Here is a 55,615-nt window from a genome sequence, read left to right as displayed (position 1 = left end):
CGTCGAGCAGCGCGCGCCGAATTACCTGCGGACCGAGGGCACGGGCGAAGACGCCTCCGTGGCCAGTTCCTTGAAGCAGCAGAGCGAGATCTTCCTGACGGCATTGGATGACGGCAAGACCGAACTGCGCATCAAGGTGAAGGTGGATGTGCTGGGCCGCCTGGGTTCGTTCGGACTGAGCGTGATGAAGACCAAGGCCGACCGCATGTGGGACGAGTTTGGCCAGAATCTGGTGAACCGCCTGAATGGCGTGGCGGGGCCGGATAGCGTGGTGTCGGGCGGGGCGGCGACGCCTTCGCAGGTGACGTCGGCGCCTGCCAAGGCATTGGGTACGCCGGCCGAGGCGACGTCTGCGGCGGTCGGTGCGGCGGATACGGCAACGACGGTGGCGGCCGAAGATGGCTCGGTACCCGGAGCGCGTCCGGCTGCGGCTCGGCAGGTGGCGGGGCACGGTGTGCCGGTGGAGTCGGCCACCGCATCCACCTTGCGCGCCACGGTCGACGGCCAGCCTGCGTCCCGTGCGGTCGTTGACGATGGCAACTGGTGGACCCGGCTGCTGCGCGGCAAGAATGCCGCGTCGACATCATCAGTCGCAGGCACGGGTGGCCCTTTCATTCACGTCGAACTGCGCCGTGGGGACACCACCGTCAATGTCGACTGGCCGATCGAAGGGTCGCGCGATTGCGCGGCCTGGCTCACGGATGTGCTGAAGTAAGGCCTTGATGGCATCCGCGGGGCCGGCATTACGGTGTCGGCTCGGGTAACATCGGCTCGATAGGGGCAGGCAAGACACGCAGTGAACACGGCACGGGGTCGCAAGGCACGCCGCCACATCGCGTGTCCTGCGACCCCGTTCTTGCGAGTGCCTGCCGATGTCCGACCTTCCTGCTTCGTCACCTTCTTCCCCTGCTTTGTCTGCCACCGATCCGTTGCCGGTCGACGTGCGTTTCCGCATGCGCGTGCGCAAGGGCGACACGGTTGCACTCGGACCCGGCAAGATCGCCTTGCTGGAAGCCATTGCCGAACACGGTTCAATTTCCGCCGCGGCGCGCAGCCTGAATATGTCGTACCGGCGCGCGTGGATGCTGGTGGAAGAGATGAACCTGTCCTTGAAGTCGCCCGCGACCGCGTCCGAACACGGCGGCAAGGCGGGCGGGCGCAGTGTGGTCACGCCAGCAGGGGCTGCGTTGATCCAGCTGTATCGGGATATCGAAGCGCGGGCCTACGCGGCTGCGCAAGACGAGATCCGCACCTTGGCGGACCTGTTCAAGCCGTAATCGGAGTGCGTGCCGTCATCCGTCGCAGGCCGGGCTGGTCCGATCTGAAGGCGAAACGCGATCTGAAGGCGAACCTGATCACGCCGCGCGTTGGCCTTCCCGTGATCACGCCAGCAGCGACACCGCCTTGATCTGCGCCCACGCCTGCATGCCAGGCGCCAGGGCCAGCCGGTCACACGAATACTGCGTGATCCGCGCCAGCAACGGCGTGCCATCGGCATCCAGCCGCAGCAGTCGTTGCGCGTTCGTGGCGCCCGAAGCAATTTCCGCCACCGTCACCTTCAGAACGTTCAGTATGCTGCCGTCCTGCTGCGGTGAAAGTGAAATGCTGACGTCGCGCGCCATCACCACCAGCCGCGCCCGTTGCCCGATGGCCATCGGCGGTCGCACCACCCGGAAGGTCGACGCGCTGCCGGGCAGGGCCACGGTCACCAACTGATAGGCCGGATCGTAGGCCGTCACTACCCCGTCCACGACTACCGATGCGTCGTCACCCATGGCAGGCGGCAAGTCGACGCGCGACAACAGTTCGTTGATCGGACCGCTCGCCAGCACCCGGCCTTCGTCCAGCAGTACCAGATGATCGGCAAGGCGCGCGACTTCATCGGGCGAATGCGTGACGTACACGACCGGGATGTCCAGCTCGTCATGCAGCCGCTGCAGGTAAGGCAGGATTTCCTGCTTGCGCTGGGTGTCGAGGGCGGCCAAGGGCTCGTCCATCAACAGCAGACGCGGACTGGTCAGCAAGGCACGTGCGATGCCCACGCGCTGGCGTTCGCCGCCCGACAATCGGTCCGGCGCGCGGTCCAGCAGATGCCCGATGCCCAGCATGGCCGCCGCGTCGTCCAGCTGGACGCGGCGCTGTGCCCGGGGAATTCGCTTCATTCCATACGCAAGGTTCGTCCGCACATCCAGATGCGGAAACAGGCTGGCTTCCTGGAACACATAGCCGATGGGCCGGCGATGCGTGGGCAGCATGATGCCGCGCGCGGTGTCCAGCCAGGTCTCGCCCGCAACCCGCAAATGCCCTTGCGACGGCGCTTCCAGGCCTGCCAGGCATCGCAGCACGGTGGTCTTGCCGGAGCCCGATGGCCCGAACAGGGCGGTCACGCCGCGGCCTGGCAGGGCCAGGTCCACGTCCAGGGTAAAGCCGTCGTAGTCGAGTTGGAAGTGGGCGTTGATGGATGGCGCATCGCCGGTCAGGGCGACCTGGGCTGCCGGTGCGTCCGGTGCGTCCAGTGCGTCCAGTGCGTCCAGTGCGTGCTTAGGGGAAGCACCACCCTGTGCCACGCTTTTGTTGATCCTGTCGGTCATGGATGAAACGGCGCGTGCCGCCGGCGCGCGTACAGCAACAGCAGGATCGCGAACGAAAAGATCAGCATGCCGCCCGCCAGCCAATGCGCCTGCGCGTATTCCATCGCTTCCACATGTGAATAGATTTGCGTCGACACCACCCGCGTCTTGCCCGGAATGTTGCCGCCTATCATCAGCACCACGCCAAATTCGCCGACCGTGTGGGCGAAGCCCAGGATGGCTGCGGTAATGAAGCCGGGCCGCGCCAAGGGCAGCACGATGGTGATGAAGGTATCCCACGGGCTGGCCCGCAAGGTGGCGGCCGCTTCAAGCGGGCGTGCGCCGATCGCCTCGAATGCGTTCTGCAAAGGCTGCACCACAAACGGCAGCGAATAGAACACCGACCCCACCACCAGCCCTGCAAAACTGAACGACAGCGTGCCCAGACCGAGTTGCTGCGTCAGCTGCCCGAGCGGCCCATTCGGTCCCATCACGACCAGCAGATAAAAGCCGATCACGGTCGGCGGAAGCACCAGGGGCAAGGCCACCACCGCGCCGACCGGACCTTTCCAGGGCGATCGTGTGCGCGACAGCCACCATGCAATCGGGGTGCCGACCAGCAGCAGCAAAAGCGTGGTCAGGCCAGCCAGCTGAATCGTCAGCCAGATTGCGGACAGGTCGGACGCGTCGAGAGGCATGCCGATGCGGACTCAGTTTTGGTAGCCGTACGCGCGGATCACCGCCGCGGCGGCCGGGCCTTTCAGGTAATCGATCAATGCGCGCGCGGCAGGATTGTCCTTGCCCTTCTGGAGTATGACGGCGTCCTGCCGGATCGGATCATGCATCGATGCAGGCACCTTCCAGGCGGACCCGCTGGTGATGGCGCCATCTTTCGAGATCTGCGACAGCGCAACGAAGCCCAGCTCGGCATTGCCGGTCGACACGAACTGGTGCGCCTGCGCAATGCTCTGGCCTTCAACCAGCTTGCCGGCCACCGCCTGCGTCAGCCCGAGCTTGGCCAGGACCTGCGTGGCCGCCAGACCATAGGGCGCCGTCTTGGGATTGGCGATGGCAAGATGCGCAAACCGGTTGGCTTTGAGCACGTCGCCCTTCGCATCCACATAGTCGGCGCTGGCCGACCACAGCGCGAGGGCGCCGGTGGCATAAGTGAAGCGCGAGCCGGCAACCGTCAGGCCTTCCTTGTCGAGCTTTTCGGGGGTCGTGTCATCGGCTGCCAGGAACACGTCGAACGGCGCGCCATTGCGGATCTGCGCGTAGAACTGCCCGGTCGCGCCAAACGCAGCTACTACCTTGTGCCCCGTGGCCTTTTCGAAATCCGCCGCGATGCTCTGCATCGGCGCCGTGAAGTTGGCGGCCACCGCGACCTGGACGTCGGCCGCGTGCGCGGCGGTCAGGGACGATGCGCTAAGGGTCAGGATGCAAAGGCAACGCAGTATCGGGCGGGTGGGCATCGGGCGTTTCCATCGAGAAGACAAAGTCGCCAGCAGACATCCCGCCAGCGTTTTCGTTATGTTCGACAATATACAACGACTGGTGCTGGATGCCGGTCGGGGTTGAAAGCGGGCGTGTCGCGTCAGGGGGTATTGCTTGGTGCTGGTGCCTGATGCTGGTGCCTGGTGCCTGGTGCCTGGTGCTTCGTGCTGATGCTTCGTGCCGATGCTTCGTGCTGATGATGATGCTTGCGTCTTACAGCGCCACATACCGCCAGACCAATGCTGCGCCCGAGGCGGCCACGACGACGCTGACCATTTTCAGGAAGGTCGCTTTGGGCAAGGACAGCGTGATGCGCCGGCCGATCGTCGTGCCGATCAGCATGGCCGGTGCAAGCATCAGCGCCAGCATCCACACCGGCCTGTCGGCATAGACACCGGCCAGCAGGAACAGGATCAGCCGGGTGAGCGTGCTCAATCCGATCAACGTGGATTGGGTGACGCGTTGCCGATCCGGCGATGCAATGCGCCGGCCCAGGTAGATGGCGTACAGAAAGCCGCCACTGCCGAACAGGGCAGAGCAGATGCCTCCGACGACGCCAAAAGGTAGCGCGGCGCGCGGGCTGAAGGCGGCGGCGGGACGCCAGCCAATCGCCGAATACATGCCGTAGGCCAGTGCAAAGAGGCCCAGCGCAAGCTGCAGCGGCGCGGGCTGCCCCAACAGCAGGATGGCCGCGCCGACCGCGCTGCCGGCCAGCATGGCCGGGACAAGCCGGCGAAGCTCGCTGCGATCCGCCGCGTTCCGATCGCGTGCCACGTTGACGCTGGCGGCCGCAAAGTCGAGCAGCGCCAGCAGCGGGACGATAGTGGACAAAGGCAACCAGTTGGCCAGGACCGGTCCCGCCACCAGCGCCGTGCCGAAGCCGGCAATGCCGAAGATGACATAGGCGACGGCGACTCCGGCGCAGACGATCCCCATGGCCAAGGGCGGAAGGGGAAGCAGGCCGGCGGGGAAGAGCAGGTCGGGCGGCAGGTCGGGCAGGGGGAGGTCGAGCAGGAAGAGGTCGGGCAGGAGGAGGTCGAGCTGGAATAGGTCGGGCATCGTCGAACCGCGGGCGCATCGGGATCGTCAATGTATCGAGCCCATCCGATGCCGGCCATTGCCAAATAAGGCGTGGGGCCATCGCAATCTGCGATGGTCAGTCAGCGGCTTCCGTGCACGTCGCCACCAGGGCATCCGCCAGCCGCCGCGTGATGGCCGTCGCATCGTGCCGGCAGATCAGCAGCACGCCCGAATCGGCGCGGGCATCCTCAAGCGTGATCGCCTTCACGCCCGTTGGCGCCATCTTGGCCATCGACGCCGGCACGATCGCCACACCAAACCCTGCTTCGACCAGCGCCAGCTGCGACCACTTGCGCGACCTGACAGCCGCGGGCTGCGGCGAAAAGCCATGCGCGCGGCACAGGTCGGCCACGCGATGGCCCAGCCCGCCCCGCTCCGGGTGCGCCTGCGCGACAAAGCGCTCGTTGCGCAGGGCCGCGACCGGCACGCTGCTGCACGACGCCATTGCATGCGTTGCGGGAAGGACCGCCATCAACGATTCACGAAACAACGGCGTGTACTGAAGATCCGCATACCTGCGCAATATCGGCTCACGCGCCAGGCCCAGGTCGGCGCGGCCTTCGCGGATCTCATGAGCCTGATGTTCGGACGACGCCGTGGCAATGTCGATGGACACGCCAGGGTGCGCATCCACATGCCGCGCGATCGCCGCGAGCAGGGCGGGACCGAGCGGAACCGAGCTGGAGTGCAGCAGGTGAACCGTGCCTTCGGTGCCGCGCTCGGCATGCACCGCGCTGACGGCAGCATCGTCCAGCGCCGCCAGAATGCGCCGCGCGTTGCCATACAGCGATCGGCCGGCAGGCGTCAGGTCCAACCCGCGCGCATCGCGGATCAGCAAGGTCACCTGCAGCGCCTGTTCGATGTCGCGCACCTGCCGGCTCAAGGCTGACTGGGCAATGAACAGGCGTTCCGCCGCCAGGCTGAAGCTGCCTGCGTCGACGATCTCGACGAAATAACGAAGCTGTCGGGAAGTAAGCATGAAGCAAGTGTACGGGCGTGTCATGCCGATCCGATACACTTCCCGGTTGCTCAGGCTTAGCGGGCAGGTGTCCCGCTGCCCCATCCCAAAGGTCCGCTGTCTTGCAACACACCGCGCTTCCCCGTTACCCCGTCATGGTCCTGATCCTGGGCGCGCTCGCGTGCCTGGGACCCATGTCGATCGATGCCTATCTGCCTGCCTTCGGCGCCATTGGCCGCGACTTTCGCTTGCCGGCCGAAGTCGTGCAACTGACGCTGGGCATGTACATGGTGGCCTATGCCTTCATGACCCTGATGCACGGCACGCTGTCCGATTCCTTCGGCCGCCGCCGCGTGATCCTGACCTCGTTGCTGGTATATGCCGCGGGGTCGGTCATCGCGGCGATTGGCCTGGACTTCAACTGGTTGCTGACCGGGCGCGTGCTGCAGGGCCTGTCGGCGGGGGCGGGCATGGTGGTCGGACAGGCCATCGTCAATGACTGTTATGAAGGCGCCACCGCGCAAAAGACCATGTCCTACATCATCATGGTGTTCGGCGTGTCGCCTGCGTTCGCACCCATCATCGGCGGGTACGTGGCGTCGCATTCGGGCTGGCGCGGCATCTTCGTCATGCTTGCGATCCTGGCCGCGCTGAGTGCGGCGCTGTGCGCATGGCGCCTGCCGGAAACGCTGCCCCCTGCGCGGCGCCAGCGGTTTGCCGTGGGCGTGCTGCTGCGCAATTACGGACGTGTACTGAAAGACCGGCAATTCGTTGCAATGGCGATTGCCTTTGGCACGCTGTTCGCGGGCTTCGCGTTCCTGATCGGCGCCGCGCCCGACTTCGTCACGCAGGTGTTGCGCCTGCCCGAAACCGCGTTTGCCTACCTGTTCATTCCGCTGGTGGTCGGCATGATGAGCGGATCCTTCCTGGCCGCCCGCATGGCGTCCCGCTGGTCGGCGTCGCGCATGATCGGCCTGGCCTACGCGATGATGGGGCTGAGCTGCGCCATCAACATCACCTACACCGCCCTGGCCGAAGTGCCCACCGTGCCCTGGGCGGTGGTGCCGCTGGGCCTGTTTTCGTTCGGCCTGTCGATCGCGATTCCCAGTATGACGCTGCGCATCCTGCGCCGCATTCCGGAACTGGCCGGCACGGCGGCCTCGGTGCTTGGCTTCATCCAGATGGTGTTCTTCTCGGCCGTCAGCGGCTGGTTCGTGCCGCTGGTGTACGGCAGCGCGCTGAAGCTGGCCGTGGCCTTGGGCGCCGGCGTGGTGGTGAGCGGCGTGGCGTGGTGCGTGCTGGGCTGGTTGTTTCGCGAGCAGGAAGCGGCGGCCCCTGCCGCGGGGTAACCAGAAGGCTGCAGCAGGACGCAGGCCCAACGCTTTGCTTCAATGCGCCCGAGCTTGGTAGGCCACGCCGTAACGTTCGGCCAATTCAAGCAGGCGACGATCCTTGGTCCAGAGTCGCGCGGTCGGGGTAATCAACGTCGATGCAACAAGCGTGACATCGACAAAGCGGCAACCCATGCCGAACAGACTGTCGCGTTCGATCAAGTCCCTGACTTCTGCGACCGATGCCTGCCGAACCTGACGCAGCGTGTCCAGATCCTCAAGGGTTTTCAGTCGCGGTGACGGCGGCGTACCGCAAGCAATCTCGGCGATCACCATGGGATGCGTCAGCACGTCATCCTGGAGCATCAGCAGTTCCAGCGTTGAATTGTGCTTACGGAAATGATCCACCCAGACTGAGGTGTCGACGAGCACGCTCATGATCGTTTTGGCTGTTCGCGGCGCCGTTCTACATCCCGCATATCTGGCGCCTTGCCGCCAAGGGCCGCCAGGCGCTTGCCTGCTCGAACGCGGACGTAGAGTTCTACAGCCTCGCGGAACAAGTCCGCCTTATCCATTTCGGGATCTGCCACTTCCAGCGCTCGGGCATACAAGGCATCATCGATCGTCACAGTAGTTCGCATGGCAGCTCCAAAAATGATGCACTAATGCATCAAAATTCGCATCATTGCCAGAATCACGCTGCATTGACCGTCAAGCCCAAAAGCTTGGAACAGTCATGCGCCCGCTAGAATGAGCATTCCTGTTCCAGGCTGAAGCGCTGCCCGGACTTCCCCGCATTCTTCCTTCCCTTCCGGATTTCCATGGACATCACCTCCACCTTCTCCACCCGCCGTGACGAACTGCGTGCCCGCCACGATGCGCTGGCGGCGGCCGAGCCGAAGCTGCGCGCGCGGGATCGTGCCACCCGCCTGAACGTGTCGGAAGCGGAACTGGTGGCGGCGGAGTGCGGGGGGGTGGTGGCCACGCAACTGGCCGGTGCGCCCAAGGAAATTTTTGGCGAACTGGGTTCGCTGGGCGAAGTGATGGCGCTGTCCCGCAACGATGCGTGTGTGCATGAACGTCACGGCCGGTATGAAGACATCCAGCTGGGTCATGGTCACGTCGGACTGGTGCTGGGTCCGGACATCGATCTGCGGGTGTTCTTCGACAGCTGGCGTTGTACCTTCGCGGTCACCGAAAACGGCCGCCGCAGTCTGCAATTTTTTGATCGCTACGGAAGTGCGGTGCACAAGGTGTACGTGACCGACGCCACCGATGCGGCCGCCTACGACGCGCTGGTGGCGAAGTTTGCCGCGCCATCTCCTGCATGGCCGGACGTCGAATCCATCGCTGCCACTGTCAACGTTGACAAGAGCAACGATGACAGCGGCAACGATGACAAGAACAACCACAACGTTGACGACGTCAACGATCCGCAAGGCCTGCGCGCCGCATGGCAGGCCCTGAAAGACACGCACGACTTCTTCCCCATGCTGCGCAAATTCAAGGCGACGCGTCTGGGCGCCTTGCGCGCGGCGGGAGCCGACCTGGCGCAGCAAGTTCCGCTCGACACCGCCGAAACGGTGTTGACGCGCGCCGCCGAAAGCGGACTGCCGATCATGGTGTTCGTCAGCAACAAGGGCATCGTGCAGATCCACACCGGCCCGGTTGAAAAGCTGCTGCGCACGGGACCCTGGTTCAACGTGCTCGATCCGCGCTTCAACCTGCACCTGAACACGACCGCCATCACGTCGACCTGGGTCGTCAACAAACCCACGGTGGACGGCTGGGTGACCTCGGTGGAGGTGTACGCCGCCAACGGCGACCTGATCGTGCAGATGTTTGGCGCCCGCAAGCCCGGCAAGCCCGAACTGACCGCCTGGCGCACCCTGCTGGTGGGCCTGTGCAGCGAGCCGCTGGCGTCGTAAGCGGCCCACGCAAGTTTGCAGTTTGGCCGGATTTATGTTTGACTAACGACTTGTCCGCTGCGCCTGGCGCGGCGGATCACTCAAAAAAGCACCCCTTCCGAATCGCATCATGGCCCAAGCTTGTCACGCCATCTCGAGCATTTCCGCCGCACGCTGCCCAGCGTCGACGGCGGCTGCCCGTGCGATTCGCGTGTCGGCCGTCGCCTCGATCGCCCTGATCTCCTCGCTGCTACTACCGACCGGCTGCCGGGCCTAGTGTCCCGTGGTAGTTCGGCAGCCCCCGGCCACGCTCTCGGTTTAACCGTCCGGTAGACCCGATCAGACAGCCAGCGACTCAGCTGCACCTAACGCCAGCCGATCGCACCCCTAGCAGGAGACTTACATGTTGAAGAACCCAGCGGCGAAGTACCGCCCTTTCCCCGCGTACGACTTTTCCGAACGCACCTGGCCCAACAAGCGCATCACGACGCCGCCGATCTGGATGAGCACCGACTTGCGCGACGGCAACCAGTCGCTGATCGAGCCGATGAATGCCGAACGCAAGATGCGCCTGTTCGAAAAGCTCGTCGACATCGGTTTCAAGGAAATCGAAGTCGGCTTTCCTTCGGCATCGCAGACGGACTTCGACTTCATCCGCAAGCTCGTCGACGAAAACCGCATTCCTGATGACGTGACCGTCGAGGTGTTGACGCAGTCCCGCGAAGACCTGATCCGCCGGTCGATCGAGTCCGTCATTGGCGCCCGCCGCGTCATCGTCCACATGTACAACGCCATTGCGCCGGACTTCCGCCGCATCGTGTTCAACATGTCGAAAGACGAAGTCAAACAGATCGCTCTCGACGGCACGCGTCTGATCCGCGAATTGACGGCGCAGCATCCGGAAACGGAATGGGTTTATCAGTACTCGCCTGAAGTCTTCAGTTCCGCCGAACTCGATTTCGCCAAGGACGTGTGCGATGCCGTGTCGGCCGAATGGGGCGCGGGCCCGGGCCGCAAGATCATCTTTAACTTGCCTGCCACCATCGAATGCGCGACGCCCAACGTGTACGCGGACCAGATCGAATGGATGCACCGCAACCTGAACAATCGCGAGCACATCGTGCTCAGCGTGCACCCGCACAATGACCGCGGCACCGCCGTCGCCGCCGCCGAACTTGGCGTGATGGCCGGCGCCGATCGTGTTGAAGGCTGCCTGTTCGGCAACGGCGAGCGCACCGGCAACGTCGATCTCGTCACCCTTGCCTTGAATCTGTACAGCCAGGGCGTGCATCCGGGCCTCGACTTTTCGGACATCGACGACGTGCGCCGCTGCGTTGAATACTGCAACCAGTTGCCCGTGCACCCACGCCATCCGTATGTAGGCGATCTGGTGTTCACGGCGTTTTCGGGTTCGCACCAGGACGCGATCAAGAAGGGTTTTGCGCAGCGCCAGCCCGACACGATCTGGGACGTGCCGTACTTGCCGATCGACCCGGCCGACGTGGGCCGCAGCTACGACGCGGTAATCCGCGTGAACAGCCAGTCCGGCAAGGGCGGCGTGGCCTACCTCTTGCAGCAGGAACACGGCCTGGACTTGCCGCGCCGCTTGCAGATCGAATACAGCCGCGCGATTCAGCGCGTGACCGACGAGACCGGCCGCGAAGTCACGGCCACCGACGTGTACGCGATCTTCCGCCGCGAGTATCTTGATATTGCCGTGCCCTACAAGTTCGTGCGTCACCGCATCGCGAGCACCGATGAAGGCATTCGTGTCGACGTCGACGTGATCTACGAAGGCCAGGCGCGCACCTTGTCCGGCAACGGCAATGGCCCGATCGACGCGTTCGTGAACGCGCTGGACTTGCCGATCCGCGTGATGGATTACCACGAGCATTCGATCGGCATCGGCGCCGACGCATCCGCCGCCAGCTATGTCGAATTGCGCATCGGCGAATCGCCCACGGGCTTTGGCGTCGGCATCGACCACGACATCGTCACGGCCAGCTTCAAGGCGGTGCTGAGCGCGGTCAACCGCCACATGCAAAGCACGGACACGGCCGACGAAGAGACTGCCGACGAGCCCGTCGAAGTGTGAGCGTAAGGCGAGGCAGCACGCTGCCTTGCCGTGCATGAAAAAACCTGCCGGATCACTGGGATCCGGCAGGTTTTTTTTCGTCTTCAGCAATCAGGAAGGCCGAGTGCGGTGCATCAAAACCCCGACCCAGGCTGCTTCAAAAACGCCTGTTCCTGCGACGTACTTCCCCGCGCCAGCACCGCATTGCGATGCGGGAACCGCCCGAAGCGGGCGATGATGTCGCGGTGGCGAATCGCGAAATCCAGCGAATTCTGCGATGCCGGATGTTCCTGTGCCAGCGTCGTGTACAGCGCGACGGCGCGTTCCTGGATGTCGATGTTTTCGCTGTGCATCAGCGGCAGATAGACGAATTCCCGCTGCACATGGGGCAGGCGCAGATACTGGCCGCTGTCGATCAGGCCTAGCGCGTGGGTCAGCGCCTTGGCGTCACCGGAAAACGCGGCAGGCGTGTCGCGCCAGATGTTGCGGGTGAACTGATCCAGCAGCACGATCAGCGCCAGTTCGCCTTCCAGTTCGGCGGTCCAGGTGTCGAGGTCGCCGGCGATCGCGCGTTGTACCGAACGTTCAAAGCGCGCCCGCATCTGCGCGTCCAGCGCCGGGTTCTTCTGGAACCAGACGTGGCGCGGCTTCAGGTAGCCGGGGTCGTCCTTGGGCAGGAACCAGAAATCAATGACGGATTGCCAGGGATGCATCGCCATGAACGATCAGCTCTCCCAGGTGACGTTGACCTTCTTCTGCTCGGACCGGCGCAGCAGGTCGAGCAACGGGAAGGCGCGCTGGCGCAGGCCGACGTATTGCGCGGCGCGCGCAGCTTGCGCGGGGTCGTCTTCGTCGAAGTTGGGGTCTTTCTCGGCGTTCAGGGCGCGTTCGATGCGGGCGATGGCATCGGGCAGTTGTTCAGGCGTGAACACGCCGCGCTTTTCCAGGGTGTCGCCGACCGCTTTGCCCGCGAGTTCCAGCAACGGCTTGGCATGCTCGCCGAGCATGATGACTTCACCGGCAGCCTTGGATCGAAAGGTGATGATCATGGACGGCTCCTTGTTGTTGTAGGTGGATTCATTATGACGGTAACAGGCACGCCTACCTAGCGTACGTGAAGCGCCGGTAACGGTTTGCGCGAACCGTAACCTCGGTCCTCCCCCTGACGATGGAGCCTGGCTGACGAACTACACCGGCCGTGGTCAGCCCTCAGGCGCGCAGGTAGCTCCACCCTTGCGCCTGACGTTCGGCCAGATGCAGCACGGCGGCGGGTACGGTGGCGATGCCGTCGGGTACGGTGCGCGCCGTGGCTGTCAGCGTGTTGGCGCACACACGCAAGTGCGTATCGAGCGCATGCGGGGTGTCCAGTGCCGCGGCCACGGCACCCGCGTTGACGACGAGTTCAACGTGCGCGTCGGGCGCGAGCTTGAGCAGATTGGCCAGGTTGCGACGCGCGCGTTCGAGCGAGGCGGGGGTGGGAGCGTGGATGAGCAGACGGACCATGACTTCGGGTTCCTGAGGTGGCGCGGACGGATGGCGCGGACGGATGGCGCGGACGGGTGCGCAGGGAACGTAAAGGTAACGCCGAAAGCCAAGGGTAAGGCCCTAGGGACGCCAACATGCAATTTAATGCACTATTTGCCTGCCGGATTGAGCACTAACCTGCATGCTCTGCCAGGACATTGTTAACGTTACCGAGGAGACCGCCATGTTGATTCACCCCGATGCCTTGCGTCGATGGGCCGCGCTTGCCGCTGTTGTTGGCGTGCCGGCTTTGCTTGCCGGTTGCGGCGGCGATGACGATGACAATACGCCCACGGCCCGTCCGGTGCCCGATGCCGCGTCGCTGCGCACGGCGTGTCCGACGCTGACCGGCAAGACCGTGGCGGCAGCCGACATCGGCCTGCCCAGCGCGCCCGCGACGGTGACGGCAGCGGCGATCGTTGCCGCCACGACAGGCGCGGCGCCCACGCCGGAATACTGCCGGGTGTCGGGATCGATCGCGCCGACGACAGCGGGTGCGGATCCCATCGTCTTCCAGGTGAACCTGCCACTGACGTGGAACGAGAAAGCGGTCATGGTCGGTGGGGGCGGTTTCAACGGCAGCCTGGTGAACAGCCTGGCGCCCTTGCGCGATGCGCCCGCCGGGCAGCCCCTGCCGATCACCCAGGGCTACGCCATGTTCGGCACCGATTCGGGTCACGACGCCACGGCGTACAACACGACCGATCCCGGCAAGTTCGCATTGAACGACGAGATGTTCGTGAACTTTGCGCATGCGTCCTACAAGAAGGTGAAGGACGTCGCGCACAGCCTGATGGGGACCTACTACCTGCGCAAGCCGGCCAAGCAGTACTACTACGGCGGGTCGGAAGGCGGGCGCGAAGGCCTGATGATGGCGCAGCGCTATCCGGCCGATTTTGACGGCATCGTGTCCGTCGTGCCGGTGATCTACTGGACCGGCCTGTTTAACGGCTTCATCAATTTCAGCAAGCCGCAGTTCACGGGCGGCGCGCTCAGCACGGCCAAGATCAGCGCATTTGCCAAGACCGTGAACGACACGTGCGATGCACTGGACGGCGCGGCAGATGGCGTCGTCAGCAACTATCTGGCGTGCGCATCAAAAATGAACCTGGCCAGCCTGCGCTGCGTGGCCGGCGCCGACACCGGGCCGACGTGCCTGTCCGATCCGCAACTGGCCACCTTGCAGGCCACCTATGGTCCGACCGTGTTGCCGTTCGCGGTGGCCAACGGCAGCACGACCTATCCGGGTCGCCTGTTCGGCGGCGAAGTCCAGCTGGGCGGTGAAGGCATTGGCCGCTGGATTTCCACGGGGGTAGTGCCCACGGTGCCGACGCCGGTGGCGACGGACGCGCGTGGTGTGATCTACGGCAGCAGCTATGCGCGCTACGTGATTGCAAAGGATGCCAATTTCGACGTGCGCACCTTCAATGCGGCGGCGTTCGAAGCGCGGATCAAGGCGGTGTCGGAACTGATGGATGCCAGCAATCCCAACCTGGCGGCATTCCGCGCACGGGGCGGCAAGCTGATCATCCGTGAGAACACCGGCGACATGGCACAAAGCCCGCTGGCCGGCATCAACTACGTGCAGAACGTGGTCAGCACGATGGGGCAGTCCAACGTCGACAGCTTCCTGCGTCTGTATGTGTCGCCGGCGTCCTCGCATGGCGGTACGGCGGCCAGCCTGACGACGGGCACCGAAGTGCCGACCACGTATGACCTGTTGGGTGCCCTGGATGGATGGGTGACGTCCGGTCAGCCGCCGGCCGATGCGCTGGTGCAGGTGCGCAACGCCACGACCGCGCCGTTCACGACGCTGGCGTCACGCCCGATGTGCCGCTACCCGAACTACCCGCAGTATGTGTCGGGGGATGCCAATCTGGCCGCCAGCTATCGGTGCGCAGTGTCGGCGCCGTAAGCGTTTATTCCACGCCCAGCCGCGCCGACAGATGCGCCACCGCGTCCGCAAAGGCCGGATTCGTCCGGTCGCGCGGCCGGGGCAGGTCGATCGCCAGGTTCTCGACCACCGACGCCGGCTGTCCGCCCAGCACGACCACGCGATCCGCCAGGAACACGGCTTCGTCGATGTCGTGCGTGACGAACATGACGGCCGACTGGCTGGCCTGCCACAGGCGGATCAGTTCGGCCTGCAGCTTGCGGCGCGTCAGGGCATCGACTGCGCTGAACGGCTCATCCATCAACAGGATGTCGGGCTTGACGGCCAGGGCGCGGGCAATGCCCACGCGTTGCGCCTGACCGCCCGACAGCTGGTGCGGCCAGCGATCCCCAAACTCGGCCAATCCGGTCAATGACAAGGCTTCGGTCACCCGCTCGCGTTTCTGGGCTGCGTCGATATCCAGCGTTTCAAGCCCATAGGCCACGTTGTCCGACACGGTACGCCAAGGCAAGAGACGGCCATCCTGGAACACCACTGCGCGGCGCCTGCGGCCGGGCCGTTGCGGCAACGTAAAGCGCATCGAACCGCCACCCGGTTCGATCAAACCGGCGGCGACACGCAGCAGGGTCGACTTGCCCACACCGGACCCGCCCACCACGGCCACGAAACTGCCCGCTTCGATCGCCAGTGACAGGTCCTGGATGACCGGGCCCGCAGCACCCGGATGGGTATAGCTGAGGCCGTCGAATTCCATTACGGACGCCATGCGAGCACCCTCCGTTCGATCAACCCGTACACCAGGTCGCACAGCGCGTAGACCAGCGAAATGGCCAGCATATAGACCACCACGGCTTCATACGCGCCGACACCGGCCGCCGCGTTCATCTCTTGCCCCATGCCGGGTACGCCCAGCAGTTCGGCGGCGATCAGTGTCATCCACGCCTGGCCGATGCCGGTGCGCACGCCGGCCAGCGTGCCAGGGGCGATGGCGGGCAGGGTGATGCTGCGGGCGCGGCGCCAGTAGCCGCCCTGGCCAAAACTGCGAGCCAGTTCGTAAAAACGTGGATCGATGTTGCGCACTGCGCTGTAGGTCGCAAAGTAGTTGACCCAGAACACGCCGATGGCGATCACGAACGCCGCGCCGGCATGGCTGACCTTGAACCACGCAATCGCGAACACCACCCATGCCAGCGGCGGGATCGGCCGCAGGATGCGCGCCAGGTAGGCCTGCAGCATGTCGAAGCGATGCACCGTGGCCGCCGCCATGCCGACCAGAATGCCGAACAGCGTGCCCAGCCCGAGTCCCCAAAAGTAATGGATCAGGCTGGACCCCACGGCGGGCAGCAAGCGGTCGGACTGCCATTCCTGCAGGAAGGCATCGGGCAGTAGGAAAGGATCGGGCAAGGTACCCGGGCGCACCCAGGCAAACACGCCTGCTGCTTTCCACAGCAGTACAAAGAGCACGACACCGGCGACGCCATAGACCACGCGCGTCACGGCGCCCGAAGAACGGGAAGCAGACAAGATGTTCCCGCTTTATCGAACCGCGGCAGGCTTGCCGGCTGGGGGCGCTGCGTTTGCGGGTGCGGCCTTGGCCGGCGCGGCCGCCGATTTGACGGCGGCGTCGTAGAACTGCGTGTCGAACAGCTTTGTCACGTCCACGGGCGGGCCTTCCAGCGTGCCGGTGTCAGCCTGGAATTTCTGCAGCACCAGGGTGGCTGGGATGATGGTGTTCGGATCGGCCACGAACTGGCCCTTGGAATTGCGAATGGCCTTTTCGACGATATCCAGGGGCAGACGTCCGCCGCCCACGTATTTCTGCACGGCCGGCGCAGCCTTGGCTGGTTGCGTGTCCAGCAGCCTGGTTGCGGCAATGTGGCGCGTGACCAGTGCCTGCACCACGGCCGGTTGTTCGCGGATCAGCTTTTCACGCACCAGCAGCACGGCGCCGGGCTGGCGCGGGAACAGATCGTTGCCACGGGCAACCACCCGCGCCTGCGGGGCACGCGTCAGCACGGTGGTCACGGTCGGTTCAAGGATCGCCGCGCCGTCGATCGCGCCGGTCAGCAGCGCCTGCTGGATCTGCGATTCGCCCTGCGTGATCAGCTTGAGGCTGTTGGGATCGGCCTTGATGCGGTTGCGCAGCCAGTATTGCAAGGCGGCTTCGGGCACGGCGCCTTTGGGGTAGCTGGCGATCACGGGCTGACGGCCCTTGTCCTTGGCAAAGCGCGCAAAGGCGGTGCCGGCATCCCCTGACGCAAAGTAGGGGGCCAGGTCGCCCATCGCCACGAAGCTGACCTGCTCGACGATGTTGGACGCCACGACCTTGACGTCGGCGCCCTTGCCGCGCGCGACCAGCGCCGGGCCAATGCCCACGTAGGCGATGTCCAACTGGCCAGCCAGCAGCGCCTGGACGAGCGCCGGGCCGCTCTGGAACTGGACGAGCTTGGGCGCACCGCCTTCGGCCGGCAGGGTGCCTTCTTCGCGCGCAATGAACAGCTGGGCCGCGGGAATGATCGGCAGATAGCCGATTTCCAGGGGCGCGGCCGTGGCGGCGGCGCCATACGAACCCAGTCCCAGGCCCAGAGCCAGTGTTGCCGACGCGAAGATGCGCTTCATGATCGTTAGAACCTCAAGTGATATAGCGGGGTGTTTTAATGACTTTATATATTGTATTTGCCTTGTTTCGACTCGTTTAATTACTAAAAGCTATATGCTTAAGACGTCGCTTTCCTGTGTCAGACATGGGCTGACAACCGGCTTACGCCCAGCGTCAGCCCCCAGGGAAATCGTCCGCCAAAACACCACACCGGCAGCCCGCGCGTTAGTCCCCGACGCCTGCGGCTGTTAAGATTGCCCTCTTACTTACCCCCGCGATGTCCTATTCCATGCTCCCCGAGCAACAGGTACAACTTCTCAGCCTGATCGGCGCCGCCGTCCAGGCCGTTGCCCCCGAGGCGACTCCCACGCTGCTCCTGGAACGCCCCAAGGCTGCCTCGCATGGCGACGTGGCGACCAATGTGGCGATGCAGATCGCCAAGCCGCTCAAGCGCAATCCCCGAGACCTCGCACAGCAGATCGTCGAATCCCTGATGGCCCAGCCGGGCGCCACCGCGTTGATCGCGAGCGCTGAAATCGCCGGCCCGGGCTTCATCAACCTGCGTATTGCTCCGGCCGCCAAGCAGGCCGTGATCGACGCGATCCGCGTGCGGGGCGCCGACTTCGGGCGCGCGCCATCGATCGGCCGCAAGGTCATCGTCGAATTCGTTTCCGCCAATCCGACCGGTCCGCTGCATGTGGGCCACGCCCGCCAGGCCGCGCTTGGCGACGCGCTGTGCCGCCTGTTCGGCGCCGGCGGCTGGGACGTGCATCGCGAGTTCTATTACAACGACGCCGGCAACCAGATCCACAACCTGGCCGTCAGCGTCCAGGCGCGTGCGCGCGGGATCGACACCACGCATCCGGACTTCCCGGCGGACGGCTATCGCGGCGAATACATTGCCGAGATCGCCGAAGACTTCAAGGCCGGCAAGACGGTGCAGGCGGCCGATGCCGAGCCCGTCACCGCGTCGGGCGACGTCGACAACATGGAAGACATCCGGCGCTTTGCCGTGGCGTACCTGCGCCGCGAGCAGGACCTGGACCTGGCCGCGTTCGACCTGAAGTTCGACAATTACTACCTGGAAAGCTCGCTGTACACGTCGGGCCGGGTCGACAACACCGTGCAACGGCTGATCGACAGCGGTCACACCTACGAGAACGAAGGCGCGCTGTGGCTGCGCACCACCGAACTCGGCGAAGGGGACGACAAGGACCGCGTCATGCGCAAGTCCGAAGGCGGCTATACCTACTTCGTGCCCGATGTGGCCTACCACGTCACCAAGTGGGAACGCGGCTACACCAAGGCCATCAACATCCAGGGATCCGACCACCACGGCACCATCGCCCGCGTGCGCTCGGGCCTGCAGGCGCTGGGCGTGGGCATTCCCAAGGGCTACCCCGACTACATCCTGCACAAGATGGTCAAGGTGATGCGCGGCGGCGAAGAGGTCAAGATCTCCAAGCGCGCGGGCAGTTATGTCACCTTGCGCGACCTGATCGACTGGGTCGGCCGCGACGCCGTGCGCTTCTTCCTGATCCAGCGCCGCGCCGACACCGAATTCGTGTTCGACGTGGACCTGGCGCTCAAGCAGACCGACGAAAACCCGGTGTATTACATCCAGTACGCGCATGCCCGCATCTGTTCGATCCTGAACAGCTGGGGCGGTGATGTGGCCGCGCTGGCCCAGGCCGACGCGTCGCTGCTGGTGGCCGAACGCGAATTCCTGCTGATGCAGCGCCTGGCCGAATTCCCCGGCATGCTCGGCATGGCCGCGAATGACCTGGCGCCGCACCACGTGGCGTTCTGGCTGAAGGACTGCGCCGCCGACTTCCACGCCTACTACAACGCCGAACGCGTGCTAGTGGACGACGAAGCGCTCAAGCTGGCGCGCCTGTCGCTGCTGGCCGCCACCCGCCAGGTGCTGGCAAACGGCCTGAGCCTGCTGGGCGTGACCGCGCCCGAACGGATGTGAACCTGCGATGCCCTTGAACTCTCCCCGCCTGCGCAAGCAACACGGCGGCACCATGTTCGGCCTGATCGCCGGGCTGCTGGTCGGCCTGGTGGTTGCCGTGCTGGTGGCGGTCTATGTGAACAAGGCGCCCGTGCCCTTCGTGAACAAGACCGCGCGCGTTCCGCCGACCAGCCAGCAGCCGGTCGACCCGGCCAACGCGCCCGACCCCAACCGCAGCCTGTACGGCAAGGACGCGCCGGCCGGTTCGGTGCCGCCGTCCAGCGGCCCGCCCGCCATCTCGGCCCCGCCGCCGGCACCGGTCCCCAACGCGCGCCGCAACGACGACCCCATCGCCAGTTTCTATACCGGTCCGGGATCGTCCACCCCGACACCGCCAGCCGGCCGCACGCCTGCCTCGCCGGCAACGCCGTCGTCGCCTGCCGTGCCGGAAAGCACCGGTACCTACTATCTGCAGGTCGGCGCGTTCCGCGTGATCGAAGACGCCGAAGCCCTGAAGGCGCGGCTGGCCTTCATGGGCTTCGAGGCCCGGCTGGAAACGGCGGACGTCCCGAAAGGCACCGTCAATCGCGTCCGGCTTGGCCCGTTCGCCAAGCTCGATGACATGAACCGCTCGCGCGCGCGCCTGGCCGAAAACGGCATCGAAGCGGCAGTCGTAAAGAAGTAGGAAGGAACTCGGGCCCGCCCTGGCCGGTCCGAGTCTCACGCGCCCACGTGGCGGCACAAGGGTGCCGCCCGGGCCGGCACTTGCATACAAAGGGAAATTCCATGATCGGTCGTCGTTCTGTTAGCCGTCTCTTGACGGGTCTTGCGTTTGCCGCGGCTTCCGTGGCGCTCCTGCCGTCGGTGGCATCGGCCCAGCAGTTCCGTGAAGGCACGGAGTACACCCGCCTGGCGCAGCCGCAGCAGACCGAGTCGCAAGGCAAGATCGAAGTGACCGAGTTTTTCTGGTACAGCTGCCCGCACTGCAATGCGCTCGAACCCAGCCTTGAAACCTGGATCAAGAAGCAGCCTGCCGACGTCGTGATCAAGCGCGTACCGGTCAAGTTCAACGCCGGCATGGAACCGCAGCAGCGCCTGTACTACACGCTGGAAGCGCTGGGCAAGGTCGACCAGCTGCACCGCATGGTCTTCAGCGCGATCCATGAACAGCGCCAGCCGCTGAACACGGCCGACCGCATTGCCGATTGGGCGTCAAAGAACGGCCTGGACAAGGCGCAGTTCACCGCCGCCTACAACTCGTTCGGCGTGCAGTCCAAGGTGCAGCGCGCCGCCAAATTGTCGGAGTCGTACAAGATCGACGGTGTGCCGACGCTGGCTATCAACGGCAAGTATCTGACGTCGCCGGCGCAGGCAGGCAGCAACGCCGCCGCGCTGCAGGTGGCAGACTTTTTGATTGCGCAGGCGCGCAAGGAAGGCGGCGCGAAGTAATCCGGTTTTTCACGCCTGGCTTCGTGCCAGGGGCAGTGACTGACTTGAAAACAAAACACCTCGAAGGTGGGACGGTTGTCCTGGCTTCGGGGTGTTTTTTTTGGGGATGAGGGGGCGTTTTTGCAGGGCGGGAAGGGGCATGACGTAGTTCCCCGCATTTACCGGAAAAGGCACGTCTCTATCATCGACACGCTGGCGCGGCTGGTGATGCTGCGGCAGTTCAACTCGTGCTTATCCTCCCCCACCTGAAAGGTCCGCCCATGAGCGATGTCATCAGCCCCACCCTGCGGCGTTTCCTAGACCAGCTGATCGCGATCGATGCGCGTAAGCATCATGTCGATGCTGCCGGGCTTGCTTCGGCTGCTTCGGTTGCTGCCACTGCCGGTGATTCCGCCGACGCAGCCATTGCAGCTCCCCGTACCACGCTTGATGTCCTGGATGCCCTGCCCAACGATGACGTATGCCGCGTGGCGGCGCTGACGTGGGTGGGACGCGGCGATTTTCCCACCTTTGCCGAGGCTTACGACTATGCCAAGCTGGACCTGCAGATCCGCGGCAAGGGCACGTTGATCGCCACCATCGTGCAAAAACCCCTGTTCGAACTCGTGCCTGCGGCGTTGCGGAAACTGAAGCTCGTGTGAGCACCATCGGTGGCATCGGTGCGTCATCGGTGCCATTCGACTGGCCGAGTCCGAATGATCGAGTCGGTTTCCGCGCATTTCTCAGGCGCTTCATCGTGCGCAAAATCGGGGCTCCTTCACCTGGAATCCGGACATGGCGCACAACGACGTGATTGCGGAATTGATGGCGCGGGCCCAGGCCGTTGCCGAATCGGTGTTGCCCGATCCGCAGGGCGATCTGGTGATGATGCTGTTCCAGCGGCTGTATCTGGCAGGCGAGTCCGAAGCCGCCGTTGGCGACCGGCTGATGCGCGCCGTGATGCTGGCCCGCACGATCATGGACGAACCGCCGCAACGGGCGATCATCGCGATCTTCGGCAAGACGTGCATCGAGGTGGACGTGCGGGCGGCGACGCCGGCTGGCAAGCGGTGATCCGCGCGTGGATCCCTGCCTGGCTCACTGCCTGGATCCCTGCCTAAATCACTGCGGTGATCACCGCGTGATGGCTCCGCGACTTACGGCGTGGCCGTGCTCGTTGCGATCAGCTCGCGTAGCCAGACATGCGACGGATCCCGGTGGCACCGGTCATGCCACAGCATCGCCATCTCGTAGCCAGGCACGTCCACCGGGGCCTCGACCACCGTCAGTCCCGGCTCGTTGCGCACCAGCCGCCAGGGCACCATGGCCACCAGATCGGTCTGCGCCAATACCGATCGCATGAACAGGAAATGCGGCACTGACAGCGCCACCCGGCGGGTCAAGCCTGCGGCGGCCAGCGCATCGTCGGTCACGCCGTGGAAGCTGCCGCCATAGGTCGACACCAGCACGTGCTCCAGCTTGCAAAATTGCGCAATGGTGGGCCGGCGCTTCAGCTTGGGATGGCCCGCACGGCCAGCCAGTACGTACCGCTCGTCAAACAAGGTGCGGCGATGCAGGCCGGCCGGGCTGTCGGCGGTCGTGTGGAACGCCAGGTCGATCGTGCCCTGTTCCGCGCGCGAAACGACCAGCGGGATCGACAGTGGCAGGACGGCGACCCGGGTGTCTGGCGCGGCCTTCCGCAATGGGCCGAGGGTGGGCAAAACGATGGTGGATTCGGCATAGTCCGACGCGGCCATGCGCCACGTGTTCGTCGCCGTCGACGGATCGAAGGGCTGGGTCGGAAGCACCGCGCGTTCCAATGCCGCCAGCGCCTCGCGCAAGGGTTCACGCAGTTCATCGGCCCGCGCTGTCGGCCGCATGCCGCGTGGCCCTGGCAGCAGCAAGGGGTCATTGAACACGTGCCGCAACTTGGCCAGATGCACGCTGATCGACGGCTGCGAAAAACCCAGACGTTCAGCCGCACGCGTGACGTTGTGCTCGGCCAGCAGCGCGTCCAGCGTCAGCAGCAGATTCATGTCCAGCCGGCGTAAATTAATCATGGCAATACCTGGGATGTCAGCAATTCATTTCCACTATACCGGCGCCACGCCTACGCTGCCTGCTTCGGTCATCTTCCAGAAGCAGCACCATGAACATTCTTATCGTCTACGCCCACCCCGAACCCCGCTCGCTGAACGGGTCGCTCAAGGATTTTGCAGTGTCCCATTTGCAGGCCGCCGGTCACGCCGTGCAGGTGTCTGACCTGTATGCCATGCAGTGGAAAGCGGGGCTGGATGCGCGGGACAGCCTGGATCCCCCCGTGGACGGCCGGTTCGATGCGTCGGCCGACTCGCGGCGCGCGTTCGATGCGGATCGTCAAAGCGCCGACATCAAGCTTGAGCAGGACAAGCTGCGTTGGGCGGACGTCCTGATCCTGCAATTCCCGCTGTGGTGGTATTCCATGCCGGCCATCATGAAAGGATGGGTGGACCGGGTGTACGCCAACGGCTTCGCCTATGGCGTCGGTGAACATTCGGACGCACGGTGGGGCGAGCGTTTTGGCGAAGGCGTCATGTCAGGCAAGCGCGCCATGGTGATGGTGTCGACCGGTGGATGGGAATCCCACTACGCACCGCGGGGTATCGGCGGGCCGATCGACGATATCCTGTTTCCGATTCAGCACGGAATCCTGTTCTACCCCGGCTTCGCGGTCCTGCCGCCGTTCGTGACCTACCGGACAGGCAAGATTGACGATGCCAAGTTCGCAGCGCTGTGCACTGCGCTGGGCGACCGGCTGGATACGTTGGGATCGACACCGCCGATTCCCTTCCGCCCCCAGAACGCCGGCGATTACGACATTCCGGCGTTAACGCTGAAGGCGGACATAACGCCGGGGCTGGAAGGGTTTGGCGCGCATCGTGCGGCGGTCGACGATGTGTGAAGGTGTCTTGGCGGTCTGCTCAAGCTGCAAGAACTGGACGCATCACGCGGATCACCGCATCTTGCGCCATCTCATTTGCGACAAACCCGGACTCGTCCATCCCTGCTGTATATCGATCTATTCGCTCAATAGCCTGGAGAATGTGATCAACGAAGTCCTGGGCGCGCAATTGCTTGCTCACACGGGCACCGCCTCGGACAGCACAGTGCTGCGGAAGGAGTCCGGGAGCGCCTTGGGCGTAAGTACGTCAACGGACACGCCAAGCAGGTTCTGCAGCTCAACCTGAATGGCAGCAACGTTCATCAACGTCGTTTCGGAAGTGGGGTCGACGAGGATAGCGAGGTCGCTTCCATCCGTGTCATCGCCGTGAATAACCGATCCGAAAACTCGCGCGTTCTCTGCATGATGAGATTCAACAACGCGTCGAATCGCGGCGCGATTGGAGGCCAGGGCTTCAGAAGGTCGCATCAATGCTTCCAGATCGATACTAATGCTTTGTTATACAACACCCATTGCGAATATCCGCCTTACCGTTCCGGCCCGAACCACACCTGTCCCAGCACATGCTTGGGATCGATGGCGGACTGTACGCGGCCCGCGAATTCCTGGACGGTGTCGGCGGTGTAGCGGTGGTAGAAACGTTCGTTGTAGGGGCCGACTCCGTGTTCGGCGCTGAAGCTGCCGCCGTAGCTGCGAACGACCAGGTCATAGATGGCGATGCGCAGCGATTCGATCGTGGCGTCGTCCGGTTTCTGTTCCGCTTCCTTGGGCCAGACGATGTTGAAGTGGCAGCCACCGTCCGCCCAGTGCCCGAAGTCATACAGGCGCAGGAAGGGGAAGCGGGCGTCCATCATCGCGATGGCTTCGGCGCGGAAGGCGACCATGGCCGAGCGGGGCACGGCAATGTCGAACGCGATCAGCTTGCCCTGGTGCCGAATGGATTCGCTGATGGAATGGCGGATCTTCCAGAGGTCGGGTCCGCCGTCGAGCAGGGCGTTGGCGACCAGCACATCGAAGTGCTGTTCCAGGAAGCCGTTCAGCGCTTCCTGCAGGTCCATGCCCAGCGTTTCGCGCGATGCGGTGGCGCTCAGCTCCACCAGCAGCATGTAGTCGGGAATCGGTTCGGGCGCAAAGGGGTTGGACACCGACGGCATGTGATCCAGCACGGCTTCGATGCACGTTTTGGAGATGCCTTCGTAGGCCGTCAGGAAGTCGCCGAATTCGCCTTCCAGGGCGATCAGCAGGTCCAGGATGGCGTCCTGACCGGTCGGCACGATCAGTGCGGTGGCGGTCTGGCGGGGCAGGGGGTGCACCTGCAGCACGGCGCGCGTGATGATGCCGCCCGCACCACCCGTGCCGACGAAGAGCTGCTTCAGGTCGTAGCCGGTGTTGTTCTTGCGCAGGCCGGTCATCAGGTCCAGCACTTGTCCTGGCGGGTCGGCCAGCACCACTTCCAGGCCAAGCAGGTTGTGCCGCACGTCGCCATAACGCACCAGGCGCGAGCCGCCCGTGTTGGTGGCGATCATGCCGCCCACCGAAGGGTTGGCGCCCAGGTCGATCGGGAAGCACAGGTTGTCGGCGGCCAGCTTCTCGTTCAGGTCCTGCAGCGTGACGCCGGCGCCGACCGTGGCGGTGCGGTTGGCCCGGTCCACGATGACGTCGCCGCGCAGGCGCTCCAGGCTCATCACCACCTGCAGACCCGTTTCGTTGGGCGTGCTGGCCGCCACCAGGCCCGTATTGGCGCCCTGGGCGATCAGCGGCGTGCCGGTGCGCAGGCACAAAGCGAGCACTTCGCCAATTTCGGCGGCGGACGACGGCCGGACCACGAAACCCGCCTTGCCTTCGCCATAGCGGGCGCCGATTTCATATCTGAGCTTGTCGGCCGCTTCGGCAAAGACATGTTCCTGCCCGACAATACGGACGAGTTCGGTGGCGAGTTCTGGGTGCAGGCGCCCGGGGGCGCCCAGGGCGGAAGTGTCGATCGTGTCGTTGGGCATGGCGTATTCGTGCAGGACAGCAACTGGGTCTTCGACTATACCCCGCGATGCCCGGACTCGCAGGCAGCGAGCCAGGACACTTTCGTCCAGGCCCGCTCACCCAAGGCCCACCCGGGCGGCTATCCTTGCTTCACATCCGGGAGACAGATTCGATGTTCGTATTCATTACCGGCGCCAGCAGTGGCATTGGCGAGGCCCTGGCCCGCCAGTACGCCGCCCAGGGCGCCACGATCGGCCTGGTCGGCCGGCGACAGCAGATGCTTGACGCCTTGGCCGCCAGCCTGCCCGGCACGCACCATTGCTACGCGCTGGACGTGCGCGATCGCGACGCGCTCCACCGGGCCGCCGCCGATTTCCAGGCGGCGTGCGGGCGGGTGGATCTGGTGATCGCCAACGCCGGGATCAGTGTCGGCACCCTGACCGAAGAAATGGAAGACTTTGACGGCTTCAAGACCGTGATCGACACCAATCTGGTGGCCATGGTCGCCACCTTCGAGCCCTTCATTGCCGGCATGAAAGCGCGGCGGGCCGGCCAGCTCGTCGGCATCGCCAGTGTGGCGGGCATTCGCGGCCTGCCAGGTGCTGGCGCATACAGCGCGTCCAAAGCCGCAGTGATCGCTTACTGCGAAAGCGTGCGCAATGAACTCATCCATTACGGCATCCGCGTCTCCACGGTGGCGCCGGGCTACATCCGCACACCGCTGACCGCGCACAACCCGTACACCATGCCCTTTCTGATGGAACCCGACGTGTTCGCCGAGAAGGCGGCGCGGGCCATCGCGCGCGGCACCCGCTACACCGTCATCCCGTGGCAGATGGGCGTCGTGGCGCGGCTGCTGCGGCTGCTTCCGGCGGTGGTGTACGATCACTTCGCTTCCAAGGCGCCACGCAAGCCGCGCGCCTCGCGTCCTTCCTGACGCCCCTGTCCGCTTCCTCCCCGCTGGTCTATGCACGCTTCCCTGCTTCGTTGGCTTCCTTTCCTGGCGTGGCCGCGCCCCACGTCCGACACGCTGATTGCCGATGCGCGCGCGGGCTTCACGCTGGGCCTGATCCTGGTGCCGCAAGCCGTGGCGTATGCCATGCTGGCCGGGATGCCGCCGATCACGGGGCTGTACGCGGCGCTGATCCCGCCAGTCATCAGTGTGCTGTTCGGATCGTGCCAGTTGCTGGGCGCGGGCCCGGTTGCGCTGACGAGCATGCTGGTCGCGGGTTCCCTGTCGGGCCTGGCCTGGGCAGGGTCTCCGCGATGGGTGGAACTGGCGATCTGGCTGTCCCTGATCGCGGGCGCCATCCAGATCCTGGTCGGCATGCTGCGCCTGGGCATGATCGTCAACTTCCTGCCGGCCACGGTGGTGGGGGCGTTTACCCAGGCGGCCGCGATCCTGATCGTGCTGTCGCAATTGCCCGCAATGCTGGGCCTGGATGGCAGGGCAGTCGCTGACCTGTTCCAGTCAGGACGGTACGCCGACATCGCGTTTTCGGTCGACTGGACCGGCTTTGCCTTCGGTATCGGGACCCTGGTCTTCCTGCTGGCGCTCAAGAAGTACAGCAAACGGATGCCGGTGGTGCTGGGCGCAGCGCTGGTGTGCGGGATCGTCAGCTGGCTGACCGGATACGGAGCCCGGGGCGGCGCGGTGGTGGGCGCCTTGCCCGCTGGCTTGCCGGACTTCGCGGTGCCCACCCTGCTGTCCTGGGAAGACTATCGCGCGCTGCTGCCGGCCGCCGCGGTGATCGCGATCGTCAGCTTTGTCGAAGCCTTGTCCAGCGCCAAGACCATTTCGCGCAGCAACCGCCAGCGGTGGGATGAAGACCAGGAATTCATCGGCCAGGGCCTGGCCAAGCTGACCAGCGCCTTCAGTGGTGCCTTCCCGGTCAGCGCGTCCTTCTCGCGATCGGCGCTCAATCTGTATGTGGGTGCTCGCACTGGCTGGTCGGCGCTGTTTGCCTTCGTCTGCGTGCTGGTCAGCCTGCTGTTCCTGACCCCGGCCATCGCCCACCTGCCCAAGGCCTTCTTGGCCGCGGTGATCGTCGTGCCGGTCATGAACCTGGTGCAGCCGGCGTTTTTCGTGCGGCTGTGGCACACGTCTCGGCCCGAAGCGGTCATTGCGGTCATCACGGCCATCGCCACGCTGATTTCGGCGCCCCAGCTGCAGTGGGGCGTGCTGGTCGGCTTCATCCTGTCGCTGAGCTATTTCATGTATGGCCGCGCGCATCCCCGCATCATCGAAGTGGGGGTGCATGAAGACGGCACGTTGCGGGATCGGGCGCGGTTTTCACTCGGCGCGCTGGCGCCCGACGTGCTGGCCGTGCGGATGGACGCCGCCCTGAGCTTTGTGACCGCCACCCCGCTGGAACACTTCATCATGACGCGGGTGCGGGCCGATGCGTCCATCAAACGTGTGTTGATCTACGCCGGTCCGATCAACAGCATCGATACTACCGGGGTGGATACGCTGAGTTATCTGGTGGGCAACCTGCGGGAGCAGGGAGTCGAGGTCTACCTGGCCGGACTCAAGAAGCAGGTGGAAGACGTGCTGGTGGCATCGGGCGCCATGAAGGTGATCACCCCGAGCAACCTGTTCCGGACGGAACGGGAGGCGATCCACAGCCTGGTGCTGCCTGCGGGCGTGGCCGCGCAGGGACATTGAGCGGTGATCCTGACGGGTCGAGCCTTCAAAAAGGTCGAGCCTTCAAGAGGGCCGAGCCTTCAAGAGTGCTGGGCCTTCAAGAGGGCCGAGTCTTCAAAAAAAGGGTGCAGCCCTCAAGCCAGCTGACCCTTCAATCCGGTCAGGCCCTCAAACCGCCTGGAACCGGATCACGCCATCGTCACCTGTGATCCGCTTTGCCCTGCCGGCATACATCAGCATGTGCAGGTGCGCGATCGACTCGCCCAGCGCAAACGTCATCTGATGCAGGTCCAGCTTGCGCTTGAACAGCACCGGCACGATATCGAAGGCGCTCTTGGGCTCGGCGCACGCCGTCAGCACGCGCGCCAGATGCTCGGCATGGTGATCGTGTTGCTGCTGGATGCGAGTGTGAATGCCGACGAACGGCCGGCCGTGCGAAGGCAGGGTCAACGCGTCATCAGGCACATCGGCATACCGTGACAAGGAATCCAGGTAGTCCTGCAGCGCATTGCCTTGCGGCTCTTCGCTGTTCACGCTGACGTTGGTGGAAATGCGCGGCAGCACCATGTCGCCCGAGATCACCACATTCAGGGACTTGCTGTAGAACGACGCATGTTCCGGGGCGTGGCCATAGCCGATGATGACCTGCCAGTCATGCCCGCCGATCGTCACGATGTCGTTGTCGACAATACGGATGAAACTGGACGGCACCTTGGGCACCAATTGCGAGTAGTAGCTCTTGCGTTTGCGCACACCGTCCAGATCTTCCGGGTTGGTCATGCCATGGCGTTCGAAGTGCCTGGCCAGGCGTTCGCCGCCGCCGCCCGAATCGGCGCCGCAGTACAGCTGCGCGACCACGAAATCGGTCATCGTCATCTGCAGGGGGGCATTCCATTTTTCGGTCAGCCAGTGCGCCAGGCCGATATGGTCCGGGTGCATGTGGGTGACGATCACGCGCACCACCGGCAGCCCGTCCAGCTCGTTGGCGAACACCTGTTCCCACATGCCCATGACTTCGTCGCGGGCCACCCCGCAGTCCACCACGGTCCAGCCGTCGCGGCCTTCGTAGGTGTCGCGCATCAGCCAGACGTTGATATGGTCGAGCGCGAACGGCAGGGGCAGCCGGACCCACCGGATACCCGGGGCAACCTCAATGGACGTGCCGGCGGCTGGGAGGGTATCGTTGAATGGATACTGCAGTTGGTGTTCGAGAGGGTTCATGCCGTCGATTGCTCCTGGACGCCTGGCCGCCTAGAATGGGGTTTACGTTTACGTAAAGTGCAAGTGTACCTATGTCGGCGCCCACCTACACGATTTCCGACCTGGCGCGCGAATTCGGCGCCACGGCCCGGGCCATCCGTTTCTACGAAGACGAAGGCATCCTCTCGCCCACCCGGGAAGCCTCGCAGCGCGTCTATTCCGCGCGCGATCGCACCCGCCTCAAGCTCATCCTGCGGGGTCGGCGGCTCGGTCTTTCCCTGGCCGAAATCCGCACCCTGCTCGACATGTACGATGAGCCCAAAGACACTGTGCCGCAGTTGAAGGAGTTCCTGTCGGTGCTGAGTCAGCATCGGCAGATTCTCGAGCGCCGCCGCGAAGATATCGATCTCACCCTGGCCGAGATCGATGCCCAGGAAGCCATGGGTCGGCGAATGCTGGACCAGTTGAAGGAAGGTCCGTCGGAATACGGAAGCAAGAAGAAGAAAGCGGGTTCCCGCTCAGTCACCGCATAAGTGCATACCCTCTATCGAATCAGGAGTTTTCCATGTCCGATCCCGTCGTCATCGTTTCCGTCGCACGCACGCCCATGGGCGGCATGCTCGGCGAATTGTCCGCTCTGTCTGCCAACGAGCTTGGCGCGGTCGCCATCAAGGCCGCGGTCGAACGCGCCGGATTGAAGCCGGAACAGGTCCAGGAAGTCATCATGGGCAACGTGCTGCAGGCAGGCCAGGGCCAGGCGCCCGCCCGCCAGGCCGCGCTGGGCGCAGGCCTGCCGCAGACCACCGCGTGCAGCACGATCAACAAGATCTGCGGGTCGGGCATGAAGGCCGCGATGATCGCGCACGACGCGCTGGTCGCGGGCAGCATCGACATTGCCGTGGCCGGTGGCATGGAAAGCATGACCAACGCGCCGCACCTGCTGCCCAAGGGCCGCCAGGGCATCCGCTTCGGCCACGCCACGATCTATGACCACATGGCCATGGACGGCCTGGAAGATGCCTATGACAAGGGCCGCGCCATGGGCGTGTTCGCCGAAGACTGCGCCGACAAGTACGCATTCACCCGCGAACAGCAGGATGCGTACTCGCTGGAATCCCTGAAGCGCGCCCGCGCCGCGATTGAAGACGGCAGCTTCGAATGGGAAATTGCCCCCGTCACCGTGCAGGGCCGCAAGGGTGAAGTCGTGGTCGCCAAGGACGAAGCGCCGGGGAAGGCCATGCCGGAAAAAATCCCGACCCTGAAGCCGGCGTTCAAGAAAGACGGTTCCATCACGGCCGCCAACTCGTCGTCGATTTCGGACGGCGCGGCCGCCATGGTGATGATGCGCGAATCGACCGCCAAGGAACTGGGACTGAAGCCGCTGGCGCGCGTCGTCGGCCACGCGTCGCACTCGCAGGAACCGAAGTGGTTCACGACCGCCCCGGTCGGCGCCCTGAAGAACCTGTTCAACAAGACCGGCTGGAAGGCCGACGACGTGGACCTGTTCGAGGTCAACGAAGCCTTTGCCGTCGTGGCCATGGCCGCGATCGAAGACCACAAGCTGGACGCATCCAAGGTCAACATCCACGGCGGCGCGACGGCGCTGGGTCACCCGATCGGCGCCAGCGGCGCGCGTCTGCTGGCCACGCTGATCGGCGGCCTGCGCAAGACCGGCGGCAAGAAGGGTGTGGCGACTCTGTGCATCGGCGGCGGCGAAGCCGTGGCCATGGCCGTGGAAATGATCTGATCGCCACGGGTCTGATCGCCACGGTCTAGATCCCACGGCGCACTGCGCCTTGCGTCATGCCTCGCCTGTTGGGGCAGGACGCACACTACCGGGCCGCGTCAGTTCCTGCGCGGCCCGTCCTTGTTTTTACGCCTTCGGTCTCCCCCATGTCCCTGCCTCCCGTCCTCAGCCGCCTGCGGCTGCCTGTCGTCAGTGCCCCCATGTTCATCGCCAGCGGGCCGGAACTGGTCGTTGCGCAATGCCTGTCGGGCGTCGTGGGATCGTTTCCGGCGCTCAACGCCCGCCCGCAAGCGGAACTGGATCGCTGGCTGACGGACATCGACACCCAGCTGGCCGCGCACCGGCAGGCGCATCCTGGCGCCGTAATCGGACCGATGGCCGTGAACCAGATCGTGCATGCGTCCAATACGCGGCTGGAAGCGGATCTGGACGTGTGCATCGCGCATCGTGTGCCCATCATCATCTCCAGCCTGCGGGCCCCGGAATCGTCATGGATCTCGCGCGTGCATGCGTATGGCGGCATCGTGCTGCATGACGTGATCAACGTCAGGCACGCACAAAAAGCGCTGGAAGCCGGCGTGGACGGGCTGATCGCGGTGGCGGCGGGGGCGGGCGGTCATGCAGGCACCTTGTCGCCGTTCGCGTTGCTGGGCGAGATCCGGTCGTTCTTTGATGGCCCCCTGGTGCTGTCGGGCGCGATCGCGTCGGGCAATGCGATACTGGCCGCCCAGGCAGCCGGCGCCGATCTGGCCTACGTGGGAACCCGATGGCTGGCAACGCCCGAAGCGCGCATCAGCGACGACTACCGCCAGGCGCTGGTCGATGCGCGGGCCGCGGACGTCGTCTACAGTGACTTCTTCACGGGAGTCAGCGGCAACTACCTGCGTGCATCCATCGTGGCCGCCGGCCTGGATCCCGATCACCTTCCCAAGGCGGACAAAAGCAAATTGAATGCGCTGACGAAAACGGATGACGCCGGAGGCGCCGGGGCCGATCCCGCCAGCGGCGCAAAAGCCTGGCGCGACATCTGGGGCGCCGGCCAGGGCGTCGGACAGATCGACGCCGTGATCCCGGCCGCGCAGGTGGCGGACCCGCTGGAACGCGAATACCTGGCGGCCCGCGCCCGCCTGCTCGGAGGCGCCGCGTGACCCGCATGCATGCCCTGACGTCAGACACGCCGGAAGATGTCCGCCCGGGGGATGCCTACGTGCAATCCTTTGCGCGCGGGCTGTCGGTCATCCGCGCCTTCAATGCGCGCCGCGCCGCCATGACGCTGACCGAGGTTGCCGACGTATCGGGCCTGACCCGCGCGGGCGCCCGCCGCATCCTGCTGACCCTGGTGCAGCTGGGCTACATGACCAACGAGGGCCGCCTGTTCCGGCTGACGCCCCGCATCCTGGAACTGGGTTTTGCGTACCTGACGTCCATGCCGTTCTGGGATCTGGCCGAGCCGATCATGGAATCGCTGGCGGCCGAGGTGCATGAGTCGTGCTCGGCCACCGTGCTGGACGACGTGGATATCGTGTACGTGCTGCGTATTCCGACCGGCAAGATCATGTCGATCAACCTGGGCATCGGCAGCCGCCTGCCAGCCTATTGCTCGGCCATGGGGCGGGTGCTGCTCGCCGGCCTGCCCGACGAGCAGATCGACGCCGTCCTGAAGCGCTCCGATTTGCGCGCCCATACGCCGCTGACCCTGGTGGACCCGGTGCAGCTCAAACAGGCGATACTGGACGTGCGCAAGCAAGGCTGGTCGCTGGTGAACCAGGAACTGGAAACGGGCCTGGTGGCGATCAGCGTGCCTATCCTGGACCGCAATGGACGCACCGTGGCTGCGCTGAACCTGAGCGGGCAGGCCCACCGGATCACGGCGGACCAGATGCGCGAACGCCTGTTGCCGCCCTTGCTGGCGGCCGCCGACCGCATCAACGCGTTGATGAAACGGGTGTGATGCGGGCGGCGTCTTACCGCGATTGAATGACGAAACCCTTGGGAAACCCGTGAACATGAGCGCCACCCCTTTTTCCTGCGCTGCGCTGATGCGCGAGATCGGCCGTGGCAAAGACGGATCGCGCGCCCTGTCGCGCGACCAGTCGCATAGCCTGATGGCGGCGATTTTTGATGGCGGCGTGAGCGACCTCGAACTGGGCGCCGTGCTGATTGCGCTGCGCATGAAGGGCGAAGTCGCGGCCGAAATCGCCGGCTTCCTGGACGCGGTCGATACGCGCTGCGTGGCAGTCACGTCGGGCAGCGACACGCCGGTTGTTGTCCTGCCGACCTACAACGGCTCGCGCCACGCCCCCAACCTGGTCCCGCTGCTGGCGCTGACCCTGGCGGGTGCCGGCGTTCCGGTGATCATGCATGGCCAGGCGTCCGACCCGGCGGCGCAAGGCGCGGGGTCCAACAAGACACGCATCACCACACTGGAAATCCTGCAGCGCCTGGGCGTGTCGCCTGCCACCAGCGCAGCCGAGGCATCTTCCCAGCTGGCTGCCAACCGACTGACCTACCTGCCGCTGGCCACGGCCTGCCCGGGTCTGGCCCGGCTGGTCAGCCTGCGCCGCGTGCTGGGCGTGCGTAACGTGTCGCACACCCTGGCCAAGCTGCTGCGGCCGGTGGCCGGGCCCAGCCTGCTGCTGTCGGCCTACACGCATCCGGAATTTGGCGACATGCTGGGCGAGCTTTTCACGCTCAAGCCGCAAGCCAGCCTGCTGATGCGCGGCACCGAAGGCGAAGCCGTTGCCAATGTGCGGCGGCCGCAGGCGGTGGTGGAATGGCTGGGCGGCACGCCGACAACGGTGATCGAAGCCGCGGCAGGCAGCCCGGCCGAATTGCCAACGCTGCCGGACCGCGATGCCGGCGCCACGGCCGACTGGATCCGCGCCGTGCAGATGGGGGAGCAGCCGCTGCCCGACGCGATGGCGCGGCAGCGCGATGCGATCCTGGCGACGGTGGGGCGGATGTCGGCCGGGGGCGCAGCATGAGCGGCCGGCCTGACATGCGCGACGAAACGGATATCACGGCAGGGCTCGACGTTCCTGCGGCCAATGACATGACCGACGTTTCCGATGCCGCCACCGCGCAGGGCGCCAATCCTCGCGCAATGATCCTGTTCGCCCACGGCGCCCGCGACCCCCGCTGGGCCGAACCCTTGCACCGCCTGGCCGACTCGGTCCGCGCCCGCGAACCCGGCCTGCCCGTGGCCATCGCTTTCCTTGAATTGATGACGCCGACCCTGCAGGACGCGGTCGACATGCTGGCCGCCCAGGGTGCCCGGCAGGTCGACTTGCTGCCCGTCTTCTGGTCGGGCGCGGGCCACGTCGTGCGTGACCTGCCCGACATGTTGCGCGCGGCGCAATCCCGTCATCCCGGCATGCGCGTGCGCGTGCTGCCGGTGCTGTCCGACTTGCCTGGCGTGCTGGATGCGGTCGCCGCGGCGGCGATCGATCTTGCGCGAACCGACATCCACGACGCCTGACGCGTCCTTCATTGCCACGTTACGGAGACACAACATGATCAAGATCTGGGGCCGCATCACATCGATCAACGTACGCAAGGTCGTGTGGGCCGCGCGGGAACTGGGACTGGAATTCGACCGCATCGACGTGGGCGGGGCCTTCGGCGGTCTCGACACCCCCGAATACATCGGCATGAATCCCAACAGCAAGATCCCCACCCTGGATGACAACGGCTACATCCTGTCCGAATCCAACGCCATCGTCCGCTACCTTTCAGCTCAGTACGGCAGCGGCAGCCTGTGGCCCGAAGACACCCGCAAGCGAGGCGAAGCGGACCGCTGGATGGACTGGCAAGCCACCGAATTCGGCCCGGCCTCCACCCCCGTATTCTGGCAACTGATCCGCACGCCGGAAGACAAGCGCGACCCCAAAGTCATTACCGACTCCACCGCCGCCTGCGCCCGCCTGGGCCGCATCCTTGACCACGCACTGGAAGGCCGCAAGCACATCGCCGGCGACACCTTCACCATGGCCGACATCATCGTCGGCTGTGTGGCCGACCGCTGGCTGAACCTGCCGATCGATCGCCCCGACACCCCGAACGTGCGCCGCTGGTTCGACACCCTGGCCGCGCGCCCCGCCGCGCAAGGCATCCTCAACCAGCCCCTGGTCTGATCACGACACGCCCATGATTCGAGAGATCCTGAAGATGGGCGACGCGCGCCTGCTGCGCATCGCCGCCCCCGTCACCGAATTTGGCACGCCCGAGCTGCGCGAACTGATCGCCGACATGTTCGACACCATGCGCGCCGCCGGCGGCGTCGGGCTTGCCGCCCCGCAGATCGGCGTGGATCTGCAGCTGGTGATCTTCGGGTTCGAAAGAAGCGAACGTTATCCCGATGCCCCTGCCGTGCCGTTCACGATTTTGCTGAATCCGGTGATCACGCCGTTGTCGGCGGATGAGGAAGAGGGCTGGGAAGGGTGCTTGTCCGTGCCGGGATTGCGCGGATCGGTGCCTCGTTGGACGTCGATCCGCTATCAGGGCGTGGATCCGGAAGGCGAGGTGATCGATCGCGTGGCGGATGGGTTTCATGCACGGGTGGTGCAGCATGAATGCGATCATTTGATCGGGCGCTTGTATCCGTCACGGATCCGGGATTTTGGGAAGTTCGGGTTTACGGAAGTGCTGTTTCCGGGGCTGGATCCGGCGGCGGATGATTAAACCGAAGCAGGCGCCGCCGAGGTCCCACTCCCATCTCGTTGTACGATTCTTAGCTCCCTATCCATCGTCCACAGCGAGTCCCGCATGACTGCCTTCGTTGCCCAACGTCCGATCCGTGCCCTGTACATGCGGGGTGGCACCAGCAAGGGGGTGTTCTTCCTGCCGGAAGACCTTCCCGCTGACCAGAACGCGCGGGACGCGGTGTTGCAGCGGGTCATGGGCAGTCCGGATCCCTATGACAAGCAGATCGATGGCATGGGGGGCGCATCCTCCAGCACTAGCAAGGTCGTGATCGTGGGCCGCAGCACGCGGCCGGACTGCGATGTGGATTACTGGTTCGGGCAGGTGGCGGTGACGGCGCCGCTGGTGGACTGGAGCGGCAATTGCGGCAATCTGACGTCGGCGGTGGGGCCGTTCGCGATCCACCGCGGGCTGATCGATGTGCCGGCTGACGGAATCGCCACGGTGCGGATCTGGCAGGCGAATATCCAGAAACGGATCATTGCGCATGTGCCGATGCGGGGCGGGCAGGTGCAGGAACTGGGCGACTTCGAACTGGATGGCGTGACGTTTCCCGCGGCTGAAATCCGTATCGAGTTCCTGGATCCGGGCGCGGACGATGGCGAGTCGGGGGCGATGTTCCCGACGGGCAATGTCGTTGACACCCTCAACGTTCCGGGGGTGGGCGAGGTGGTCACCACACTGATCAACGCGGGCAACCCGACGATCTTTGTGCACGCGTCGGCCATGGATCTGCACGGCGTGGAACTGCAGCCTGACGTGAATGGCAACGCCGCGTTGCTGCAGCGCTTCGAGGCGATCCGCGCGCACAGCGCGGTCGTGATGGGCCTGGCCGAATCGGCGGCGTATGCCACCGAAAAACGTCAGCACACCCCCAAGATTGCCTTCGTGGGCAAGCCCGCGCCGTACACGTCGTCCAGCGGCAAGGCTGTGACGGCCGATGACATGGACGTGGCGGTGCGCATTCTGTCGATGGGCAAGCTGCACCATGCGATGACGGGTACGGGTGCGGTGGCCATTGCCGCGGCGGCGGCGATTCCTGGCACGGTGGTGGCCGACGTGTTGGGCGGCGCGCGCACCGGCATCCGCTTCGGGCATCCGTCGGGCGTGCTGGCCGTGGGCGCCGAAGCGGAAGAGGGCGCTGACGGTTGGGTGGTCACCAAGGTGACGATGAGCCGCAGTGCGCGCCGGCTGATGGAAGGCACGGTGTGGGTGCCTGAAGATATCGGTTGACGGCGGCGCCTAGCCCCGCCCCGGCATCCTTACCAGATGCCGATCGGCCTGCAATTCCGTCACGCTGTTGACCCCCAGCATCGCCATGTTCCGCGACACTTCGGCGGTCAGCAGCTTCACACCATGCTGCACGCCCGGCACGCCGCCAACGGCCGCCGCATAACCGAACGGCCGCCCGACAAACGCCAGCTTTGCGCCTAGCGCAAGCGCCTTCAGCACGTCCGTGCCGCGCCGCACGCCACTGTCGATCATGACCGGAATATCCGGGCACGCCGCTACGACGGCGGGCAGGGCGCGCAAGGGGGCAATGGCGCCGTCCAGTTGCCGGCCGCCATGGTTCGACACGATGATGCCGTCGGCGCCGCAGTCACGCGCCATGCGGGCATCGTCAGCGCGCAGAATGCCCTTCACGATTAGCCTGCCGCGCCACTGTTTGCGGATGGTGCGCAGGTCGTCCCACGCCAGGTGTCCGCGTTCCGAAAAGTCCCGCAGCACGGACGGCGACAGGATCGGTGCGCCGCGGGTGGCATAGTTGTTTTCGAAGTGCGGCATGCCGTGCCGGGCCAGGGTCCGCAGGAAGGTGCCGAGCAGCCAGCGCGGATGGGTCATGCCTTGCCATGCCAACCCGATCGATGGCCGCAGGGGCGCGGAAAATCCCATGCGCGCCGTGTTCTCGCTGTTGGGCGGGACCGGCGTGTCGACCGTGATCACCAGGGTCTTGAAGGCAGTGCGGGCGACGCGGTCGATCAGCAGTTCGATGGCCCCCCGATCCCCTGGCAAGTAGGCCTGGAACCACGCACCCGGATGCAGGGCGGCGACCTCTTCCAGCGGGATCAATGACGATCCGCTCATGATCATGGGCAGGCGTGATTCCAGGGCGGCGCGCGCCAGCACCAGGTCGCCCCGATAGGTCGACAGCGCCGTCAGGCCGACCGGAGCAAAGCCGAAGGGCGCCGCATAGGTCTCGCCAAACAATTCCGTTTGCGTGCTGCGTTTGGACACGTCCACCATGACCTGCGGCATGAAGCCATAGTCGGCATAGGCATCGCGGTTGGCGTCGAAGGCCGCGCCGGTTTCGGCGTACGAACACATATAGCCGAACACGGGCCGCGGCAGGTGTCGGCGCGCTGCGGCTTCAAAGTCGTCCAGCGCAAACACTTTCCGCAGTGCGCGCGGGGGGCGAGACACCGAGGACGTAGGCGCCACGGGGGCGGCGGCAGACACCTGCGTCGAGCGTGGCCTAGGCGGGGTGCCGGCGCTTGTCGACCGCTGCGTGGCCGGGAGGCTGGGTGACATCGTCGCGCTGTCTTTCATGAAAATTCCTTCGATCTCTTGGATTCCCGGCGCCAGTCATCCCGGCGCCGCTCATCCAGCCGCTGCGTTATTCCGGCTTGATGCCGGCGCTCTTGATCAGGCCTGCCCACTTGGTGCTTTCGGCTTCCATGTATTTGGCAAAGTCACGGCTGCCGCGGCCTTCCAGCGTCATGCCCTGGTCAGTCATCTTGGCGCGCAGTTCGGTGTCGCTCAGCGCCTGCTTGACGCCCTGTTCCAGCTTGCCGACCACGTCTTGCGGCGTGCCGGCGGGGGCGTACAGGCCGAACCATGTCAGGGCTTCGAAGCCTTTCAGGCCCGACTCGTTCACGGTCGGAATGGTCGGGGCGCTGGCGGCGCGTTCCAGGCTGGACACGGCGATTGCGCGCAGCTTGCCGCTCTTGATGTAGGGCAGCAGCGTCGGCAGGTTGCTGAACATCAGCGGCACCTGGTTGCCCAGCACGTCGCTGATCGCGTTGGCTTCGCCTTTGTAGGGGATGTGGACCATCTTCACGCCGGCCATCGACGCGAACAACTCGGCAGCCACATGCTGCGGACCGCCCAGGCCCGACGACGCGTAGCTCAGGTCACCCTTCTTGTCTTTGGCGTACTTGATCACGTCCTGCACGGTGTGCAGCGGCAAGGATGGATGCACGACCAGGACCAGCGGCACCGACGCCACCAGCGAGACCGGCACGAAGTCCTTCTTGGGATCGACCTTCATGGTCGGGTACAGGCTGGGCGCGACCACCATGGTGGACTGCGTGCCCAGCAGCAGGCTGTAGCCATCGGGCTTGGCCTGCGCCACGGCTTCGGCGGCGATGATGCCGGTCGCGCCCGGGCGGTTTTCGATCACGAAGGGCTGGTGAAAGGACTTGCCGAGCGCCTGGCCCAACTGGCGGGCAACGATATCGACGGCGCCACCGGCCGAGAAGCCGACGCCCAGGGTGACCGGGCGGGTGGGGTAGGTCGTGGCGGACTGGGCGAAGACGCCTGGCGCGGCCATGGCGGCGCCGGTGGCGACAAGGGCGGCAAGCACGCGGCGGCGGGGGAAGCTGAGGGTCATGGTGTCTCCTGATGGGAATGTCGATGCAAGGCGGTGCGTGGACTCTGTGGTCCTGTGCAGCCGCTGGACGATTCGATTGTCGGACCAACCGGAATCCAGCACAATTTCATTTTTATGGATTCAGAGTCCAGTTTTTATTCATTCCCGACGCCCTTGGATCCCGATGGACACTCGTTTTCTGGACAGCTTCCTGATCGCCGCCGAATGCGGTTCCCTGGCCGAGGCGGCCCGGCGCATGAGCATCACACCGACCGCCATGGCCCAGCGCATCAAGGCGCTTGAGCGTGAATTGGGCGTGCCGCTGCTGGTGCGGTCCGGCCGCGTTGTGCGCCTGACCGAGGGCGGGGCGCGCCTGCTGGACCGCGCAAGGGACTTCCAGCGCAATCTGCGCGACCTGAAAGCCAGCGTATCGGCCGACGGCCTGCCGGGCGGCTTGCGCATCGGGACCTTGCGCACGACGTTGTCGACCGTCATGCCCGACCTGCTCGAATACATCGCGCAGCGTTACCCGCTGCTGGATGCCAAGCTGGAGATCGCCGCGTCCCATGAGTTGTTCCATCAACTGGGCGCAAGCAAGATCGACGCAGCCCTGGTGGTCGAACCCCCCTTTGCGCTGGCCAAGTCCTTTACCTGGCGCACCTTGCGGGTCGAACCGCTGGTGCTGCTGGCGCCGTCCCATCTGGCCCACGAGGATCACACGACACTGCTGGCGCGCGAACCCTTCATCCGTTACGACCGCCGCACCTGGGGCGGGGACCTGGCCGAACGCTATCTGCAGCAGAAACGCATCCGGCCGCAGGAACGGTTCGAGCTGGATTCGCCCGACGGCATCCGTGCGCTGGTGGCGCGCGGCCTGGGCGTGGCGCTGGTGCCCAACTGCTTCCGGCCCGAGACGACGCCGTCCAACGTCGCCCTGATCAACCTGCCGCGCAACCGCCTGGCCCGCCGCCTGGGGCTGATCTGGCCGACCCATTCGGTGTATGGCCGGCTGTTCAGCGAGATGTCGGAACGGTTCGGCACCCGATAGGACTGCGTGTTATGTGGTTTTGCGCCGACGATCGTTGGCAGGACAACAGGCTGACACCTACCTGAAGCCGCAACACCTTGCTATTCGAAGTTATAGTGATAGTGTTTCTCATTCAATTCCCAATGCGATGAATCCGGCGGCTGCCGGCACCGTGCACGACTGCGAGTCCTCGCGTCATGCCCTCACGGTGGCAGCCGCCTGCTCGCGAACCCTATCCACGAGACATTCATGACCGTCAAACCGATTCTTGCTTCCTTGCTGCTGGCGCTTGGCGCCGGCGCCGCCCAGGCCCACCAGGTCTGGATCGAACAGCCCGCCAATGGCTCGGCTGTGCTGCGCTTTGGCGAGTTTGGCGAGAACCTGCGCGAGACCTCTCCCGGCCTGCTCGACAAGTTCGGCAAGCCCACGGCGCTGCGCATCTCGTCGCAAGGCCAGCAGCCGCTGACCGCCACCAAATCCGCCAACGGCTTCGTGCTGTCGGGCCGTGCCGCCGCCGGCGAAAGCCTGGTGGCCGAAGACGCGCGCTACCCGCTCTATTCCATGAAGCAGGGCGACAAGGAAATCAAGGGTTGGTATCACCCGGCCGCGCGCTACCTGACAAGCACCAATGAACAGGCCCCATCGTTGACGTTCGACGTGGTCCCGACCGGCAAGGCCGGCGAGTTCAAGGTCGTCTTCAAGGGCCAGCCCCTGCCGAAGGCCAAGGTGTCGGCCGTGGTGCAGTCGGGCTGGATGAAGGAAGCCGTGTCCGACCAACAGGGCCTGGTCACCTTCGACATGCCGTGGAAGGGCACCTATGTGCTTGAAGCCCATCACGACGACCGCACGGCGGGCGAACGCATGGGCGATGCCGGCGCCGAGAAATATGACGTCGTCAACTATGTGACGTCGGTCACGTACGCCAAGCCCACGGGCACCGCCGCCGTGCCGGCCGGTCCGGCCGCCAAGCCAGGCAAGTGATATGAACGCACGGCTTCGCAAGGTCGTCGGCGTCGGGCCGCTGCTGTCGCGCATCGTTGCCGCACTGTTCGGCGGCTATGCGCTGGCCGCGCTCTGCAGCGTGGCAGCCGTGGCCCTGCCGATGGCGCCGACCGAAGCCGTGCTGACCGGCATGCTCGCGAGCTTCGTGGTGTATGTCTGCGCCGTCGTATGGGTGTTCGCGGTGCGGTCGGCCACGCGCGCCTGGGTCGGCCTTGCGATCGCGGCCTTGCCGCTGTCGCTGGCCGCGTGGTCCGTCTGGAAATGAGCAGCACGATGTCAACTTATTCGAAGGCCAAGGCGCCCGGCATCCGGCAGACCATGTCGGACCTGCACACCTGGACGGGGCTGCTGGCCGGCTGGATTCTGTATGCGATGTTCCTGACCGGCACGGTCAGCTACTTCAAGGACGAGATCTCGCAGTGGATGCGGCCCGCCGTGCCTGCGCAAGCCCAGGTGGCCAATCCGGCCGAACTCGCGCCGCGCCTGGTCGAGACCATGAGCCGGCTGGCGCCGACCAGTCCGCAATGGAGCATCGGTTTCCCCGATGAACGCAGCCCGACGGCCAACGCCTTCTGGCGCGGCGGCAAGCGGTTCGAAAGCGCCACCTTTGATCCCGTCACGGCCCAACCGATCGAGGTGCGGGACACCACGGGCGGCGACTTCTTCTACCGCTTCCACTTCCAGCTGCATTACATGCCGGTGCTGTGGGGGCGGTGGATCGCATCGATCTGCGCGATGTTCATGCTGGTGGCCATCGTGTCCGGCGTCATCACGCACAAAAAGATCTTTGTCGATTTCTTTACCTTCCGGTGGGGCAAGGGCCAACGGTCCTGGCTTGATGCGCACAATGCGCTGTCGGTGTTCGGGCTGCCCTTCCACCTGATGATCACGTACACCGGTCTGGTCACGCTGATGTTGATGCTGATGCCGTGGGGCGGGGACGCCGCCTTCAAGGATCGCGGGGCGCGGCAAGCGTTGCAGAACGAGCTGAGCGCCTTCGTGCCGGCCGGCAAGCCCAGCGGCGACAAGGCGCCTATCGCGCCCGTGGCCGACATGATCCGGCAGGCGCAAGAACGCTGGGGCCAGCACGGCGTGGGCCGCATCACCATCAATAATCCGGGCGACACCGTGTCGCGGGTGATGGTGGTGCGCGCCGACAACCAGCGGGTGTCGGTCAGTCCGCAATACCTGCTGTTCAACGGGACCAGCGGTCAGTTGCTGGATACCAAGGACTCGGTGGGCGGTGCGGCCGAAACACGTGGGGTCATGTACGCGCTGCACCTGGGCCGCTTCGGGGACCTGCCGCTGCGCTGGCTGTACTTTCTTGTCAGCCTGGCGGGTACCGCCATGGTGGGGTCCGGACTGGTGATGTGGACGGTCAAGCGCCGCGCCAAGCTGCCCAATCCCGACAAGCCCTACTTTGGTTTCCGGCTGGTGGAACGGTTGAACATCGCGTCGGTGGCGGGCCTGTCGGTGGCCATGGTGGCCTTTTTCTATGGCAACCGCCTGCTGTCCGAAACGTTGGCCGACCGCAAGGATTGGGAGATCCACGTTTTCTTCATGGTGTGGGGCGCGACACTGCTGTATGCCATGGTGCGCCCGGCCAAGCGCGGGTGGATCGAACTGCTGTGGCTGGCGGCGGCCTTGCTGCTGGCCCTGCCGGTGCTCAACGCCCTGACGACCGACCGCGGTTTGTGGAACAGCCTGGCCGCGGGTGACTGGGTGTTCGCGGGCTTTGACCTGGCCATGATCGCGTTTGCCGCGCTGCATGCCTGGCTGGCGATCCGCACCACGCGCCATCGGCCCAAGGTCAAGCCGGTGCGCAAGACGGCGGCGGTCACTGACGGGACGGCGGCGCCTGCACTACGCAGGCCGGCTGGGGTCGCCGGAGGGGCGGCTTCGGCGGTGGCCTCGCCCGGAGCGTCTTCCGGGGCCTCGGGGTCTTCGTTGTCGGGCGGCACGGCCGTGTCGCCCAGATCGGGCATGCCCGGTGTGGAGGGTGCGCGATGAATCAGCTCTGGGTATTGATCTTCTGCCTGCTGGCTTTCGCCTGCCTGGCGCTGGGCATGGAACGGCCGCAAGAAGACCTGTTCGGACGTCACCTGTCTCGCAAGTCCATCACCTGGCTGCGGATCGCCGGGTGGGTGCTGCTGGCCCTGTCGCTGGGCGTGACGCTGGACCAGGAACGGTGGGCCGTCGGCCTGGTCGCCTGGTTTGGCTACCTGAGCGCCGGCGCCGGCATCATCTTCGTGGCGCTGGTCGCCTGGAACCGCCTGCGGCAGCCCGATGCCAAGGCCGCGCGCCGCTAGGCGGCCTTGAGTCCGCATCGCTGACTCCGCGCCGGCCTGCCGGGTGGCATCGTCACCCCGGCAGGCCCGCTGTCCCTCCGGATCGGGCGCTGGCCCAACCGGTTGTCGACGTCAACCATCAGAAAAACCGCTAGATCGCTGCACCGGCTTGGTCTATTCTCGATCAGGCCGCCTGCGTGCGTCCGTCAACGATGGTTGTTGCGCGCAATCATGTGATCTCTCAGCTTCCGCCCCACCCGCATCACCCGCCTCACCTTTCTACCGACGACAAAAAAATAAAACCTAGATTTGGGGACTCAGTGCCAGAAGTGTTTCACCCTCTTTTTCGGCAAGGAGTATTCGATGTCTTGTATGTTGTCTCGACCCGTCGCGCGCGCCGCGGTGGTGTTGTCCTGTCTGGTGTGGGGTGCGGCGTCGGCCGTGCTGCCGTCTTTCGCTGCCGCGGCTGACGCCTATCCCGTCCGGCCCGTCACGATCCTGGTGGGCACACCCGCAGGGGGCCCGGTCGACGTGTCCGCGCGCATCGCCGCAGAAGGCCTGGCCAAGCGCTGGGGCCAGCCGGTCGTGATCGAAAACAAGGTGGGCGCCAGCGAAGGCATTGCGGCGTCGCAGGTGTCGCGTGCGCCCGCCGATGGCTACACCTTGTACGTGTCGTCCACCAATCCCTTCACCAACAATCCCTTCCTGTTCGCCAAGCTGGGCTACGACCCGGCCAAGGGCTTTTCCAGCATCGGCGGGATCAGCGAGATTCCGATGGCCTTCGTCGCCAATCCCAAGGCGCCGTTCCAGTCAATGGCATCCCTGGTCAGCTATGCCAAGGCGCATCCGGGCGAGTTGTCGTGGGCCAGCGCGGGCGTCGGCACCATGAACCACATTGCGGGCGAGTGGGCTGCCGCCGATGCGGGCATCAAGGTCGTGCAGGTGCCTTACAAGGGCAGCGGTCCGGCCCTGACCGCGGTGGTGTCGGGCGACACGCCATATGGCGTGGTGTCGCTGGTGCAGGCCTTGCCCTTCGTCAAGAATGGCGCCGTGCGCATGCTGGCGGTCACCACCGGCAAACGCACGTCGATGGCGCCGGAGGTGTCCACCGTGGCGGAGTCGGGGGTACCCGGCTTCGACCTGGCCATCCGCACGGTCATGACGGCGCCGGTCGGCACGCCTGCCGCCATCATCGAGAAGATCAACGCTGATCTGAACGCGGTGCTGCAGTCGCCCGAGGTCCAGGCCAAGTTCGTCGGCCTGGGCGCCGACGTGATCGTGACCAGTCCGGCCGACCTGACGGCGATGCTGGACAAGGGACGCAGCGACATCGGCCGCGTGATTACCAACGCAGGCATCAAGCCCGAATAAGGCGGGGCCGCATGCAGCGCATCCTGATCACGAACATTGGCGAGTGCTTTACGGGTGACCTGGCCGAGCCGATGAAGGCGGTGCGGGCGATCGCGATCGCCGATGGCCGCATCGAAGCGTTCGACCCGGTGGATGCCATCGGCTGGGCCGAAAACAGCAGCCCTGGCGGTAGCGGACAGCGGGCGGCGAACGCGGCCCCGCCTGCCGGCTACGACGTGGTGATTGATGCCGCCGGTAGCGCCGTCGTGCCGGGTCTGATCGACGGCCATGTGCATCCGGTGCTGGGCGAATGGACGCCCGCGCAAGATGCGATCGGCTGGGTCGGCAACTACCTGCATGGCGGCACGACGACCATGCTGTCGGCGGGCGAATTGCATGCGCCCGGGCTCGATTACGGCGCGCTCACGCCCGACCTGGTGACCTCGCTCGCCGTGGTGACGGCGTCCACTTTCGGGTCCCAGCGATGGAGCGGCGTGAAGGTCTACGCGGGCACGGTATTGCTGGTGCCGGGCATGACCGAAGCCCACTTCGACCGCCTGGCCGCGGTCGGCGCGCGGCTGGTCAAGTTCCTGTTCTATCCGCTGGAAAGCCATCGTGACGAGGCCAGCCGTTACGTGGCCTGGGCGCGTGAACGCGGCATCCGCAGCAAGGTGCACACGGGCGGGGTGTCGCGGTCGGGCCTGAGCCAGATCTGCGGCTACGACACGCTGTCGTGGTTGCAGCCGGACATTGCCGCGCACGTATCGGGCGGCCCGATTCCGATGAGCGATCACGACATCGATCGCGTGGTTGATGATCTGTCGATGACGCTGGAGATGTGCTCATCGGGCAACTATGGATCAGGCTTGCGGCTGGTGAACCGGCTGCGCGAATCGGGGCAGTTGGGCCGGCTGACGCTGGGCAGCGACACGCCCGGCGGCACGGGCATCATCCCGCGCGGCATGTGGCGCAACATCCTGTTCCTGGCGTCGGTCTGCGGCGTGCCGGCGGCGCAAGCCGTGGCAATCGGCACGGGCAATACCGCGCGGGCGCACGGGCTGGATGTCGGCATCCTGGCGCCCGGCCGGCCAGCGGATCTGCTGATCTGCGGACCGGTGGAAGGGTCGGCCGGCACGACGCTGACCGACGCCATCACGCATGGCGATCTGCCCGGCATCAGCCATGTGCTGACGGCTGGCGAGATCATCGTGGCGGGGCGCAGCCGGCAGACGCCGCCGTCGCGCCTCAAGCCCGTCATGCAGTGCTGCGGGCAGGGACTGCCTGCGAGCGGCACCCTGACTCAACCGTCAAGATAGAAAATTTCACTTGAGCCTGCTTGTGGCGCGCCTATGCTGGGTGCTTGATCGGCTCACCTCCCCGGCTCACTTCACACAAAGAGACCGTCCATGTCTGAAGACGAACGCGCTACCCGGATCGCCCTTGCCGCCTGTTATCGCCTGCTTGCTCATCACGGCGTGGACGACCTGACCTACAACCATTTGTCGGCGCGGGTACCCAGTGCGCCCGACACGTTGCTCATCAAGCCCACCGACATGATGTTCGGCGAAGTGACCGCGTCGTCGCTCGGCCAGTATGACTTTGATGGCCGGCCGGTCAAGGACGATCGTCCTCGCCTGGCAGGCGGTGCACTCGTGATCCATGCCGGCCTGATGCAGGCGCGGCCCGATCTGAACGCCGTCTTCCATACGCACACCACCGCCAACATTGGCGTCGCGTCGCAGGAACACGGCCTGTTGATGATCAATCAGCATGCTGTCAAATTCCACAAGCGGCTGGGGTATCACACCTTTGGCGGCTACGAATTCAACATGTCGCAGCGCGAACCGCTCATCAAGAGCCTGGAAGGCTATCGCGCCATGCTGCTGCGCAATCACGGCGCCCTGGTCTGCGGCCGCACCTTGCCCGAAGCGTTCGTTGACAACCACTACCTGGAATTTGCCTGCCGCGGCCAGATCGCGGCGCTGTCAGGTGGCGCGGCCTACACCCTGATTCCTGATGAAGTGGCGGCGTTCGGGTCGTCACAGGTCAACTTCGACGATCCCGAAAAGACGGGCGCCAAAGACTGGGCGGCCTGCATGCGCCTGGCCTACAAGCTGGATCCGACGTTTGCCGATTGAAGGCAGGCCGGTCGCGTCCGGGCCCGCGGGGCCCGGCAGCATGTTCAGTGCGGGCGCCGGTTGTTCGAGTCATCAGCTCTGCAGTTTTTCCGTTCACCAGCAAAGGTCGCAATGAAAAAGGTGTGTGTGTTTGGCGCGGGCGCGGTGGGCGGGCATATTGCCGCCCGGCTGGCGCAAGCGGGGGTGGATGTGTCCGTGATTGCGCGCGGCGCGCATCTGAAAGCGATGCAGACATCGGGCTTGCGGCTTATTGCAGGTACCGAAGACGTTACGGTGCCGGTGCGGGCCAGCGACACGCCGGCCGATCTGGGCCCGCAAGACCTGGTCATCAGTACGCTGAAGGCCCAGGCATTGGGCGGCGTGGCGGCGCAGATGGCGCCGCTGCTGCACGACACGACGCCGGTGGTCTATGCCGTCAATGGCGTGCCGTGGTGGTATTTCCATGGACGCGTTCCCGATGCCGCCACCCGCCTGCCGCGGCTTGATCCCGACGGCGCCCTGTGGCGGCATGTCGGGCCCGCACGGGTGCTGGGCTGCGTGATCCGGTCACCCAATGAACTGGTCGAACCCGGCGTGATCCGCAGCATGACGGCCACCAATCGTTTCCTGGTGGGCGAGCTGGATGGAACGCTGTCGCCCCGCCTGCTCGATGCGGTCAGCGTCATGAAGGCGGGTCTGCCCGGGGCCGAGGCCACGTCCGACATCCGTGCCGACATCTGGAACAAGCTGCTGGTCAACCTGCCGACTTCCTTGCTGTCATCGTTGACAACGTCCACGACCAAGGAACTGATCGAAGACGACGGCGTGCGCGATCTGTATGTGCGCATCTGCCAGGAGACCTGCGCGATCGCTGCGCGGCATGGCTACCCTTTGCCGCTCGATCTGAATGAGCAGTTCGGGTATGTGGGCAAGAACGCGCATCGCCCGTCCATGTTGCAGGACCTGCTGGCAGGCCGGCCGCTGGAACTGGATGCGCAGTTGCTGGCGATGCAGGACCTGGCCCGCCAGGCCGAGGTGCCCACACCCACCATCGACATTGCCGTGACGCTGCTGGCCCAGCGCGCGCGGTCATCCTTCCAGGCTTCCCTGCGCTGAACCGACCGGGCCTTGTGCGGCGGCCCCGTGGCCCGATGATCCCTTGTTCGACGACCCGGCCCTCTTGGGGGCGCTTGGGTTACGCTTGCCACCTGGAAGTTGACGCAAGCGGGTAGATGCAAGCGGTTTGATGCAACCGGGATCGCAAACGCAATGACGCAAACGGGGACGCTCGGTCCATGACCTTGGAATGGCTTTCGGTCGGCCTGGAAGTGGCCGCCATCCACATCGCAGGTATTTTCGCGGCGGGGCACGCGATCATGAACACCCGGACATCGCAGGGAGCGATCGCCTGGGCCGTTGCGCTGGTGGCGGTGCCCTATGTGACGCTGATCCCGTATCTGTTCCTTGGCCGCACGCACTTCGCGGGCTATGTGGATGAAGCCACCTTCGACATCGCGCGCCGGTCCGCACGCAACGTCAGCGCGAACGAACCGGTGCTGCTGTCGTTTCGCGAACAGCACCATCCGGCCATGGACCCGTCCTTGCACCGGTACCGCGCCGTTGAAAAGCTGGTCGGCCACACGTTCGTGGCGGGCAACGATCTGCGTCTGCTCAAAGATGGCGAGGCCACGTTTTCGGCGATTCTGGATGCCATTGCCACGGCGCGCGACTACATCCTCATTCAGTTCTTTGTGGTGCGCAGCGACCGGCTGGGCATGGCGCTGCAGGCCGCCCTGCTGGCGCGCGCGGCCGACGGGGTCAAGGTCTACTTCCTGTACGACGGCATCGGCAGCCATTCGCTGGACCGTGGCTACATCGACGCGCTGCGGCTGGGTGGGGTCGAGATCCATGCGTTTTCGATCCGCCGGTTCCGTAACCGCTTCCAGCTGAACTTTCGCAACCACCGCAAGATCGTGGTGGTGGATGGCCGCCAGGCGTTCGTGGGCGGCCACAATGTCGGCGTGGAATACCTGGGCGAAAAGCCGCCGCTGGCGCCCTGGCGCGACACCCATGTCGCGATCCGCGGGCCGGTCATCGGCCAGATCCAGCGCACCTTCAGTGAAGACTGGTACTGGGTCACGCAGCAGTTGCCGGCCGTGCGCCCGGCCATGGAACAGGCAGGCGACATGCTGTGCCTGGGCCTGGCCAGCGGGCCGGCCGACGCGCAGGAAACCTGTTCGCTGTTTTTCGTCCAGGCCATTCACGCCGCCAGACGCAGGGTATGGCTGGCGTCGCCGTATTTCGTGCCGGACTCGGCCGTCAGCGCCGCGTTGCGCTTGGCCGTGTTGCGCGGCGTCGATGTGCGGGTGCTGGTGCCGTCACGCCCCGACCACCTGACGGTGTTCCAGGCGTCCTTGTTCCACACCTATGAGGCGGTGCATGCCGGCGTGAAGGTGTACCGCTACCAGCCCGGCTTCATGCACCAGAAGGTCATGCTGATCGATGACGACACGGCGTCGGTGGGCAGCGCGAATCTGGACAACCGGTCGTTCCGGTTGAATTTCGAATTGAACGTGCTTACGGTCAGCCCGTCGTTCGCGTCGCAGGTCGAAGCCATGTTGCTGGTGGACTTCGCCCATGCGACGCAGGTGGCGGCAGAAGAGTTTGCGGGCCTGACGCGGCTGCGCAAGGTGGCGATGCACGTAGCGCGGTTGTTCGCGCCGATCCTGTAGGCCGGATATCCGGACGACCGGACATCAGGACAACCGGATGACCGGACATCAGGACATCAGGACATCAGGACATCAGGACAACCGGACAACCGGACAACCGGACAACCGAATGACGGGCGGCCGGATATTGATGCGGCAGGCCTGCGTTGCAGCGGGCGCCTGCCGCCACCGCGGCTTACTTCTTCAGGAAGGCATCCACCGCCTGACGGCCCACGGCCGGATCATCCGTAAAGATGCCATCGACACCGGCGCGCAGATACGCCGTGATCTCGCCCGCGCTGTCGCCCCGCACGGTGGCATCGGCCACCGGGGCTTTCTTGAAGCTGGCGGGCAGGAAGCTGTTTTCCGGGCGCAGCGTCCAGATATGCATGGGCAGGCCGGCCGCCTTGGCGTTGGCCACCAGTGCGGTTGGCGACCCCAGCGCGCCGTTGACCACCGGAATCACCAGCGTCTTGTACGGGCCGATGCCATTGGCATACGACTTGATCGCCTGCAGGCCGGCCGGCGTCACCAGGTCGGCATACGAACGCGTTTCGGCCGCACCCTTCGCAATAAAGTCATAGGGCCGGCCGCCATCGGAAATCAGCTGGGCCAGGCGCACATTGGTCATCGTGCGCAATTGCTGCAGGTTCGCCACTTCAAACGACTGCACGAACACGGGCGCGTCGCGCGTCGTCAGCTTGTTGGCGTTCAGCACAGCCACCAACGGGGCCTCGAGCGGCTTGCCGATGCTCTGGAAAAAAGTCGGGTGCTTGGTTTCCGGATAGACGCCGATCGTGCGGCCGCGCTTTTGCGATTCAGTGCGGGCCAGGTCGATCACTTCCTGGAAGGTCGGAATAAGGAACTGGTTGTCGTAGCGGACATTGCCCGGGCGGATCGCCGGGATACGTTCGCGGGCACGCAGCGTCTTGATCTCGGCTAGCGTGAAGTCCTCTGTGAACCAGCCGGTGATGGCTGTGCCGTCGATCGTCTTGGTCGTCTTGCGCGACGCAAATTCGGGGCGGTCGACCACGTCGGTCGTGGCTTCGCGCACGGTGCCATCGGCATTCAGAATGGCGATGGCGTTTTCGTGACGGGCGATCAGGACGCCGTCGCGGGTGATGACCAGATCGGGCTCGATGATGTCGGCGCCGTCTTCGATGGCCTGGCGATAGGCTTCCAGCGTGTGTTCCGGGCGCAGGGCCGACGCGCCGCGGTGGGCCACCACGGTAGGCACCGGTGGCCAGTTGGCGCCGCTGGTTTCCCAGTTCTTGCTGTCGTCGTTGTCATCGCCGCCGCAGGCGGTCAGGGTGACCAGCGAGGCGCCAAGGCCCAGTGCCAGCTTGCTGGTGGTGGTGAAAGAAGAAAAGAAGGTCATGGAGCCGCCTGTTCGAATGTTGTAGGGGTGTCAGGTGCGTGATCCGATGGATTGCGCGAGCACGTCGAGTGTGACGGCCCCGCATGACAATGCGGTGGCATGACATGCAGGATGGGGAAATGCGGCACATCGGAGGGTTGGGTCAGGCGCGCGCAAGATGCCGCCGCGACGGCGCAGCCAGGCTGCATCCGGTCCGCGCGCCGTGGCGACAGCGAGCATTGATGCGGCTTTTGATGAGAGTGGTGTTGTGCCTACGGAACAGTCACGATGCGAATGAGAGTTACTATCGTCTTCCCCTTTTCCGTCGGACCCTGGACGTTTCGTGGTCGCGCGCTATTACCGAGAATTGCTGAATTTTCTGTCCCGTACCGTGGACGACCGCGACGCCGCGGCCGACCTGGCGCAGGAAAGTTACGCGCGTGTGCTTGCCGTGCAGCAGTCCGGGCAGACCGTGGCCGAACCTCGCGCGCTGCTGTATCGCACCGCGCGCAATCTGGTGATCGACCGGTATCGGCGCGGGGCGGTGCGGGGGGAAACGCTCTCGCTCGATGACGATGCCGCCGATGTGCACCAGCCCGTGCTGCAGGCGCCGTCGGCATCCGAACCCGAAGCATCGGCCGTTTCCTCGCAAGGCGTTGCAGCCTTGCTGGCGGTGATTGGCGGCCTGCCTCTGCGCTGCCGCGAGGCGTTCATCCTTCATAAATTCGACGGGCTGTCGCAGGCCGAAGTCGCGCAGCACATGGGCATCTCGGTCACCATGGTCGAGCGTCATCTCAAGCTCGCCATGAAGGCCTGCCGCGCCTGTCGCGATGGGGACGGGGAGCAGGTTGGGGTGGACGCGACTCGCGCGTCTACATCCCTACGCTCCTGAATCGGACACCTCCGCCGCGATGCCTTCTTCCTTGCCCGACCGCGATGCCGCCGACGCTGACGTTCCCGCGCATGCTGCGCGCGATGGCGCCGTGTTCGACGAGGCCGCTCGCGCGGACGCGGCGATCGATGACGCCGCGCTGTATGACGGCGCGGTGGACGACGCGGCCCTGGATGACGTTGCGCTGGATGACGTTGCGCTGGACTGGTTCATGCGACGTGGCCGCCCAGGTACCCCGGCGGACGACGCGGCGTTTGCGGCGTGGCTGAGCCAGGACCCGGCCCATCGGGCGGCGTACGACCGCTGTCAGCAGGATTGGAACGCCCTGGATGCCTTGCCCGCTGCGGGTATCGCGCAACTGCGGGCGGACCTGGATCGTGACCTGCGGGTAGAACAACAGTCAGCGCGCATGGCAGGAAGTGCAGCCGTAAGCGCAGCTAGAAGCCCATCCGTAAGCGCAGCTAGAAGCTCATCCGGAAGCTCATCCAGCCGGGCACCGCTTGGCGCATCACCCCACCCATCACCCCACCCATCACCTCGCCCGTCACCCCACCCAAACACCGGCGGCTGGCGTGCCTGGCTGATCCAGGGCGCCTTCGCGTTTGTATTGGTGCTGGCCTGTGGAGGCGGGTACCTGGCGTGGGACCACTGGCAGCGCCAGCCCGTCTTTACACAGCAATTTGCCAGCGCGCGCGGGCAGCAGCTCGACATCACCTTGCCCGATGGCAGCCGTCTGCGCCTCGACACCGCCACCCGCGCCGAAGTCACGCTGTATCGCACGCGGCGCGAGGTGCGGCTGCCGGAAGGGCAGGCTGTGTTCCAGGTGCACAAAGATGCGGCGCGGCCCTTTGACGTGCTGGCCGGCCCCCTCAAAGTGACCGTGATCGGCACGCGATTTTCGGTGCGACATACCCCCGGCATGTTGGACGATGGCGGCGTGCGGGTCGCGGTGGAAGAAGGCCGCGTGCGGGTAGCGCGAGCCAGTGCCGGGACACACGCGGGGCGCCATGCAGGGACCGATACAGGGTCGGCATCGGCAGACGCTCCAGCCAACGGCGCCGACGCATCGGGCGCCGCGTGGTCCGCCGATGTCATCGAACTGGGCGCGGGACAGCAGGTCGCCAGCGATGCCTACGGCCGGCTGGGCAGCATTGCTCAGGTCGCCGCCGCCGGCATCGCGCCGTGGCGCGAAGGCCGCATTTCCTTCCAGGACACGCCCTTGTCCGCCGCCATCGCCGAGTTCGAACGCTACGGTCCGACCGGCCTGGTGATCGCTGATCCCGAAGTGGGTGCGCTGCGCCTGACCGGCACGTTCGACCCGATGCGCACCGCCAACTTCAAGCTGGCATTGCCGCGCGTGCTGCCAGTGCAACTGCGTGCGCAAGGCGACACCGTCGAGATCGTGCGCCGCTGAATAACGGCCGTTGAAAAACACCTGAAAAAACTGTCGAGCACAGGTTGGGGTTCTCGTGACGTCGCGCGTCTACACGAGAAGGCTTCCCATTCCCCTTATCTGGAGTTCGACCGCAATGTCCCGTTTCCGTCTTCGACCCGCCGTCTCGACCCTGGCAATCGCGCTTGCCTTCGGTCCCCTCGGCGCGTTGGCGCAGACCGCGCCACTGGTGGCCGCCCGGCCGGTCGATATCCGGATCGCGGAACAACCGCTGGCCCAGGCGCTGGACGACTTGGCGCGGCAGACGCGGTTGGAATTGATGGTGCAACACAGCTTGGTGGCGGGCAAGACGGCGCCTGCGGTGTCCGGCCGCCTGACGCCGCAGCAGGCCGTGGAACGGCTGCTGGCCGGCACCGGGTTGTCGGCCGACGTGACAGGCACGATCCTGACCATCAAGCCGGCATCGCCCACTTCCGGCCAGTCGGCACCGGCGACGTTGGCCATGGTCCCGGTCACCGCGCAATACGAACGCAGCCCCATCACCGAGCAAAGCGAGTCGTACACCACCACGGGCATCACCATTGGCCGCATGCAGCAAAGCCTGCGCGAAACGCCGCAGTCGGTCACGGTCGTCACGCGTCAGCAGATGAATGACCAGGTGTTGACCAGCGTCGACCAGGTCATGGCGCAAGCCACCGGCGTCACCAAATCGCAGCGCAACTTCGGCAGCCACCAGTTCGCGATTCGCGGCTTCACGGTCAATGACGAGAACTACCTGCTCGATGGCATTCCGGGCATGCTCTACAACATCGGCGGCTGGGTGCCGGTCGACACCGCCATCTTCGATCGCGTGGAAATCCTGCGCGGCGCGGCCGGCATGGTGGTCGGCGCAGGCGACCCGAGCGGCGCCATCAACCTGGTGCGCAAACGTCCGCGCGCCGACAAACACTTCGACGTGACCGCCACGGTCGGCTCGTGGGACCGGTATCGCGCCGAAGTCGACACGGGCGGCCCGCTCAATGCCGAAGGCACGGTCCGCGGCCGCGTGGTCGCAGCGTATGACGATCGCAACTACTTCTACGACGTGTCGCACTCGCGTCAGCCGCTGTTCTATGGCGTGATCGATGCCGACCTGGGGCGCGACACGACCCTGACCGTGGGCGCGCGGCGTCAGGAAAACCGCATCAACGGCTACTGGCTGTTCGGGCTGCCGCGTTACACGGATGGCAGTGCACTGAACGTCTCGCGGTCCACGTCGCTGGCGCAGGACTGGAACCGCCATCACGCCACGGCCACTGAAGTGTTCGGCGAACTGGAACACCGCTTCGACCGCGACTGGAAAGCGCGACTGACCGTCAACCGAACCGAAAGCTCGGTCGAACAGAAGGTTGGCATCGCGCGCGGCGCGGTGAACCCGGTCACGGGTGTCGGCACGCGCCTGTTCTCGACCCAGTTCAAGGATCTGGACGTGACCAGTACCGGCCTGGACGCCAACGTCGGCGGCAGCTTTACCGCCTTTGGTGGGCGTCATCAGGTGTTGATTGGCGCGACGTCTGTGCGCCAGAATTACTTTAATCAGACCGTCTCGTCGGCGCTCGGCAGCGCGGTCGATATCAACAATCCTAATTCGTCCGCCGTGCCCGAACCCCTGTCGCCGGCTTGGACCTTCCAGGACCGCCAGAACGACCGGCGCTACAGCCTGTACGCCAGTTCGCGCCTGCAACTGGCCGAACCCCTGCACCTGCTGCTGGGCGGCCGCTTCAACTGGATCGACTTCAAGTCGCGCGACCAGATCAGCGGCAACCGTACCGAATTCAAGGAAAGCGGCGAGTTCACGCCCTATGCCGGCCTGGTGTTCGACGT

Annotated in this window: 56 protein-coding genes and 1 pseudogene (2 of these 57 only partly in view); 36 read left to right on the top strand and 21 right to left on the bottom strand. The window is 65.3% G+C overall.

Annotated features, from left to right (window positions below):
- Positions 1 to 715, top strand: the 3' portion of a protein-coding gene (locus HD883_RS17635; protein ID WP_179583149.1) for a CoxG family protein. 194 nt of this gene lie to the left of the window's left edge; only the last 715 of its 909 coding nucleotides appear in the window; the start codon falls outside the window, past its left edge; it ends in the stop codon at positions 713 to 715.
- Positions 716 to 872: 157 nt separating this feature from the next.
- Positions 873 to 1,277, top strand: a complete 405-nt coding sequence (locus HD883_RS17630) for a winged helix-turn-helix domain-containing protein (protein WP_257022277.1) — start codon at positions 873 to 875, stop codon at positions 1,275 to 1,277.
- A 105-nt stretch (positions 1,278 to 1,382) separates the two neighbouring features.
- Here the strand turns inward: HD883_RS17630 and modC are convergent, their stop codons facing one another.
- From modC to HD883_RS17605, 5 genes are all read right to left on the bottom strand, one after another.
- Positions 1,383 to 2,591, bottom strand: a complete 1,209-nt coding sequence (gene modC / locus HD883_RS17625; RefSeq protein WP_179583151.1) for a molybdenum ABC transporter ATP-binding protein — start codon at positions 2,589 to 2,591, stop codon at positions 1,383 to 1,385.
- Entirely contained in the window at positions 2,588 to 3,268 is a 681-nt protein-coding gene (gene modB, locus HD883_RS17620) for a molybdate ABC transporter permease subunit (RefSeq protein WP_218863101.1), read from the bottom strand. Before modB ends, modC begins: the two co-directional genes overlap by 4 nt.
- A gap of 12 nt (positions 3,269 to 3,280) precedes the next feature.
- Positions 3,281 to 4,042, bottom strand: coding sequence for a molybdate ABC transporter substrate-binding protein (modA, locus tag HD883_RS17615; protein ID WP_179583152.1), 762 nt, complete (start codon positions 4,040 to 4,042; stop codon positions 3,281 to 3,283).
- Between the two features lie 235 nt (positions 4,043 to 4,277).
- Positions 4,278 to 5,123 (bottom strand): sulfite exporter TauE/SafE family protein, encoded by an 846-nt coding sequence (locus HD883_RS17610; RefSeq protein WP_257022276.1) that lies wholly within the window; start codon positions 5,121 to 5,123, stop codon positions 4,278 to 4,280.
- A gap of 97 nt (positions 5,124 to 5,220) precedes the next feature.
- Positions 5,221 to 6,123 carry a LysR family transcriptional regulator gene (locus HD883_RS17605; protein WP_179583154.1) on the bottom strand — a complete coding sequence of 301 codons (903 nt, stop codon included), beginning with the start codon at positions 6,121 to 6,123 and terminating at the stop codon, positions 5,221 to 5,223.
- A 134-nt stretch (positions 6,124 to 6,257) separates the two neighbouring features.
- Here HD883_RS17605 and HD883_RS17600 point away from each other — a divergent pair, with 134 nt between their 5' ends.
- Positions 6,258 to 7,451 (top strand): multidrug effflux MFS transporter, encoded by a 1,194-nt coding sequence (locus HD883_RS17600; RefSeq protein ID WP_179588488.1) that lies wholly within the window; start codon positions 6,258 to 6,260, stop codon positions 7,449 to 7,451.
- A gap of 39 nt (positions 7,452 to 7,490) precedes the next feature.
- Here HD883_RS17600 and HD883_RS17595 read toward each other — a convergent pair whose 3' ends face one another.
- Both HD883_RS17595 and HD883_RS17590 read right to left on the bottom strand, forming a co-directional pair.
- On the bottom strand, positions 7,491 to 7,871 hold the full coding sequence (locus HD883_RS17595) for a type II toxin-antitoxin system VapC family toxin (RefSeq protein WP_179583161.1): 381 nt from the start codon (positions 7,869 to 7,871) through the stop codon (positions 7,491 to 7,493).
- The gene (locus tag HD883_RS17590) at positions 7,868 to 8,074 is read right to left on the bottom strand and encodes a type II toxin-antitoxin system VapB family antitoxin (RefSeq protein ID WP_179583163.1); all 207 of its coding nucleotides are present in this window, start codon (positions 8,072 to 8,074) and stop codon (positions 7,868 to 7,870) included. Before HD883_RS17590 ends, HD883_RS17595 begins: the two co-directional genes overlap by 4 nt.
- A gap of 180 nt (positions 8,075 to 8,254) precedes the next feature.
- On the opposite strand from HD883_RS17590, the gene HD883_RS17585 reads away from it, so the two are divergent.
- Complete coding sequence (locus tag HD883_RS17585) at positions 8,255 to 9,361, top strand: hemin-degrading factor (protein WP_218863103.1); 1,107 nt, start codon at positions 8,255 to 8,257, stop codon at positions 9,359 to 9,361.
- A 382-nt stretch (positions 9,362 to 9,743) separates the two neighbouring features.
- Positions 9,744 to 11,435, top strand: a complete 1,692-nt coding sequence (gene leuA / locus HD883_RS17580) for a 2-isopropylmalate synthase (protein ID WP_179583165.1) — start codon at positions 9,744 to 9,746, stop codon at positions 11,433 to 11,435.
- Positions 11,436 to 11,548: 113 nt separating this feature from the next.
- Here the strand turns inward: leuA and HD883_RS17575 are convergent, their stop codons facing one another.
- From HD883_RS17575 to HD883_RS17565, 3 genes are all read right to left on the bottom strand, one after another.
- Positions 11,549 to 12,133: a DUF924 family protein gene (locus HD883_RS17575; RefSeq protein ID WP_218863104.1), complete on the bottom strand. Its 585-nt coding sequence runs from the start codon at positions 12,131 to 12,133 to the stop codon at positions 11,549 to 11,551.
- A gap of 6 nt (positions 12,134 to 12,139) precedes the next feature.
- Positions 12,140 to 12,463 carry a DUF1840 domain-containing protein gene (locus HD883_RS17570; RefSeq protein ID WP_179583167.1) on the bottom strand — a complete coding sequence of 108 codons (324 nt, stop codon included), beginning with the start codon at positions 12,461 to 12,463 and terminating at the stop codon, positions 12,140 to 12,142.
- A 160-nt stretch (positions 12,464 to 12,623) separates the two neighbouring features.
- The gene (locus HD883_RS17565) at positions 12,624 to 12,917 is read right to left on the bottom strand and encodes a DsrE family protein (RefSeq protein ID WP_179583169.1); all 294 of its coding nucleotides are present in this window, start codon (positions 12,915 to 12,917) and stop codon (positions 12,624 to 12,626) included.
- A gap of 205 nt (positions 12,918 to 13,122) precedes the next feature.
- On the opposite strand from HD883_RS17565, the gene HD883_RS17560 reads away from it, so the two are divergent.
- The gene (locus HD883_RS17560; protein WP_179583171.1) at positions 13,123 to 14,853 is read left to right on the top strand and encodes a tannase/feruloyl esterase family alpha/beta hydrolase; all 1,731 of its coding nucleotides are present in this window, start codon (positions 13,123 to 13,125) and stop codon (positions 14,851 to 14,853) included.
- 4 nt (positions 14,854 to 14,857) lie between these two features.
- On the opposite strand, the gene HD883_RS17555 is transcribed toward HD883_RS17560, so the two are convergent.
- From HD883_RS17555 to HD883_RS17545, 3 genes are read right to left on the bottom strand one after another with little or no spacing between them, the layout of a single operon-like run.
- On the bottom strand, positions 14,858 to 15,598 hold the full coding sequence (locus HD883_RS17555) for an ABC transporter ATP-binding protein (RefSeq protein ID WP_179583173.1): 741 nt from the start codon (positions 15,596 to 15,598) through the stop codon (positions 14,858 to 14,860).
- A complete protein-coding gene (locus HD883_RS17550; protein ID WP_218863106.1) occupies positions 15,586 to 16,356 on the bottom strand; it encodes an ABC transporter permease in 771 nt (256 codons plus the stop codon). Before HD883_RS17550 ends, HD883_RS17555 begins: the two co-directional genes overlap by 13 nt.
- A 12-nt stretch (positions 16,357 to 16,368) precedes the next feature.
- Entirely contained in the window at positions 16,369 to 17,451 is a 1,083-nt protein-coding gene (locus tag HD883_RS17545) for an ABC transporter substrate-binding protein (protein ID WP_179583175.1), read from the bottom strand.
- 269 nt (positions 17,452 to 17,720) lie between these two features.
- On the opposite strand from HD883_RS17545, the gene argS reads away from it, so the two are divergent.
- The 5 genes from argS to HD883_RS17520 all read left to right on the top strand — a co-directional run bounded on the left by argS (position 17,721) and on the right by HD883_RS17520 (position 21,887).
- A complete protein-coding gene (gene argS, locus HD883_RS17540) occupies positions 17,721 to 19,406 on the top strand; it encodes an arginine--tRNA ligase (protein WP_179583177.1) in 1,686 nt (561 codons plus the stop codon).
- 13 nt (positions 19,407 to 19,419) lie between these two features.
- Entirely contained in the window at positions 19,420 to 20,070 is a 651-nt protein-coding gene (locus HD883_RS17535; RefSeq protein ID WP_257022275.1) for an SPOR domain-containing protein, read from the top strand.
- 101 nt (positions 20,071 to 20,171) lie between these two features.
- On the top strand, positions 20,172 to 20,834 hold the full coding sequence (locus tag HD883_RS17530) for a thiol:disulfide interchange protein DsbA/DsbL (RefSeq protein WP_179583178.1): 663 nt from the start codon (positions 20,172 to 20,174) through the stop codon (positions 20,832 to 20,834).
- Positions 20,835 to 21,094: 260 nt separating this feature from the next.
- Complete coding sequence (locus tag HD883_RS17525; RefSeq protein ID WP_179583180.1) at positions 21,095 to 21,475, top strand: hypothetical protein; 381 nt, start codon at positions 21,095 to 21,097, stop codon at positions 21,473 to 21,475.
- 133 nt (positions 21,476 to 21,608) lie between these two features.
- Positions 21,609 to 21,887 (top strand): hypothetical protein, encoded by a 279-nt coding sequence (locus tag HD883_RS17520; protein WP_179583182.1) that lies wholly within the window; start codon positions 21,609 to 21,611, stop codon positions 21,885 to 21,887.
- Between the two features lie 83 nt (positions 21,888 to 21,970).
- On the opposite strand, the gene HD883_RS17515 is transcribed toward HD883_RS17520, so the two are convergent.
- Positions 21,971 to 22,873, bottom strand: coding sequence for a LysR family transcriptional regulator (locus HD883_RS17515; RefSeq protein WP_179583184.1), 903 nt, complete (start codon positions 22,871 to 22,873; stop codon positions 21,971 to 21,973).
- Between the two features lie 89 nt (positions 22,874 to 22,962).
- On the opposite strand from HD883_RS17515, the gene HD883_RS17510 reads away from it, so the two are divergent.
- Positions 22,963 to 23,754, top strand: a complete 792-nt coding sequence (locus tag HD883_RS17510) for an NAD(P)H-dependent oxidoreductase (protein WP_179583186.1) — start codon at positions 22,963 to 22,965, stop codon at positions 23,752 to 23,754.
- 19 nt (positions 23,755 to 23,773) lie between these two features.
- Here HD883_RS17510 and HD883_RS17505 read toward each other — a convergent pair whose 3' ends face one another.
- The 3 genes from HD883_RS17505 to HD883_RS17495 are packed head-to-tail and all read right to left on the bottom strand — an operon-like array spanning position 23,774 to position 25,751.
- Positions 23,774 to 23,935 (bottom strand): HepT-like ribonuclease domain-containing protein, encoded by a 162-nt coding sequence (locus tag HD883_RS17505; RefSeq protein WP_179583188.1) that lies wholly within the window; start codon positions 23,933 to 23,935, stop codon positions 23,774 to 23,776.
- A complete protein-coding gene (locus HD883_RS17500) occupies positions 23,932 to 24,222 on the bottom strand; it encodes a nucleotidyltransferase family protein (protein ID WP_179583190.1) in 291 nt (96 codons plus the stop codon). The genes HD883_RS17505 and HD883_RS17500 overlap by 4 nt, the downstream gene beginning before the upstream one ends.
- Before the next feature lie 59 nt (positions 24,223 to 24,281).
- Complete coding sequence (locus tag HD883_RS17495) at positions 24,282 to 25,751, bottom strand: FAD-binding oxidoreductase (RefSeq protein WP_179583192.1); 1,470 nt, start codon at positions 25,749 to 25,751, stop codon at positions 24,282 to 24,284.
- Positions 25,752 to 25,903: 152 nt separating this feature from the next.
- Here HD883_RS17495 and HD883_RS17490 point away from each other — a divergent pair, with 152 nt between their 5' ends.
- A complete protein-coding gene (locus HD883_RS17490; RefSeq protein ID WP_179583194.1) occupies positions 25,904 to 26,668 on the top strand; it encodes an SDR family oxidoreductase in 765 nt (254 codons plus the stop codon).
- A 30-nt stretch (positions 26,669 to 26,698) separates the two neighbouring features.
- The gene (locus tag HD883_RS17485) at positions 26,699 to 28,399 is read left to right on the top strand and encodes a SulP family inorganic anion transporter (protein WP_179583196.1); all 1,701 of its coding nucleotides are present in this window, start codon (positions 26,699 to 26,701) and stop codon (positions 28,397 to 28,399) included.
- Between the two features lie 147 nt (positions 28,400 to 28,546).
- Here the strand turns inward: HD883_RS17485 and HD883_RS17480 are convergent, their stop codons facing one another.
- On the bottom strand, positions 28,547 to 29,599 hold the full coding sequence (locus HD883_RS17480; RefSeq protein ID WP_179583198.1) for an MBL fold metallo-hydrolase: 1,053 nt from the start codon (positions 29,597 to 29,599) through the stop codon (positions 28,547 to 28,549).
- A 71-nt stretch (positions 29,600 to 29,670) separates the two neighbouring features.
- Between HD883_RS17480 and HD883_RS17475 the strand changes: the two genes are divergently transcribed.
- From HD883_RS17475 to prpF, 9 genes are all read left to right on the top strand, one after another.
- Entirely contained in the window at positions 29,671 to 30,111 is a 441-nt protein-coding gene (locus tag HD883_RS17475) for a MerR family transcriptional regulator (protein ID WP_179583200.1), read from the top strand.
- A gap of 32 nt (positions 30,112 to 30,143) precedes the next feature.
- Positions 30,144 to 31,325, top strand: a complete 1,182-nt coding sequence (locus tag HD883_RS17470; protein WP_179583202.1) for an acetyl-CoA C-acetyltransferase — start codon at positions 30,144 to 30,146, stop codon at positions 31,323 to 31,325.
- Positions 31,326 to 31,471: 146 nt separating this feature from the next.
- A complete protein-coding gene (locus tag HD883_RS17465) occupies positions 31,472 to 32,473 on the top strand; it encodes an NAD(P)H-dependent flavin oxidoreductase (RefSeq protein ID WP_179583204.1) in 1,002 nt (333 codons plus the stop codon).
- Between the two features lie 5 nt (positions 32,474 to 32,478).
- Positions 32,479 to 33,276: an IclR family transcriptional regulator gene (locus tag HD883_RS17460; RefSeq protein WP_179588493.1), complete on the top strand. Its 798-nt coding sequence runs from the start codon at positions 32,479 to 32,481 to the stop codon at positions 33,274 to 33,276.
- Between the two features lie 55 nt (positions 33,277 to 33,331).
- Entirely contained in the window at positions 33,332 to 34,309 is a 978-nt protein-coding gene (gene ybiB / locus HD883_RS17455) for a DNA-binding protein YbiB (protein ID WP_179583206.1), read from the top strand.
- The gene (locus tag HD883_RS17450; RefSeq protein ID WP_257022273.1) at positions 34,306 to 34,803 is read left to right on the top strand and encodes a CbiX/SirB N-terminal domain-containing protein; all 498 of its coding nucleotides are present in this window, start codon (positions 34,306 to 34,308) and stop codon (positions 34,801 to 34,803) included. The genes ybiB and HD883_RS17450 overlap by 4 nt, the downstream gene beginning before the upstream one ends.
- A 34-nt stretch (positions 34,804 to 34,837) precedes the next feature.
- Positions 34,838 to 35,458, top strand: coding sequence for a glutathione S-transferase family protein (locus HD883_RS17445; RefSeq protein WP_179583208.1), 621 nt, complete (start codon positions 34,838 to 34,840; stop codon positions 35,456 to 35,458).
- Positions 35,459 to 35,471: 13 nt separating this feature from the next.
- Positions 35,472 to 36,005, top strand: coding sequence for a peptide deformylase (gene def, locus HD883_RS17440; RefSeq protein ID WP_179583210.1), 534 nt, complete (start codon positions 35,472 to 35,474; stop codon positions 36,003 to 36,005).
- Between the two features lie 84 nt (positions 36,006 to 36,089).
- Positions 36,090 to 37,259: a 2-methylaconitate cis-trans isomerase PrpF gene (gene prpF, locus HD883_RS17435; RefSeq protein WP_179583212.1), complete on the top strand. Its 1,170-nt coding sequence runs from the start codon at positions 36,090 to 36,092 to the stop codon at positions 37,257 to 37,259.
- 9 nt (positions 37,260 to 37,268) lie between these two features.
- On the opposite strand, the gene HD883_RS17430 is transcribed toward prpF, so the two are convergent.
- Both HD883_RS17430 and HD883_RS17425 read right to left on the bottom strand, forming a co-directional pair.
- Positions 37,269 to 38,483 carry an alpha-hydroxy acid oxidase gene (locus HD883_RS17430; protein ID WP_373563437.1) on the bottom strand — a complete coding sequence of 405 codons (1,215 nt, stop codon included), beginning with the start codon at positions 38,481 to 38,483 and terminating at the stop codon, positions 37,269 to 37,271.
- Positions 38,484 to 38,640: 157 nt separating this feature from the next.
- Entirely contained in the window at positions 38,641 to 39,636 is a 996-nt protein-coding gene (locus tag HD883_RS17425; protein WP_257022272.1) for a Bug family tripartite tricarboxylate transporter substrate binding protein, read from the bottom strand.
- Between the two features lie 163 nt (positions 39,637 to 39,799).
- On the opposite strand from HD883_RS17425, the gene HD883_RS17420 reads away from it, so the two are divergent.
- The 10 genes and pseudogenes from HD883_RS17420 to cls all read left to right on the top strand — a co-directional run bounded on the left by HD883_RS17420 (position 39,800) and on the right by cls (position 50,131).
- The gene (locus tag HD883_RS17420) at positions 39,800 to 40,663 is read left to right on the top strand and encodes a LysR family transcriptional regulator (protein ID WP_179583216.1); all 864 of its coding nucleotides are present in this window, start codon (positions 39,800 to 39,802) and stop codon (positions 40,661 to 40,663) included.
- A 228-nt stretch (positions 40,664 to 40,891) separates the two neighbouring features.
- Positions 40,892 to 41,623, top strand: coding sequence for a DUF4198 domain-containing protein (locus tag HD883_RS17415; RefSeq protein WP_179583218.1), 732 nt, complete (start codon positions 40,892 to 40,894; stop codon positions 41,621 to 41,623).
- Position 41,624: 1 nt separating this feature from the next.
- A complete protein-coding gene (locus HD883_RS17410; protein ID WP_179583220.1) occupies positions 41,625 to 41,909 on the top strand; it encodes a DUF3649 domain-containing protein in 285 nt (94 codons plus the stop codon).
- Between the two features lie 8 nt (positions 41,910 to 41,917).
- A complete protein-coding gene (locus HD883_RS17405) occupies positions 41,918 to 43,654 on the top strand; it encodes a PepSY-associated TM helix domain-containing protein (RefSeq protein WP_257022270.1) in 1,737 nt (578 codons plus the stop codon).
- A complete protein-coding gene (locus HD883_RS17400; protein WP_179583224.1) occupies positions 43,651 to 43,953 on the top strand; it encodes a DUF3325 domain-containing protein in 303 nt (100 codons plus the stop codon). The genes HD883_RS17405 and HD883_RS17400 overlap by 4 nt, the downstream gene beginning before the upstream one ends.
- 351 nt (positions 43,954 to 44,304) lie before the next feature.
- Complete coding sequence (locus tag HD883_RS17395) at positions 44,305 to 45,303, top strand: Bug family tripartite tricarboxylate transporter substrate binding protein (RefSeq protein WP_179583226.1); 999 nt, start codon at positions 44,305 to 44,307, stop codon at positions 45,301 to 45,303.
- 11 nt (positions 45,304 to 45,314) lie between these two features.
- Positions 45,315 to 46,598 (top strand): amidohydrolase family protein, encoded by a 1,284-nt coding sequence (locus HD883_RS17390; protein WP_179583235.1) that lies wholly within the window; start codon positions 45,315 to 45,317, stop codon positions 46,596 to 46,598.
- Between the two features lie 87 nt (positions 46,599 to 46,685).
- Positions 46,686 to 47,420 (top strand): annotated as a pseudogene (locus HD883_RS17385) (class II aldolase/adducin family protein); the annotation flags it as partial.
- Between the two features lie 111 nt (positions 47,421 to 47,531).
- The gene (locus tag HD883_RS17380; RefSeq protein WP_179583239.1) at positions 47,532 to 48,515 is read left to right on the top strand and encodes a ketopantoate reductase family protein; all 984 of its coding nucleotides are present in this window, start codon (positions 47,532 to 47,534) and stop codon (positions 48,513 to 48,515) included.
- 179 nt (positions 48,516 to 48,694) lie between these two features.
- Complete coding sequence (gene cls / locus HD883_RS17375; protein ID WP_179583241.1) at positions 48,695 to 50,131, top strand: cardiolipin synthase; 1,437 nt, start codon at positions 48,695 to 48,697, stop codon at positions 50,129 to 50,131.
- Between the two features lie 175 nt (positions 50,132 to 50,306).
- On the opposite strand, the gene HD883_RS17370 is transcribed toward cls, so the two are convergent.
- Complete coding sequence (locus tag HD883_RS17370) at positions 50,307 to 51,488, bottom strand: glycerophosphodiester phosphodiesterase (RefSeq protein ID WP_179583243.1); 1,182 nt, start codon at positions 51,486 to 51,488, stop codon at positions 50,307 to 50,309.
- A 322-nt stretch (positions 51,489 to 51,810) separates the two neighbouring features.
- Here HD883_RS17370 and HD883_RS17365 point away from each other — a divergent pair, with 322 nt between their 5' ends.
- The 3 genes from HD883_RS17365 to HD883_RS17355 all read left to right on the top strand — a co-directional run.
- Positions 51,811 to 52,359 (top strand): sigma-70 family RNA polymerase sigma factor, encoded by a 549-nt coding sequence (locus tag HD883_RS17365; RefSeq protein ID WP_179583245.1) that lies wholly within the window; start codon positions 51,811 to 51,813, stop codon positions 52,357 to 52,359.
- 19 nt (positions 52,360 to 52,378) lie between these two features.
- Entirely contained in the window at positions 52,379 to 53,773 is a 1,395-nt protein-coding gene (locus tag HD883_RS17360) for a FecR family protein (protein ID WP_179583247.1), read from the top strand.
- A 115-nt stretch (positions 53,774 to 53,888) separates the two neighbouring features.
- Positions 53,889 to 55,615, top strand: partial view of a TonB-dependent siderophore receptor gene (locus HD883_RS17355; RefSeq protein WP_179583249.1) — the 5' portion only. Its footprint extends 709 nt past the window's final position; the window shows 1,727 of its 2,436 coding nt (coding positions 1–1,727); it begins with the start codon at positions 53,889 to 53,891; its stop codon lies beyond the right edge, outside the window.

The sequence above is a fragment of the Pigmentiphaga litoralis genome (assembly GCF_013408655.1).
Classification (GTDB): Bacteria; Pseudomonadota; Gammaproteobacteria; order Burkholderiales; family Burkholderiaceae_B; genus Pigmentiphaga; species Pigmentiphaga litoralis_A.
Note: the sequence above shows the minus strand (reverse complement) of the source record. Positions and strands in the feature narration are given on the sequence as shown.

Coding starts and splice junctions, on each gene's coding strand:
- HD883_RS17630 (WP_257022277.1), top strand. CDS start 873: ATGTCCGACCTTCCTGCTTCGTCACCTTCTTCCCCTGCTTTGTCTGCC.
- modC (WP_179583151.1), bottom strand. CDS start 2,591: ATGACCGACAGGATCAACAAAAGCGTGGCACAGGGTGGTGCTTCCCCT.
- modB (WP_218863101.1), bottom strand. CDS start 3,268: ATGCCTCTCGACGCGTCCGACCTGTCCGCAATCTGGCTGACGATTCAG.
- modA (WP_179583152.1), bottom strand. CDS start 4,042: ATGCCCACCCGCCCGATACTGCGTTGCCTTTGCATCCTGACCCTTAGC.
- HD883_RS17610 (WP_257022276.1), bottom strand. CDS start 5,123: ATGCCCGACCTATTCCAGCTCGACCTCCTCCTGCCCGACCTCTTCCTG.
- HD883_RS17605 (WP_179583154.1), bottom strand. CDS start 6,123: ATGCTTACTTCCCGACAGCTTCGTTATTTCGTCGAGATCGTCGACGCA.
- HD883_RS17600 (WP_179588488.1), top strand. CDS start 6,258: ATGGTCCTGATCCTGGGCGCGCTCGCGTGCCTGGGACCCATGTCGATC.
- HD883_RS17595 (WP_179583161.1), bottom strand. CDS start 7,871: ATGAGCGTGCTCGTCGACACCTCAGTCTGGGTGGATCATTTCCGTAAG.
- HD883_RS17590 (WP_179583163.1), bottom strand. CDS start 8,074: ATGCGAACTACTGTGACGATCGATGATGCCTTGTATGCCCGAGCGCTG.
- HD883_RS17585 (WP_218863103.1), top strand. CDS start 8,255: ATGGACATCACCTCCACCTTCTCCACCCGCCGTGACGAACTGCGTGCC.
- leuA (WP_179583165.1), top strand. CDS start 9,744: ATGTTGAAGAACCCAGCGGCGAAGTACCGCCCTTTCCCCGCGTACGAC.
- HD883_RS17575 (WP_218863104.1), bottom strand. CDS start 12,133: ATGGCGATGCATCCCTGGCAATCCGTCATTGATTTCTGGTTCCTGCCC.
- HD883_RS17570 (WP_179583167.1), bottom strand. CDS start 12,463: ATGATCATCACCTTTCGATCCAAGGCTGCCGGTGAAGTCATCATGCTC.
- HD883_RS17565 (WP_179583169.1), bottom strand. CDS start 12,917: ATGGTCCGTCTGCTCATCCACGCTCCCACCCCCGCCTCGCTCGAACGC.
- HD883_RS17560 (WP_179583171.1), top strand. CDS start 13,123: ATGTTGATTCACCCCGATGCCTTGCGTCGATGGGCCGCGCTTGCCGCT.
- HD883_RS17555 (WP_179583173.1), bottom strand. CDS start 15,598: ATGGCGTCCGTAATGGAATTCGACGGCCTCAGCTATACCCATCCGGGT.
- HD883_RS17545 (WP_179583175.1), bottom strand. CDS start 17,451: ATGAAGCGCATCTTCGCGTCGGCAACACTGGCTCTGGGCCTGGGACTG.
- argS (WP_179583177.1), top strand. CDS start 17,721: ATGCTCCCCGAGCAACAGGTACAACTTCTCAGCCTGATCGGCGCCGCC.
- HD883_RS17530 (WP_179583178.1), top strand. CDS start 20,172: ATGATCGGTCGTCGTTCTGTTAGCCGTCTCTTGACGGGTCTTGCGTTT.
- HD883_RS17525 (WP_179583180.1), top strand. CDS start 21,095: ATGAGCGATGTCATCAGCCCCACCCTGCGGCGTTTCCTAGACCAGCTG.
- HD883_RS17520 (WP_179583182.1), top strand. CDS start 21,609: ATGGCGCACAACGACGTGATTGCGGAATTGATGGCGCGGGCCCAGGCC.
- HD883_RS17515 (WP_179583184.1), bottom strand. CDS start 22,873: ATGATTAATTTACGCCGGCTGGACATGAATCTGCTGCTGACGCTGGAC.
- HD883_RS17510 (WP_179583186.1), top strand. CDS start 22,963: ATGAACATTCTTATCGTCTACGCCCACCCCGAACCCCGCTCGCTGAAC.
- HD883_RS17500 (WP_179583190.1), bottom strand. CDS start 24,222: ATGCGACCTTCTGAAGCCCTGGCCTCCAATCGCGCCGCGATTCGACGC.
- HD883_RS17495 (WP_179583192.1), bottom strand. CDS start 25,751: ATGCCCAACGACACGATCGACACTTCCGCCCTGGGCGCCCCCGGGCGC.
- HD883_RS17490 (WP_179583194.1), top strand. CDS start 25,904: ATGTTCGTATTCATTACCGGCGCCAGCAGTGGCATTGGCGAGGCCCTG.
- HD883_RS17485 (WP_179583196.1), top strand. CDS start 26,699: ATGCACGCTTCCCTGCTTCGTTGGCTTCCTTTCCTGGCGTGGCCGCGC.
- HD883_RS17480 (WP_179583198.1), bottom strand. CDS start 29,599: ATGAACCCTCTCGAACACCAACTGCAGTATCCATTCAACGATACCCTC.
- HD883_RS17475 (WP_179583200.1), top strand. CDS start 29,671: ATGTCGGCGCCCACCTACACGATTTCCGACCTGGCGCGCGAATTCGGC.
- HD883_RS17470 (WP_179583202.1), top strand. CDS start 30,144: ATGTCCGATCCCGTCGTCATCGTTTCCGTCGCACGCACGCCCATGGGC.
- HD883_RS17465 (WP_179583204.1), top strand. CDS start 31,472: ATGTCCCTGCCTCCCGTCCTCAGCCGCCTGCGGCTGCCTGTCGTCAGT.
- HD883_RS17460 (WP_179588493.1), top strand. CDS start 32,479: ATGCATGCCCTGACGTCAGACACGCCGGAAGATGTCCGCCCGGGGGAT.
- ybiB (WP_179583206.1), top strand. CDS start 33,332: ATGAGCGCCACCCCTTTTTCCTGCGCTGCGCTGATGCGCGAGATCGGC.
- HD883_RS17450 (WP_257022273.1), top strand. CDS start 34,306: ATGAGCGGCCGGCCTGACATGCGCGACGAAACGGATATCACGGCAGGG.
- HD883_RS17445 (WP_179583208.1), top strand. CDS start 34,838: ATGATCAAGATCTGGGGCCGCATCACATCGATCAACGTACGCAAGGTC.
- def (WP_179583210.1), top strand. CDS start 35,472: ATGATTCGAGAGATCCTGAAGATGGGCGACGCGCGCCTGCTGCGCATC.
- prpF (WP_179583212.1), top strand. CDS start 36,090: ATGACTGCCTTCGTTGCCCAACGTCCGATCCGTGCCCTGTACATGCGG.
- HD883_RS17425 (WP_257022272.1), bottom strand. CDS start 39,636: ATGACCCTCAGCTTCCCCCGCCGCCGCGTGCTTGCCGCCCTTGTCGCC.
- HD883_RS17420 (WP_179583216.1), top strand. CDS start 39,800: ATGGACACTCGTTTTCTGGACAGCTTCCTGATCGCCGCCGAATGCGGT.
- HD883_RS17415 (WP_179583218.1), top strand. CDS start 40,892: ATGACCGTCAAACCGATTCTTGCTTCCTTGCTGCTGGCGCTTGGCGCC.
- HD883_RS17410 (WP_179583220.1), top strand. CDS start 41,625: ATGAACGCACGGCTTCGCAAGGTCGTCGGCGTCGGGCCGCTGCTGTCG.
- HD883_RS17405 (WP_257022270.1), top strand. CDS start 41,918: ATGTCAACTTATTCGAAGGCCAAGGCGCCCGGCATCCGGCAGACCATG.
- HD883_RS17400 (WP_179583224.1), top strand. CDS start 43,651: ATGAATCAGCTCTGGGTATTGATCTTCTGCCTGCTGGCTTTCGCCTGC.
- HD883_RS17395 (WP_179583226.1), top strand. CDS start 44,305: ATGTTGTCTCGACCCGTCGCGCGCGCCGCGGTGGTGTTGTCCTGTCTG.
- HD883_RS17390 (WP_179583235.1), top strand. CDS start 45,315: ATGCAGCGCATCCTGATCACGAACATTGGCGAGTGCTTTACGGGTGAC.
- HD883_RS17380 (WP_179583239.1), top strand. CDS start 47,532: ATGAAAAAGGTGTGTGTGTTTGGCGCGGGCGCGGTGGGCGGGCATATT.
- cls (WP_179583241.1), top strand. CDS start 48,695: ATGACCTTGGAATGGCTTTCGGTCGGCCTGGAAGTGGCCGCCATCCAC.
- HD883_RS17370 (WP_179583243.1), bottom strand. CDS start 51,488: ATGACCTTCTTTTCTTCTTTCACCACCACCAGCAAGCTGGCACTGGGC.
- HD883_RS17360 (WP_179583247.1), top strand. CDS start 52,379: ATGCCTTCTTCCTTGCCCGACCGCGATGCCGCCGACGCTGACGTTCCC.